Annotated in this window: 58 protein-coding genes (1 of these 58 cut by a window edge); 33 read left to right on the top strand and 25 right to left on the bottom strand. The window is 67.2% G+C overall.

Annotation, left to right across the window (positions count from 1 at the left end; genetic code table 11):
• Positions 1-181: 181 nt before the first annotated feature.
• From IED13_RS08050 to IED13_RS08040, 3 genes are all read right to left on the bottom strand, one after another.
• On the bottom strand, positions 182-2,266 hold the full coding sequence (locus tag IED13_RS08050) for an elongation factor G (protein ID WP_051987521.1): 2,085 nt from the start codon (positions 2,264-2,266) through the stop codon (positions 182-184).
• 269 nt (positions 2,267-2,535) lie between these two features.
• On the bottom strand, positions 2,536-3,798 hold the full coding sequence (locus IED13_RS08045; protein WP_191123867.1) for an alkyl sulfatase dimerization domain-containing protein: 1,263 nt from the start codon (positions 3,796-3,798) through the stop codon (positions 2,536-2,538).
• Positions 3,799-3,928: 130 nt separating this feature from the next.
• The gene (locus IED13_RS08040) at positions 3,929-4,306 is read right to left on the bottom strand and encodes an ArsR/SmtB family transcription factor (RefSeq protein ID WP_191123866.1); all 378 of its coding nucleotides are present in this window, start codon (positions 4,304-4,306) and stop codon (positions 3,929-3,931) included.
• A 60-nt stretch (positions 4,307-4,366) separates the two neighbouring features.
• Here IED13_RS08040 and IED13_RS08035 point away from each other — a divergent pair, with 60 nt between their 5' ends.
• Both IED13_RS08035 and IED13_RS08030 read left to right on the top strand, forming a co-directional pair.
• Positions 4,367-4,828 (top strand): SRPBCC family protein, encoded by a 462-nt coding sequence (locus IED13_RS08035; protein ID WP_191123865.1) that lies wholly within the window; start codon positions 4,367-4,369, stop codon positions 4,826-4,828.
• Between the two features lie 118 nt (positions 4,829-4,946).
• Complete coding sequence (locus IED13_RS08030; protein ID WP_038360135.1) at positions 4,947-5,321, top strand: VOC family protein; 375 nt, start codon at positions 4,947-4,949, stop codon at positions 5,319-5,321.
• Between the two features lie 82 nt (positions 5,322-5,403).
• Here the strand turns inward: IED13_RS08030 and IED13_RS08025 are convergent, their stop codons facing one another.
• Positions 5,404-6,192 (bottom strand): SDR family NAD(P)-dependent oxidoreductase, encoded by a 789-nt coding sequence (locus IED13_RS08025; RefSeq protein ID WP_191123864.1) that lies wholly within the window; start codon positions 6,190-6,192, stop codon positions 5,404-5,406.
• A gap of 209 nt (positions 6,193-6,401) precedes the next feature.
• On the opposite strand from IED13_RS08025, the gene rplS reads away from it, so the two are divergent.
• The 9 genes from rplS (at position 6,402) to leuD (ending at position 13,275) form a co-directional block, all read left to right on the top strand.
• Complete coding sequence (gene rplS / locus IED13_RS08020) at positions 6,402-6,797, top strand: 50S ribosomal protein L19 (RefSeq protein WP_133562892.1); 396 nt, start codon at positions 6,402-6,404, stop codon at positions 6,795-6,797.
• Between the two features lie 210 nt (positions 6,798-7,007).
• Entirely contained in the window at positions 7,008-7,457 is a 450-nt protein-coding gene (locus tag IED13_RS08015; RefSeq protein ID WP_191123863.1) for a MarR family winged helix-turn-helix transcriptional regulator, read from the top strand.
• Entirely contained in the window at positions 7,454-9,097 is a 1,644-nt protein-coding gene (locus IED13_RS08010) for an efflux MFS transporter permease (RefSeq protein WP_404801884.1), read from the top strand. The genes IED13_RS08015 and IED13_RS08010 overlap by 4 nt, the downstream gene beginning before the upstream one ends.
• Before the next feature lie 16 nt (positions 9,098-9,113).
• Positions 9,114-10,172, top strand: a complete 1,059-nt coding sequence (locus tag IED13_RS08005) for an HlyD family secretion protein (RefSeq protein ID WP_191123862.1) — start codon at positions 9,114-9,116, stop codon at positions 10,170-10,172.
• A gap of 50 nt (positions 10,173-10,222) precedes the next feature.
• Positions 10,223-10,402 (top strand): hypothetical protein, encoded by a 180-nt coding sequence (locus tag IED13_RS08000; protein ID WP_142021698.1) that lies wholly within the window; start codon positions 10,223-10,225, stop codon positions 10,400-10,402.
• A gap of 108 nt (positions 10,403-10,510) precedes the next feature.
• On the top strand, positions 10,511-11,929 hold the full coding sequence (leuC, locus tag IED13_RS07995; protein WP_113252586.1) for a 3-isopropylmalate dehydratase large subunit: 1,419 nt from the start codon (positions 10,511-10,513) through the stop codon (positions 11,927-11,929).
• Positions 11,930-11,951: 22 nt separating this feature from the next.
• Complete coding sequence (locus IED13_RS07990) at positions 11,952-12,197, top strand: hypothetical protein (protein WP_038359123.1); 246 nt, start codon at positions 11,952-11,954, stop codon at positions 12,195-12,197.
• A 17-nt stretch (positions 12,198-12,214) separates the two neighbouring features.
• Positions 12,215-12,637, top strand: a complete 423-nt coding sequence (locus tag IED13_RS07985) for a metallopeptidase family protein (protein ID WP_260368402.1) — start codon at positions 12,215-12,217, stop codon at positions 12,635-12,637.
• Positions 12,638-12,672: 35 nt separating this feature from the next.
• Positions 12,673-13,275 (top strand): 3-isopropylmalate dehydratase small subunit, encoded by a 603-nt coding sequence (leuD, locus tag IED13_RS07980; RefSeq protein WP_038359125.1) that lies wholly within the window; start codon positions 12,673-12,675, stop codon positions 13,273-13,275.
• A 49-nt stretch (positions 13,276-13,324) separates the two neighbouring features.
• Here the strand turns inward: leuD and IED13_RS07975 are convergent, their stop codons facing one another.
• From IED13_RS07975 to IED13_RS07950, 6 genes are all read right to left on the bottom strand, one after another.
• Entirely contained in the window at positions 13,325-14,572 is a 1,248-nt protein-coding gene (locus tag IED13_RS07975) for a DUF1501 domain-containing protein (protein ID WP_248312494.1), read from the bottom strand.
• Positions 14,573-14,577: 5 nt separating this feature from the next.
• The gene (locus IED13_RS07970; protein WP_191123861.1) at positions 14,578-16,101 is read right to left on the bottom strand and encodes a DUF1800 family protein; all 1,524 of its coding nucleotides are present in this window, start codon (positions 16,099-16,101) and stop codon (positions 14,578-14,580) included.
• A gap of 189 nt (positions 16,102-16,290) precedes the next feature.
• The gene (gene mctP / locus IED13_RS07965) at positions 16,291-17,802 is read right to left on the bottom strand and encodes a monocarboxylate uptake permease MctP (RefSeq protein WP_112762731.1); all 1,512 of its coding nucleotides are present in this window, start codon (positions 17,800-17,802) and stop codon (positions 16,291-16,293) included.
• On the bottom strand, positions 17,799-17,975 hold the full coding sequence (locus IED13_RS07960; protein ID WP_081925143.1) for a DUF3311 domain-containing protein: 177 nt from the start codon (positions 17,973-17,975) through the stop codon (positions 17,799-17,801). The genes mctP and IED13_RS07960 overlap by 4 nt, the downstream gene beginning before the upstream one ends.
• Before the next feature lie 148 nt (positions 17,976-18,123).
• Complete coding sequence (locus tag IED13_RS07955; protein ID WP_133562888.1) at positions 18,124-19,215, bottom strand: ATP-dependent DNA helicase; 1,092 nt, start codon at positions 19,213-19,215, stop codon at positions 18,124-18,126.
• 85 nt (positions 19,216-19,300) lie between these two features.
• The gene (locus IED13_RS07950) at positions 19,301-20,947 is read right to left on the bottom strand and encodes a methyl-accepting chemotaxis protein (RefSeq protein WP_191123860.1); all 1,647 of its coding nucleotides are present in this window, start codon (positions 20,945-20,947) and stop codon (positions 19,301-19,303) included.
• 330 nt (positions 20,948-21,277) lie between these two features.
• Here IED13_RS07950 and IED13_RS07945 point away from each other — a divergent pair, with 330 nt between their 5' ends.
• On the top strand, positions 21,278-22,267 hold the full coding sequence (locus IED13_RS07945) for an alpha/beta hydrolase (RefSeq protein WP_191123859.1): 990 nt from the start codon (positions 21,278-21,280) through the stop codon (positions 22,265-22,267).
• Between the two features lie 21 nt (positions 22,268-22,288).
• On the opposite strand, the gene IED13_RS07940 is transcribed toward IED13_RS07945, so the two are convergent.
• Positions 22,289-22,873, bottom strand: a complete 585-nt coding sequence (locus tag IED13_RS07940; protein WP_191123858.1) for a GNAT family N-acetyltransferase — start codon at positions 22,871-22,873, stop codon at positions 22,289-22,291.
• A 90-nt stretch (positions 22,874-22,963) separates the two neighbouring features.
• On the opposite strand from IED13_RS07940, the gene IED13_RS07935 reads away from it, so the two are divergent.
• Positions 22,964-23,581: a LysE family translocator gene (locus IED13_RS07935; RefSeq protein ID WP_191123857.1), complete on the top strand. Its 618-nt coding sequence runs from the start codon at positions 22,964-22,966 to the stop codon at positions 23,579-23,581.
• 13 nt (positions 23,582-23,594) lie between these two features.
• Here the strand turns inward: IED13_RS07935 and IED13_RS07930 are convergent, their stop codons facing one another.
• The gene (locus IED13_RS07930) at positions 23,595-24,290 is read right to left on the bottom strand and encodes an SDR family oxidoreductase (protein ID WP_191123856.1); all 696 of its coding nucleotides are present in this window, start codon (positions 24,288-24,290) and stop codon (positions 23,595-23,597) included.
• A gap of 96 nt (positions 24,291-24,386) precedes the next feature.
• Between IED13_RS07930 and IED13_RS07925 the strand changes: the two genes are divergently transcribed.
• Positions 24,387-25,181: a class I SAM-dependent methyltransferase gene (locus IED13_RS07925; RefSeq protein ID WP_142021688.1), complete on the top strand. Its 795-nt coding sequence runs from the start codon at positions 24,387-24,389 to the stop codon at positions 25,179-25,181.
• 30 nt (positions 25,182-25,211) lie between these two features.
• Here the strand turns inward: IED13_RS07925 and IED13_RS07920 are convergent, their stop codons facing one another.
• Complete coding sequence (locus IED13_RS07920; protein WP_191123855.1) at positions 25,212-28,808, bottom strand: hydantoinase B/oxoprolinase family protein; 3,597 nt, start codon at positions 28,806-28,808, stop codon at positions 25,212-25,214.
• Between the two features lie 223 nt (positions 28,809-29,031).
• Between IED13_RS07920 and IED13_RS07915 the strand changes: the two genes are divergently transcribed.
• The 5 genes from IED13_RS07915 (at position 29,032) to IED13_RS07895 (ending at position 34,092) form a co-directional block, all read left to right on the top strand.
• Positions 29,032-29,580 carry a TRAP transporter small permease gene (locus IED13_RS07915; RefSeq protein WP_113252597.1) on the top strand — a complete coding sequence of 183 codons (549 nt, stop codon included), beginning with the start codon at positions 29,032-29,034 and terminating at the stop codon, positions 29,578-29,580.
• A gap of 3 nt (positions 29,581-29,583) precedes the next feature.
• Positions 29,584-30,891, top strand: a complete 1,308-nt coding sequence (locus IED13_RS07910) for a TRAP transporter large permease (protein ID WP_038359157.1) — start codon at positions 29,584-29,586, stop codon at positions 30,889-30,891.
• Positions 30,892-30,931: 40 nt separating this feature from the next.
• On the top strand, positions 30,932-31,921 hold the full coding sequence (locus IED13_RS07905; protein ID WP_112762739.1) for a TRAP transporter substrate-binding protein: 990 nt from the start codon (positions 30,932-30,934) through the stop codon (positions 31,919-31,921).
• A 162-nt stretch (positions 31,922-32,083) separates the two neighbouring features.
• On the top strand, positions 32,084-32,608 hold the full coding sequence (locus IED13_RS07900; protein WP_191123854.1) for a winged helix DNA-binding protein: 525 nt from the start codon (positions 32,084-32,086) through the stop codon (positions 32,606-32,608).
• A gap of 158 nt (positions 32,609-32,766) precedes the next feature.
• Positions 32,767-34,092, top strand: coding sequence for a chloride channel protein (locus IED13_RS07895; protein WP_210323546.1), 1,326 nt, complete (start codon positions 32,767-32,769; stop codon positions 34,090-34,092).
• Positions 34,093-34,155: 63 nt separating this feature from the next.
• On the opposite strand, the gene IED13_RS07890 is transcribed toward IED13_RS07895, so the two are convergent.
• The gene (locus IED13_RS07890; RefSeq protein WP_113252600.1) at positions 34,156-34,698 is read right to left on the bottom strand and encodes an SRPBCC family protein; all 543 of its coding nucleotides are present in this window, start codon (positions 34,696-34,698) and stop codon (positions 34,156-34,158) included.
• 2 nt (positions 34,699-34,700) lie between these two features.
• Entirely contained in the window at positions 34,701-35,018 is a 318-nt protein-coding gene (locus IED13_RS07885) for a metalloregulator ArsR/SmtB family transcription factor (protein ID WP_038359166.1), read from the bottom strand.
• 134 nt (positions 35,019-35,152) lie between these two features.
• On the opposite strand from IED13_RS07885, the gene IED13_RS07880 reads away from it, so the two are divergent.
• Positions 35,153-36,067: a DMT family transporter gene (locus tag IED13_RS07880; protein ID WP_210323545.1), complete on the top strand. Its 915-nt coding sequence runs from the start codon at positions 35,153-35,155 to the stop codon at positions 36,065-36,067.
• A 165-nt stretch (positions 36,068-36,232) separates the two neighbouring features.
• Positions 36,233-37,363, top strand: a complete 1,131-nt coding sequence (locus IED13_RS07875; protein WP_112762742.1) for an iron-containing alcohol dehydrogenase — start codon at positions 36,233-36,235, stop codon at positions 37,361-37,363.
• A gap of 15 nt (positions 37,364-37,378) precedes the next feature.
• Here the strand turns inward: IED13_RS07875 and IED13_RS07870 are convergent, their stop codons facing one another.
• Positions 37,379-38,014, bottom strand: coding sequence for a pyridoxamine 5'-phosphate oxidase family protein (locus tag IED13_RS07870; RefSeq protein ID WP_051987526.1), 636 nt, complete (start codon positions 38,012-38,014; stop codon positions 37,379-37,381).
• Positions 38,015-38,236: 222 nt separating this feature from the next.
• Here IED13_RS07870 and IED13_RS07865 point away from each other — a divergent pair, with 222 nt between their 5' ends.
• The 4 genes from IED13_RS07865 (at position 38,237) to IED13_RS07850 (ending at position 40,936) form a co-directional block, all read left to right on the top strand.
• Positions 38,237-38,698 (top strand): hypothetical protein, encoded by a 462-nt coding sequence (locus IED13_RS07865; protein WP_038359169.1) that lies wholly within the window; start codon positions 38,237-38,239, stop codon positions 38,696-38,698.
• A 10-nt stretch (positions 38,699-38,708) separates the two neighbouring features.
• Positions 38,709-39,374, top strand: a complete 666-nt coding sequence (locus IED13_RS07860) for a ribonuclease T2 family protein (RefSeq protein WP_113252604.1) — start codon at positions 38,709-38,711, stop codon at positions 39,372-39,374.
• A gap of 70 nt (positions 39,375-39,444) precedes the next feature.
• Positions 39,445-40,296 (top strand): 23S rRNA (adenine(2030)-N(6))-methyltransferase RlmJ, encoded by an 852-nt coding sequence (locus IED13_RS07855; RefSeq protein ID WP_191123852.1) that lies wholly within the window; start codon positions 39,445-39,447, stop codon positions 40,294-40,296.
• A gap of 34 nt (positions 40,297-40,330) precedes the next feature.
• Positions 40,331-40,936: a glutathione S-transferase family protein gene (locus IED13_RS07850; RefSeq protein WP_191123851.1), complete on the top strand. Its 606-nt coding sequence runs from the start codon at positions 40,331-40,333 to the stop codon at positions 40,934-40,936.
• Positions 40,937-41,254: 318 nt separating this feature from the next.
• Here IED13_RS07850 and IED13_RS07845 read toward each other — a convergent pair whose 3' ends face one another.
• Positions 41,255-41,908: an outer membrane protein gene (locus IED13_RS07845; RefSeq protein WP_113252607.1), complete on the bottom strand. Its 654-nt coding sequence runs from the start codon at positions 41,906-41,908 to the stop codon at positions 41,255-41,257.
• Between the two features lie 394 nt (positions 41,909-42,302).
• On the opposite strand from IED13_RS07845, the gene IED13_RS07840 reads away from it, so the two are divergent.
• Together IED13_RS07840 and IED13_RS07835 are read left to right on the top strand one after the other, a co-directional pair.
• Positions 42,303-43,118, top strand: coding sequence for a glycosyltransferase family 2 protein (locus IED13_RS07840; RefSeq protein WP_191123850.1), 816 nt, complete (start codon positions 42,303-42,305; stop codon positions 43,116-43,118).
• Positions 43,111-43,857: an SDR family oxidoreductase gene (locus tag IED13_RS07835; protein WP_191123849.1), complete on the top strand. Its 747-nt coding sequence runs from the start codon at positions 43,111-43,113 to the stop codon at positions 43,855-43,857. The genes IED13_RS07840 and IED13_RS07835 overlap by 8 nt, the downstream gene beginning before the upstream one ends.
• Here IED13_RS07835 and IED13_RS07830 read toward each other — a convergent pair whose 3' ends face one another.
• The 7 genes from IED13_RS07830 to IED13_RS07800 all read right to left on the bottom strand — a co-directional run bounded on the left by IED13_RS07830 (position 43,858) and on the right by IED13_RS07800 (position 49,549).
• A complete protein-coding gene (locus IED13_RS07830; protein ID WP_038359183.1) occupies positions 43,858-44,487 on the bottom strand; it encodes a 2-hydroxychromene-2-carboxylate isomerase in 630 nt (209 codons plus the stop codon).
• Between the two features lie 130 nt (positions 44,488-44,617).
• Entirely contained in the window at positions 44,618-44,887 is a 270-nt protein-coding gene (locus IED13_RS07825) for a hypothetical protein (RefSeq protein ID WP_318652234.1), read from the bottom strand.
• Between the two features lie 159 nt (positions 44,888-45,046).
• Complete coding sequence (gene pgeF / locus IED13_RS07820) at positions 45,047-45,811, bottom strand: peptidoglycan editing factor PgeF (RefSeq protein ID WP_112762749.1); 765 nt, start codon at positions 45,809-45,811, stop codon at positions 45,047-45,049.
• A 50-nt stretch (positions 45,812-45,861) separates the two neighbouring features.
• Positions 45,862-46,953, bottom strand: coding sequence for a class I SAM-dependent methyltransferase (locus IED13_RS07815; protein WP_191123848.1), 1,092 nt, complete (start codon positions 46,951-46,953; stop codon positions 45,862-45,864).
• The gene (gene lgt, locus IED13_RS07810; protein ID WP_038360149.1) at positions 46,950-47,789 is read right to left on the bottom strand and encodes a prolipoprotein diacylglyceryl transferase; all 840 of its coding nucleotides are present in this window, start codon (positions 47,787-47,789) and stop codon (positions 46,950-46,952) included. The genes IED13_RS07815 and lgt overlap by 4 nt, the downstream gene beginning before the upstream one ends.
• An 86-nt stretch (positions 47,790-47,875) precedes the next feature.
• Positions 47,876-48,895, bottom strand: a complete 1,020-nt coding sequence (locus IED13_RS07805) for an NADP-dependent oxidoreductase (protein ID WP_191123847.1) — start codon at positions 48,893-48,895, stop codon at positions 47,876-47,878.
• Between the two features lie 75 nt (positions 48,896-48,970).
• Positions 48,971-49,549 (bottom strand): chloramphenicol phosphotransferase CPT family protein, encoded by a 579-nt coding sequence (locus tag IED13_RS07800; protein ID WP_038360152.1) that lies wholly within the window; start codon positions 49,547-49,549, stop codon positions 48,971-48,973.
• Positions 49,550-49,663: 114 nt separating this feature from the next.
• On the opposite strand from IED13_RS07800, the gene IED13_RS07795 reads away from it, so the two are divergent.
• The 6 genes from IED13_RS07795 to IED13_RS07770 all read left to right on the top strand — a co-directional run bounded on the left by IED13_RS07795 (position 49,664) and on the right by IED13_RS07770 (position 54,733).
• Positions 49,664-50,056 (top strand): RidA family protein, encoded by a 393-nt coding sequence (locus IED13_RS07795; RefSeq protein ID WP_133562846.1) that lies wholly within the window; start codon positions 49,664-49,666, stop codon positions 50,054-50,056.
• A gap of 71 nt (positions 50,057-50,127) precedes the next feature.
• A complete protein-coding gene (gene uvrC / locus IED13_RS07790; protein WP_191123846.1) occupies positions 50,128-52,242 on the top strand; it encodes an excinuclease ABC subunit UvrC in 2,115 nt (704 codons plus the stop codon).
• 66 nt (positions 52,243-52,308) lie between these two features.
• Positions 52,309-52,920 carry a CDP-diacylglycerol--glycerol-3-phosphate 3-phosphatidyltransferase gene (pgsA, locus tag IED13_RS07785; protein WP_038360155.1) on the top strand — a complete coding sequence of 204 codons (612 nt, stop codon included), beginning with the start codon at positions 52,309-52,311 and terminating at the stop codon, positions 52,918-52,920.
• Positions 52,917-53,204 carry a molybdopterin converting factor subunit 1 gene (gene moaD, locus IED13_RS07780; protein WP_051987528.1) on the top strand — a complete coding sequence of 96 codons (288 nt, stop codon included), beginning with the start codon at positions 52,917-52,919 and terminating at the stop codon, positions 53,202-53,204. Before pgsA ends, moaD begins: the two co-directional genes overlap by 4 nt.
• Before the next feature lie 7 nt (positions 53,205-53,211).
• Complete coding sequence (locus tag IED13_RS07775) at positions 53,212-53,670, top strand: molybdenum cofactor biosynthesis protein MoaE (RefSeq protein ID WP_191123845.1); 459 nt, start codon at positions 53,212-53,214, stop codon at positions 53,668-53,670.
• Positions 53,645-54,733 carry a DUF1176 domain-containing protein gene (locus IED13_RS07770; protein ID WP_191123844.1) on the top strand — a complete coding sequence of 363 codons (1,089 nt, stop codon included), beginning with the start codon at positions 53,645-53,647 and terminating at the stop codon, positions 54,731-54,733. Before IED13_RS07775 ends, IED13_RS07770 begins: the two co-directional genes overlap by 26 nt.
• Positions 54,734-54,822: 89 nt before the next feature.
• Here the strand turns inward: IED13_RS07770 and IED13_RS07765 are convergent, their stop codons facing one another.
• Position 54,823: a 1-nt sliver of a branched-chain amino acid aminotransferase gene (locus IED13_RS07765; protein ID WP_038359202.1), read on the bottom strand. It continues 887 nt past the right edge of the window; just 1 of its 888 coding nucleotides falls inside the window; its start codon lies off the right edge, out of view; the stop codon is cut by the window's right edge — 1 of its three bases falls inside, at position 54,823.

Raw genomic sequence — 54,823 nt, 5'->3', positions numbered from 1 at the left:
GAGGCAAGCCCTGGCAGAGCGAGTTCCGCCGAGACTATCGTCGTAAGAGGTCCGTCTAGAGCAGGATGCGAAAAAGCAGGAGCCGGCTTTTTCGCGAGAATCCTGCTCTGTCTCTTTGATGAGAGACGGATTCAGATGTCAGATGGGATCACCATGTGTTTCCATCTGACATCATCCGGCTCTAGCGCGCCTGCGCCGCCGCCAGTGCCTGGGCCGAGACCACCGCTTCGGCCGGCTTGCCGGCGAGCTCCGCCAGATGGTCGAAGCGCGCGCTGAAGGAACCGACGCCGGAGGTCGCCGAGCGCAGTTCGACGATCAACCCCGGCATCTCCGCTTCCGGGACGAGGGCGTTGATCTGGTCCCAGCCGCGCCAGCCGGGGCGGGTGTCGTAGCCGAGGATCTGCCCGCGCCGGGCCGAGATCAGCGCCGAGGCACGCGACATCGCCTCGGACGGGATCACCACCTCGATGGAGAGGATCGGCTCCAGCAGCACGGGCCTGGCCTGCGGCATGGCCTCGCTCATCGCCAGTCGGGCCGCCTGGCGGAAGGCCATGTCGGAGGAATCGACGGTGTGATAGGAGCCGTCCGTCAGCGTGACCGCGAGATCGACCACCGGGAAGCCGAGCGGCCCCTTCTCGCAATAGTCGCGCATGCCCGCCTCGACCGAGCCGATATACTGGCGCGGCACCACCCCGCCGGTGATCTTGTCGATGAAGCGGATGCCTTCCCCGCGCGGCAGCCCCGCGATCTCGATCACGACATCGCCGTACTGGCCATGGCCGCCGCTTTGCTTGCGATGGCGCCCGCGCGCACCGGCCTGGCCGCGGATGGTCTCGCGATAGCCGACCTGCGGTGGCCGGCTTACGACATTCACGCCGTAGCGGCCGGCGAGCTTCTCCAACGTGACGCGCAGATGCATCTCACCCTGGCCCGAAAGCCGCGTCTCGCTCAGTTCCGGCACCTGGGTGACGAGGAGCGCGGTATCCTCTTCCGCGATCTTCTGCAGCGCGGCGGCGAGCCGGACATCGTCCTTGCGGTCCTTGACCGCGATCGCGAGCGTATGCACCGGCTCGGGCGGGGCGACCGCGCTGACCACGCCGGCACGCTGCTTGCCGAGCATGAAGGCCTCGCCCGTACCGATGCCGTCGAGCTTGGCGAAGCCGGCGACCTCGCCCTCCTCTGCGGCGGGCTTGCGGCTCTGCTCGCTGCCTTTCAGGGAGACGATGCCGGCAATGCGCGCCTCGACGCCGGCGGAAGAGGTGACGACGTCGCCCTCGGCCAGCCGCCCGCGCATGACCCGGGCGAGCGAAACCTTGCCACCCTGCCCCGCATGCCAGCTCTTCATCACCTGCGCCAATGGCGGCCCGTTCTCGACGATGCCGACCCGCCCGCGCGTCTCGCTGAGCGTCGGGGCCTCATGCCTCAGCGCCTTCAGGAGCCGCGTCACGCCATTGCCGCGCTCGGCCGCGCCAATCAGCACCGGCACGACATGGCGGTGCTGCAATTCGCGGGCGAGATCGTCAAAGATGCGATCGCGCGGCGGCTCCATGTCGCCGAGCAGCTCCTCCATCAATTCGTCGTCGTAATCGGCGAGCTTCTCCAGCATCGAGAAGCGCGCATCCTTCTCGCGGCCGCTCTCGTCGGGGTCGATCGGAACGATCTCGCTGGGCGCGTGCTCGCGATAGATGAAGGCCCGCTCCAGCGCGAGGTCGATGAAGCCGATGGCGATGCCCTTCTGCCAGATCGGGATCTGGCGCAGCAGCAAGGGCGTGCGCGAGGCCCGCTGCAGGATGGCGAGCGTCTCGCGCACCCGGCGCGAGGCCGTGTCGATCTTGTTCAGGAAGAGGAAGCGGGGGATGTCGGCCTCCTCGAGCTCGCGCAGCACGAGCTCCAGCGCCGGCGCCTTGCGGTCATCCGCCTCGCAGACCACCACGGCCGCGTCGACCGCCGGCAGGACATGGCGCATCTCGTGCAGGAACTCGACCGAGCCGGGACAGTCGATGAATTGAAACTGGTCGCCGAGGAATTCGACGCTCGCGACATTGGGCTCGACGCTCATCTGGTGAGCCCGCGCCTCGGGCGAGGCATCGCCGACGCTGTTGCCGGCCTTGACCGAGCCGGTGCGGGAAAGCGCGCCGCATCGCATCAGGATGCTTTCGAGCAGCGTGGTCTTGCCGCTCTGGAAGGGGCCGACGATCGCGATGCATCGTGGCCCCGCGCGTCGGGTGCCGGATGCCGCGTCTCCCTTGCCGTTCTGTGCAGCCATGACGTCCTCCTTCGGGTTGGACCCACGAGGACGAAAGGCCTTTGGCCTCTCATCGACGCGGATGGAGGCCGGCGCGTCGGGACGGAAGAGCCCGCAGCACCGGTCAGGCGGCGGTCGCACCGGCCCGAGCGGGCCGAGCGGCCGTCGAAGAGGCATGTCGAGGCAGGTTCGCGCCGTTCACGATCGGCTGCAAGGAGATTATGTGCCGCACCGCAGCGGAGCCGGCAGGCAGCGCGAGGAAGCGCCCCTCGCCGCCGGGACGACGGGGCTCAGCCGGCCCGCTCCTGCGCCTGGCGCTGGTAGACCGAGAGAAAGGCCTTTCCCATCAGCGAGCTCTCGCCGTCGATGGCCTTCTGCAGGACGCTGGCGCGAATGGCCTGGATGCGGGGAGCGTCGGGCGCTGCCGCACCGGCAAGCTCGGCGAGTTGCACGGCGAGCCGGGACGCTCCCTGCTCCGACAGGATGGCCGCCCGCTCGGCCAGCTTCTCCGCCCCGCCCGCCAACCGGGCGAGCTCGGTGGCGATCTCGGCGGTGCGCGCCGGCTTGAGATGCGCCGGGTCGCCATCGAACCAGCCGGCATAGAAATGATAGATGTTGCGGACGAGGAATTCCGGATCGTCGTATTTCGCCAGCAGATAAGGCTTCGCGAGATATTCCGCCGGCACCTTCACCGCATGCAGCACCGCGTCGAGCGTGGCGCCCCGGTTCATCAGTGCCAGCGTCTCGCGCACGAGATGCTCGAGCGCTTCCGCACCGTCGCGCAGCATCTGCAACGCCCGCGCCTCGCCGAAGACGACCGGTCCGTGGCCGGGGATCAGGATGGCGGGCCTGAGCTGCTCCATGTGCCGGAGCGCGACGGCCCATTCGGCGGCATAGCGCTGGACCTTGCGCGGATTTCCGGCATTCGGGAACACCCAGATCACGAAGTCGCCGCTCGCCAGGACGCGCCGCTCCGGCAGCCAGACGAAGCTGGCATCGTCCGTCTCACCTCGCCCATGGAAGAGTTCGAGCCGCTCGCCGCCGATCGTGAGCGACAGCGTCTCGTCATAGACCTCGTCCGGCTGCCGCTGGCCGATGGGGTAGACATAGCCGGGCTTGTTGAACTGCTGGCCCTGCACGATGCTGTTGAAGCCGTGCGAGGCCACGTAGCGCTCCATCCGCCGGCGGACATTGCGATGGGCGACGATCCGGGGGCGTGGGACGCCCCGCGCATCGGCCTCCGCATCGATGACGGCGATGCCGCTGGTATGGTCGATATGGCCATGGGTGAAGATCACCGTATGGATCGGGCTGTCATCCCAGCTCCGGATCACCTCCAGCGTCCGCTGCGCCGTATCCGGCTTGGCGGTGTCGATCAGGACCAGCCCTTCCATGGTGCGGATCGCGGTGACGCTGCCGCAGAAATAGGTGGTGTGGACCGTGATGATGCCGTCCGCAACGGCGGTGATGGCGCCATCGGAAACCGCGGCCGTCCATTCCTCCATGGGCGCGCTGCCGTTCCACAGGCGCTCGAACAAGGGGTCTGAAGCCATCGGTGAACTCTCCACGCGTCACGACAGGCTTAGCATGGCTGCCGCCAGCCGAAAGCCGCTGCCGGCGATGTGCTGACACCCGGCGTCAGCGGAGGCGCGACCGGCCGGCGAGCGCGCATCTAGAGCGCCGCTAGGCGTCCCCCGTTTCCTTCGTGCCCGTCGGTTCATGCGTCGGGGCGCCCACCTCGCCTTCGCTCATCCGCTTGAGGCGGCTCAGCATGGCCGCCGCATAGGCCGCATAGGGACCGATCCAGCGCTCGTGAATCCCGTGGATCGGCAGCGCGTCGAGATGGTTCCAGCGCTCGCGCCCGCGCCGCTCGACGATTACAAGACCCGCCTCCTCCAGCACCTTCAGATGCTGCATCACGGTGCAGCGATCGAGTTCCGGCATAAGCTCGCACAGCATCCCCGTCGTGCGGGGGCCCGCCTTCAGCGCATCCAGAATCCGCCGCCGTGCACGATGGCCCAGCGCCTTGAAGAGAGCGTCGTCTGCGTCGTCCGTTGACATGTTATAAATCTATAACATAATAATCCCGGCAGCAATGGGAGGGCGTCGATGGAACCGCAGATGGATCTGAAATTTTCGGTCGCCGGGCGCATCGCGAAGCCGGTCGGCGAGGTTTTCGAGGCAGTGGTCAATCCCGACCACCTCTCCCATTTCTTCACGACCGGCGGCGCGAAGGGGCGGCTCGAGACCGGAGCGGTCGTCACCTGGGATTTTCACGACTTCCCAGGCGCCTTCCCGGTCCATGTCGTGGAGGTGGAGACGGACAGGCGCATCGTCCTGCGCTGGGGCTCGGCCGAGACGACGCCCGACCCCGCCGCCAGCCGCGAGACCACCGTCACGATGACCTTCGAGCCGCTCGAAGACGGCCGCACGCTCGTCCGGATATCGGAACAGGGCTGGTCACGGACACAGGAGGGGCTGAAGGCCTCCTACGGCAATTGCGAGGGCTGGACGGGCATGCTCTGCGCGATGAAAGTCTGGCTTGAGCACGGCTTCAACCTGCGCGAGGGGTTCTACAAGTAGGGGGCGGTGCGGCTCAAAGGCCGTACAGTGCAGCTGACGATCACCGACCTTTTATGCGCGGGCAGCCGCCCTCTTCGCGCTCGATGATCTCGCACCGGCCCTCTTTGGAGACAAAACGATGTTCACTCACGTCATGATCGGCAGCAACGACCTGGAGCGGGCGAGAGAGTTCTACGACGCCACATTCGCCGCGTTGGGAGGCGAGCCCGGCGAGATCGATGCCAGAGGCAGGCTGATCTATGTCCACGACGGCGGTCGGCTGATGATCACGAAGCCGATCGACGGCAAGCCAGCGACGGCGGCCAACGGTGGGACAATCGGTATCGCCGCGGCGAGCCGTGACCATGTTCTCGCATGGCATGATGCCGGCACCGCCCATGGCGGAACGTCGATCGAGAGCCCACCCAGCGAGCGCCCGAATGGAGCCTTCGTCGCCTACCTTCGCGATCCCGACGGAAACAAGCTCACCGCGCGCACTCAGCCGACGAAGTAACACAACCGGCAACAGCCGCTGCGAAGATCATCCCGCTTTTCGGGAAACCCGCCGGCAAGCGGATGGGTAGAAACCGCCCCCTCTATAAATTCCGCCGCTCACCCCGCAGCGTCGCCAACCCGATACCGGCCGCGTCGAACCCGCCATCGACCGCCAGCACCTGCCCGGTGATGTAGCTCGCCTTGTCCGAGCACAGGAAGAAGATCGACTCCGCCAACTCCTCCTCCAGCCCGTAGCGGCCGAGCGGGACGGCGTCGCGATAGTCCGCGCGGATCTCCGGGCTGTGCACGGCCTTCGCCATCGCCGTCTCGACCGGACCCGGCGCGACCGCGTTGACGCGAATGCCGAGGCTCGACAGTTCGACCGCCTGCTGCTTCGTCAGATGCGCCAGCGCGGCCTTGGAGGTGCCGTAGGCGACGCGCAGCGTCGAGGCGCGCAGGCCCGAGATCGAGGTGATGTTGACGATGGCGCCGCCACCCCGGTCGGCCATCAGCGGGGCCGCGAGCTGCGTCGCCAGGAAGGGCCCGGTGAGGTTGACCGCGAGCACGCGCTGCCACTCCTCATGCGTCGTCTCCAGCAGCGGCTTGAACACGGCGGTGCCGGCGTTGTTGACCAGCGCGTCGAGCCGCCCGAAGCGCGCTACAAGCGTGTCGAAGGCTGCCGCGACCTGCCGCGGCTCGGCGATGTCGCAGGTCAGCGCCAGCGTCTCCTCCGGCTTGCCGATCTCCGCCACGGCTCGCTCCAGCCCGGCCCCGTCGATGTCGAGCAGACCGATGCGCCAGCCATCTGCGAGAAAGCGCTTCGCCGTCGCCAGCCCGATGCCGCGCGCGGCCCCGGTGACGAGGGCGACCTTGGAAACTGTGCTGATCATGCGGGTATCCGGACAATGGGACGTGATCGGGAAATGGCGCCCGGAAGCTATGCTTCGCGAAGCCCTGGCCGCAAGATCGCCGGCCCGCATGCGCCTTGCCGGCATTCCCGCTCGACAAATGCCGGACTCTCCTGTATGGCCCCGCACTCAACTGAAAACAGCGAGCCGAAAGCCCGCGCTTCCGCGCGAATACGGCCATGGAGAGACCCATGAACATCATCGAGCAGATCGATGCCGAGCAGATTGCCAAGCTGAGCGAAGGTCGCGAGATCCCGCCCTTCCAGCCCGGCGACACCGTGCAGGTCAACGTCAAGGTCAAGGAAGGCGAGCGTAGCCGCGTCCAGGCCTATGAGGGCGTCGTGATCGCCCGCAACGGCGGCGGCCTCAACCAGAGCTTCACCGTCCGCAAGATTTCCTATGGCGAAGGTGTCGAGCGCGTTTTCCCGCTCTTCTCGCCGAACCTCGATTCCATCAAGGTCATCCGTAAGGGCAAGGTGCGTCGCGCCAAGCTCTATTACCTGCGCGATCGCCGCGGCAAGTCGGCCCGCATCGCCGAGCGCGTCGAGGCCCGCCCCGCCAAGGGTGGCAAGGCCGCCGGCAAGTAAGCCGCGGCCCCCTTCGAGAATTCAGGAACGCGGTCCTTCGGGGCCGCGTTTTTTTGTTGCGCGCAACGCTTCGTGGCGCAGGGGCACCCGGAATGATGGCCGCTCAGTCGAATGCAATAAACGCATATCGGCGCATATAATTTTCATTTGATATGCGTATAACGCTCCTATAAGCATGCCAATCATTAGCTTGCTATCGATATTCATCCTATGGATCAGACACAGCTCCAGGCCGCCTTCACCGCCGAGCTCGCGGCCGTCAACCGCAAGCTGCGCACTCTCGTCGACGAGCGCGCCCGCAAGATGGGGCTGACCTGGTCTCGCGCCCGGTTGCTGATGGAGCTCGCCCGTGAGGACGGGCCGATCCAGTCCGATCTGGCGGGCCTCCTCGACATCGAGCAGCCGACATTGGTGCGCCTGCTCGACGGGCTCGAGCGCAACGGCATGATCGAGCGCCGCGCCGTCGAAGGGGATCGCCGCGCCCGCCGCGTGTTCCTCACGCCCATGGCGCGCGCTCAGGCCGAGGACATCCTGAATTTCCTCGCCGCCCTGCGTGCTGATATCCTGCAGGGCATCGCGCCGCGGGAGCTGGAAATGGCACTCGATGTCCTGCGCCGGACGTCCCGCAACATCGCCGCCGGGCGGAGCGCCGCCCCATGAGCACGGCAGAGCCCGCTTCCGCGCCAGCCGCTGCGACGCCCCCTGCCCCGACGCAGGGCTGGTTCACCATGCCGGTGCCGCGCGCGCTCGCCTACATGCTCGCTTCGGTCACATTGGCGATGACGCAGCAGATCGGCCAGAACATCGTCAACACCAACATCTACCAGATCCAGGGCGAGCTCGGCGCCACCGTCGCCGAGACCAACTGGCTGGTCGCCGCCTATATGGCGCCCAACGTCTCGCTCTCGATCGCGCTGATCAAGATCCGCATGCAGTATGGCTTGCGCAATTTTGCGGAGATCAGCATCGCCGGCTTCGTGCTGGCCGCCGCCCTGAATTTCTTCTTCGTCCAGGATCTGCAATCGGCCGTCGCCGTGCGCTTCATGAGCGGCATGGCGGCGGCGCCGATGTCCTCGCTCGCCTTCTTCTACATGATCGAGCCGATGCCGCCGCAGCGGAAGCTGACCGTCGGCCTGTCGCTGGCACTGACCAACACCACGCTCGGCATCCCCGTGACGCGGCTGATCTCGCCCTATCTGCTCGATCTCGGCGGCTTCCACAGCCTCACCATGATCGAGATGGGGCTGGCCCTATTGGCTTTCGGCTTCGTCTACGCGCTGCCGCTGGCGACGCCGCCGCGCATCAAATGGATCGGCCCCTTCGACATCGTCAGCTATCTGCTGATCGCCATCGGCTTCGGCAGCATCGCCGTCGCGCTCAGCCTGGGCCGCCTCTACTGGTGGCTCGAGGCGCCCTGGCTCGGCTGGCTCCTTGCCGTCGCCATGGTCTGCTTGATGCTGGCCGCGATCATCGAATTGCACCGCGAAAGCCCGCTCGTCGACATTCGCTGGCTGACCAGCCCGACCACGCTGCATTTCGCCGGCACGCTGCTGCTGCTGCGCCTCGTCCTGGCGGAGCAGACCGTCGGCGCCTCGAATTTCTTCCAGGCGCTCGGCATCCAGAACGAGCAGACCGTACCGCTCTACGCGATCATCCTCGCCGCGATCATCGCCGGCGGCCTGACCTGCGCCGCGCTGCTGCGCCCCGGCCGCGAGAACGGGTTCTACGGGGCCGCGCTCGCCTGCGTCACGCTTGGCGCCTGGCTCGACAGCGGCGCCACCAGCCTGACCCGGCCGGACGACATCTGGCTCAGCCAGTCGCTCGTCGCCTATGGCTCGGCGCTCTTCCTGCCAGCCGCGATGGCTCAGGGGCTCGGCGCGGCGATCGTGCGCGGGCCGATCTACATCCTGAGCTTCTTCACCGTCTTCCTGTTCACGCAGAGCATCGGCGGCCTGTTCGGCTCGGCGATCTTCGGCACCTTCATCACGCTGAGAACGACTTTCCATTACAACGTCCTGACCGAGCATTTCACCCTGTCCGACCCGTTGGTCGCGCAGCGCGTCAGCCAGCTCGGCGGCGCCTATGGTCATGTGCTGACCGACCCGACGCTGACGCGGGCGGAAGGCGTGTCGCTGCTGGCCCAGCAGGCGACGCGGGAGGCGACGGTGCTGGCCTATAACGACGCCTTCCTGCTGATCTCGCTGATCGCCGGCCTCGCCCTGGCCGGCCTTCTCACCCATCTCGCCTTCCTGCAATGGAAGGCACGCTCGGCCGCGCCGGCCGCCTCCGCGACAACCTGACCTTCCGCTTGCGACCATGACCCGCCTGTTCCGCTCCCTTTCGACCTATATCGCGCTGGCGATCGGCCTCGCCGGCGTCGTTCTCGTCCTCTACGCTTGGCGGCTGCCACCCTTCGCGAGCGCCATCGAGACCACCGAGAACGCCTATGTGCGCGGCCAGGTCACGGTGATCGCGCCGCAGCTCGCCGGCTATGTCGCGGAAGTGCCGGTGCAGGATTTCGCCACGGTGAAACAGGGCGACCTGCTGCTGCGCATCGACGACCGGATCTTTGCGCAGAAGCTGGAACAGGCCCGTGCCGGCCTCGCCGCCCAGCGTGCCGGCCTCGCCAATTCCGATCAGGCCCGCGCCACAGCCGAAGCCCGGCTGCGCGCCGCAGTGGCGAATGTCGCCAGTGCCGAAGCGGCCTTGCGTACCGCCGAGGCGAATTGGGGCCGGATCGAGCCGTTGCGCGAGCGCGGCGTCGTCAACCAGACCAGCACCGACCAGAGCCAGCAGGCGCTCGACCAGGCGCGCGCCTCCCTCACCGCCAACAACGCCGCCGCCGAAGTCGCGCGGCAGGATATCCAGACCGCGATCGTCAACCGCCAGTCGCTCATCGCGGCGGTCGAGGGGGCCGAAGCCGCCGTCCACCTTGCCGAGATCGACCTGATCAATACCCGTATCCTCGCCCCGCAGGATGGACGCCTCGGCGAGGTTTCCGCCCGGCTCGGGCAATATGTCTCGGCCGGCACCCAGCTCATGGCGCTCGTGCCCGCCCAGGTCTGGGTCATCGCCAATTTCAAGGAGACGCAGCTCGCCGGCATGCGTGTGGGCCAGCCGGTGAGCTTCACCGTCGATGCACTCCGCCATGCGAAGCTCAGCGGCCATATCGAGCGCTTCTCGCCGGCCGCCGGTTCCGAGTTCAGCGTGATCCGCCCTGACAACGCCACCGGCAACTTCATCAAGATCGCCCAGCGCGTCCCGGTGCGCATCGCCATCGACCCGGGCCAGCCTCTGGCGGAACGGCTGACGCCCGGCATGTCGGTGGTCGTCAGCGTCGACACCGCGGCGCCAAGCCCCGCGTCCGGCAAATGACGGCTCCGCGAGCGGCATCGATTGTCCCGCTTCCTTGGAACTGCTACACAGTGGCCATGTCGCCGTGTGTGCATCAGTTCCAGCGCTTCTGCGCCGTGCAGGGAGAGGGCCATCTGCCGCCCCTGCCGACGACGCAGGACTTCGCCGCGCTGCATGATCATGCCCGCCTGCCCTGGCGCTTCTTCGGCCGCTTCACAGCCTCCATCGCCGCAGGCCTTACCGGCGCCTGAGACCGGCCGCATCGCGCGGCCGGCGACAGGCGTAGCGTTTTTGCAAGCCGGCCTTCAACGCCGGCTTTCTCGTTTCCAGATCAGATTTGAACAGACCGAGATCAAGCCATGACTGCGACCTCAGCTCCCCGCACGCTTTACGACAAGATCTTCGACGACCACGTCGTCGACCGGCAGGATGACGGCACCTGCCTGCTCTATATCGACCGCCACCTCGTCCATGAGGTGACGAGCCCGCAGGCCTTCGAGGGCCTGCGCATGACCGGCCGCAAGGTGCGTGCGCCCGAGAAGACGCTCGCCGTCGTCGACCACAACATCCCGACGACCGACCGTTCCAAGGGCATCGCCGAAGAGGAAAGCCGCATCCAGGTCGAGGCTCTGGCGAAGAATGCCAAGGAATTCGGCGTCGAGTATTTCAACGAGCTCGACAAGCGCCAGGGCATCGTCCACATCGTCGGTCCCGAGCAGGGCTTCACCCTGCCCGGCACCACGATCGTCTGCGGCGACTCGCACACCTCGACGCACGGTGCCTTCGGCGCGCTGGCGCATGGCATCGGCACCTCGGAGGTCGAGCACGTCCTCGCCACGCAGACGCTGATCCAGAAGAAGGCGATGAACATGCTCGTCCAGGTGGACGGCACGCCCGCGCCCGGCGTCGGCGCCAAGGACATCACGCTGGCCATCATCGGCGAGATCGGCACCGCCGGCGGCACCGGCTCGGTGATCGAATATGCCGGCGAAGCCATCCGCGGCCTGACGATGGAAGGCCGCATGACGCTCTGCAACATGTCGATCGAGGGCGGTGCCCGCGCCGGCATGGTCGCCCCGGACGAGAAGGCCTTCGCCTATCTGAAGGGCCGCCCGAAGGCGCCGCAGGGCGCGGCATGGGACGCCGCCGTCCGCTATTGGGAGACGCTGCAGACCGACGAGGGCGCGCATTTCGACCGCGTGGTCCGGCTCGACGCCGGCAACCTGCCGCCAATCGTGTCCTGGGGCACGAGCCCCGAGGACGTGATCTCCGTCACCGGCGCGGTTCCCGACCCCGAGCTGATCCAGGACGAGGTCAAGCGCGCCTCGAAGAAGCGTGCGCTGGAGTATATGGGCCTGACCGCCGGCACCAAGATCACCGACATCCCGCTCGACGTGATCTGGATCGGCTCCTGCACCAATGGCCGCATCGAGGATCTGCGCACCGTCGCGAAGATCGTCGAGGGCAAGAAGATCCATGAGAGCCTCGACTACGGCATGATCGTCCCCGGCTCCGGCCTGGTGAAGGAGCAGGCCGAGGCCGAGGGTCTCGACAAGATCTTCATCGCCGCCGGCTTCGAATGGCGCGAGCCCGGCTGCTCGATGTGCCTCGGCATGAACCCCGACCAGCTCAAGCCCGGCCAGCGGGCAGCCTCGACCTCGAACCGCAATTTCGAGGGTCGTCAGGGCTATCGCGGCCGCACCCACCTCGTCTCGCCGGCGATGGCGGCGGCGGCGGCCTTGACCGGCCGCTTCGTCGACGTCCGCACGCTCGGCTGAACGGTCCAGCGGGGAGAGCGCCATGTCGAACGATCCCCGCGAAGCCGCCCGCGAGGCCGAGGCCAAGGCCGCGCTGGAGCGCGTGAAGCGCGACAGCGAGACCTTGCTCGGTTCCTCGATGGGCAGGGCAGCCGATCATTTCTCCGGCACCGACGCGCCGGAGGGCGACAGGATCGAGCTCTGGGGCCGGCGCATCGGCCGTGCGCTCTCGCTCCTCGGCGTGATCGTGCTGGCCTGGTGGCTCGGCCATCAACTGAAGTTCTGGTGACGGAGATGGATGCCGCCGTGGCGAAGACAGCGCGGATCGACTGGGACGGAGCGAAAGCCCCGTCGCTGGAGGCGTTCGACGACCTGGCCCAGGCCGCGTTCGACCGCCTGCCGGAGGAGTTCCGCGCGCTCTGCGCCGACGTCGTCTTCAACGTCACCGAGTTCCCGGAGGACGACGTGCTGAAGGAGCTGGAGGCGGAGAGCCCCTTCGACCTGCTCGGCCTCTTCACCGGCGTCGGCCTGCCGCAACAGGGTTTCGGGCCCCAGACCGGCCAGATGCCCAACACCATCCACCTCTATCGCCGGCCGATCCTTGACTACTGGGCCGAGCACGACGAGAGCCTCGGCGCGATCGTCAGCCACGTCATGATCCATGAGATCGGCCACCATTTCGGCTTCTCCGACGAGGACATGGAAGCCATCGAACAGGCGGCCGGCTGAGGCCGGGCGCGCAGGACAAGCACAGGAACCGCACCATGCAGCCCTTCACCACCCTGACCTCGACGCCGGCCCCGCTGAAGGTGGTCAATGTCGATACCGACATGATCATCCCGAAGCAGTATCTGAAGACGATCAAGCGTACCGGCCTCGGCACCGCGCTGTTCTCGGAGATGCGCTACAAGGATGACGGCTCGGAGAACCCCGATTTCGTGCTCAACCAGCCGGCCTATCGCAAGGCGGAAATCCTCGTCGCAGGCGACAATTTCGGCTGCGGCTCCTCGCGCGAGCACGCGCCCTGGGCCCTGCTCGACTTCGGCATCCGCTGCGTGATCTCCACCAGCTTCGCCGACATCTTCTACAATAACTGCTTCAAGAACGGCATCCTGCCGATCAAGGTCACGCCCGAGCAGCTCGACGCGCTGTTCGACGATGCCGAGCGCGGCTCCAACGCGACGCTGACGATCGACCTCGAGAACCAGACGATCAAGGGCCCCGACGGCGGCGAGATCAGGTTCGAGATCGACCCGTTCCGCAAGCACTGCCTGCTGAACGGCCTCGACGATATCGGCCTGACCATGGAGAAGGCGCCGAAGATCGACGCCTATGAAGAGAAGCTGAAGCAGCGCGCCTGGGCCTGAGGCCGCTCGCAACGCTCCCCCCTCTCCCCTCGCGGGAGAGGGGAAGAACCTAAACTACCAGCCCGCGCATCGGCCCCAAATCGCCCGTGCCGGGAAACACCTTTTCCGCCAGCACCGGCCCCGACAGCCCGAACAGGTCGGCAACAACGCCCTTGGCCACGGCGCGGATGTCGGTCGTCGCCTTGAGATCGCGGTTCTGGTAGAGCTGCTCGGGCTTCAGCCCCGGCCAGTCGGCGATCATGCGCCCGCCCTTGACCGCTCCGCCGACGAGGAAAGCGACCGTGCCGGTGCCATGATCGGTGCCCGTGGTGCCGTTCACCGCCGCGGTGCGGCCGAACTCCGTCACCACCATCACCACCGTGTCTTTCCAGACCGGCGAAAGACCCTGCTCGAAGGTCGCAAAGGCGCCGTCGAGCCCGCCGAGAAGAGTCGCGAGCCGGCCCTTGGCCCCGCCCTCATTGGCATGCGTGTCCCAGCCCTCGAAGGCCAGCGCGGCGATGCGCGGCCCGTCATCGGCGCCGACGAGTCCGGCCGCGCCCTCGGCGATGCGACGCATGCCGTCCACGGAATCAGGGCCGCCACCGCCCATCTTGCCATCCATGCCGCGCCGCTGCGCCAGGCTTTCCGTCTCGATCGCCTGCTGCAGCGCCGCGGCCAGATGCGGATCGCGCTGGCCATAGAGATCGGCGAGCCGCATTGTCAGGTCGCTCCCGGCGCGCGCCATGCGCGGCGGCGCCCAGCCGAGCACCGGCGCGTCGCCGCGCACCACCAGCGGCGGCACCACGCCGACACCGAGCACGCCCTTTCGCGCGATGCCCTCGCCGGCCGGCAGGCTGGCGAGAAGGCGGTTGAGCCAGCCCGTCGCCGTATGGCCGGGTCCGGGCTGGCCGCTTTCCAGTACGTCCTGCCCGTCGAAATGCGAGCGCTCGCGATAGCCGGTCGCGGCCGCATGGACGATCGCCGCCTGCCCCTGCTTGTAAAGCCGCGCGAGATTCGGCATCGCAGGATGGAGATAGAAGAAGCCGTCGAGCGGCAGCGCCGCGTCCGGTCCGTCCTTGGCGAGCGCGATGCCCTCGCGCAAGCCGGCATAGCCGGGATCGCCGATCGGCGGCACGGCCGAGAGCCCGTCAAGCGCGCCGCGCAGCACCACGACGAGGAAGCGCGGATCGCGCGCGCCGGCTGCCGCATAGGCGAATTTCGGCACGAAGGACCAGGCGAACAGCGCCCCCGCCGCACCCAGCACGGCGCGGCGCGACGGCGTCATCCGTTCGCAATCGTCATTGTCGTGATGATCCATCACCGTCACCTCCGCTGGAATTCGGGCGACATCAGCAGCAGTGCGATCGCCTGCGGCCTGCTTTCGGCGCGCGCCACTGCCTGCTTCGTCTCGGGCGACAGGATCGGGCCGAGAATGTCGTCGGCCTGGCTGCGCGGGTCCGGCACCGCGTTTGCCGTCTGCCGGCCCCAGCCGGCGGCGACGTCGATGCGCGTCTTGATGCCCTCGGCCGAGGCCCAGGCGACGTTGGTGTCGGCATAGCCGTTCGGGCCGGAGGGCTGCCAGAAGGGCTGCCCCATCGTGCCGAGCGGCCCGAGGATCTGTCCGGGATTGGGCTGCAGCCCCGTCGCGCGATAGGAGGCCAGCAGGAATTCCTGCGGCGAGCGCACCTTGGTCGCCGGCGCCTTCCAGGCCTCGTCGCTGCCGATCAGCGCGCGATAGACGCTGGGCAGGTCGCCGCCGCTCTGGCGGAAGGTCGCGGCCAGCAGATCGACCAGCTTCGGCGGCGGATCATCCGCCACGAAATGGCGCACGAGCTTGGTCGCGATGAAATGGGCGGTCGAGGGATGGCGCGCCAGATCGGTCAGCGCCGCGACGCCCTGCGCCCGGCCCGGCTGGTCGTAGGAGCGGCCGAGCAGCGGCGTGACACCGGGTTCGTGGAGCCCGGCATTGAAGGCGAAGGAACCGGGAAAGCCGAGCACGCCCTCGCGCCCCACCACCGTCCAGCCGGTGATGATCCGGGCGAGATTGGTGACGTCAGCCTGGTTGTAGCCGCCGGAGACGCCGAGCGTATGCAGTTCCATGATCTCGCGGGCGAGGTTCTCGTTGAGCCCGCGCCGCTGCCGCCGCCCGGCCGGGGAGTTGGGGCCGATCGACTGGCGGTTGTCGAGGAAGTCGAGCATCGCCGGGTGGCTCTCGGCCGCGATCAGCATGTCCTCGAAACGGCCGAAGACATGCGGGCGGATCGCCTCGCGCTCATAGGCGCCGGCCATGATCCGGCAGATATTGCTCTTGGTCGCGCCGATGCAGAAATGGTTCGACCAGAACATCACAAGCCGCTCGCCGAAGCCCGTCTCGGCCGCAAGCGCGAGATCGACCCGCGACTTCACCTCGTCGCGATAGGTCCGGAAGGGCAGTGCCGGTTCGTTGGGCGGCGGCTTGGCCGGCTGCGCGGCCTGGTTCTGGCCGGATGGTTTGACCTCAGCCGGCGCCTGAGCAACCTCCATCTGGCCGGACATCGCCCCCGCTCCGGCAACCTGCATGCCCGCGGATTGCGCTCCCGGCGATACAGCCTGCGCCTGCTGCGCGGCGACGCGCTTGGCCTCCCGGGCGATCCTTTCCTGATCTTCGAAGGCGTAGAGCGCCTGCCCGATCTCGGCTGCACCCGAAAAGGCCACGCCCTGCGGCTGCGCGACGGGGCCGGCCGCGATCTCGGCCAGCAATCGATCGCGAGCCTCCCGGCGTATCGCCTCGCCCTGCCCCGGCCTCGCTCCGAGGCCGAAACGCTGGAGGGCGACGGCCCCCGCCTTCAGATCGTCCGGTCCCGCCATGCCGTCGGCCTCCGCTGACCATGCGCATCAGCATCGGCGGCGACTATGGCAAAAAACCGAAGGGTTTCATGACAAATCGGCAATGTTCGGCAATGCGAGAGCGGCCGGCCACAGGCCGAGCGATCGCTGGAGCCCGGAAAGCGCTCCAGGCCCCGCTCCGATCAAGCCGTAGCGCCCCGTGCCGACCGTTTAAGCCGAGCGGGGAGCGTCCGCGAAGTCACCGGTGATGATCTTGCCCCGCGCCCGGCGCAACACCAGCGACAGCACGGCGGCGACGACCGTGTTCGCCACGACGGCGACGATGCCGTTATAGGCGCCATAACCGAGGACGAGCGATGTCGGCACCCAGGCCGTCGGGCCCCAGGACAGGTAGGTGCCCAGCCCGAAGCCGACGACCCAGCCCGCCAGCAGCGCCTCGCCGCTGAACCAGCTCGTATAGAGGCCGAAGACGATGGCCGGGAAGATCTGGATCATCCAGACGCCGCCGAGCAACTGCAGGTCGAGCGCGAACTTGGTCGGCATGAACACGATCACCGCCAGAGCGCCGACCTTGACGATCAGCGACATCAGCTTGGCCAGCGACGCCTCGCGGCCCGGCGACATCTCCGGCTCGACGAAGGGGCGCCAGATATTGCGGGTGAAGGTATTGGCCGCGCCGATCGACATCACCGCCGCCGGCACCAGCGCGCCGATGGCGATGGCCGCGAAGCTGAAGCCGGCGAACCAGGACGGAAACATCTTCAGGAAGAGCTGCGGCACCGCATCCTGCGGATTGGCGACCTCGATGCCCGCGGCATGGGCCATGAACCCCATCAGCGCGATCAGCGCCAGCACCAGCGAATAGGCCGGCAGCGCGATCGCGTTGCGTCGGAGGGCCTTCGGCCCCGAGGCCGAGAGCACGCCGGTCATCGAATGCGGATACATGAACAGCGCCATCGCCGAGCCGATCGCCAATGTGATGAACGGCGCGATCTGGGCGGGCGAGAGGATGAGCCCCTGGTTCGGCTTGCCCTCATAGGCCTTCGCAGCCGCATCGAAGACGGCGCCGTAGCCGCCGAGCTTGGCCGGCACGATCACCACCGCCGCGATGACGAAGACGTAGATCATGATGTCCTTGACGAAGGCGATCATGGCAGGCGCGCGCAGCCCGCTCTTGTAGGTGTAGAGCGCCAGGATGACGAAGGCGATCGTCAGCGGCAAATGGGACATCATGCCCTCGCCCTGGAAGCCGAGCGCCTGGATCACCTTCTCCATGCCGACGAGCTGTAACGCGATATAGGGCATGGTCGCGAGGATGCCGGTGAAGGCGACCGCGAGCTCGAGGCCCTTGTTGCCGTAACGACCGTAGATGAAGTCGGAACCGGTGATGTAGCCCTTCTTATGCGCGACGTTCCACAGCCGCGGCATCGTCAGGAAGACGAAGGGGTAGATAAGGATCGTGTAGGGCACCGCGAAGAAGCCATAGGCGCCGATGGCATACACGACCGCCGGCACCGCGATCACCGTATAGGCGGTGTAGAGATCGCCGCCGAGCAGGAACCAGGTGATCCAGGCGCCGAAGCGCCGCCCGCCCAGCCCCCATTCGTGCAACTCCTCGAGATTGCCGGATTTCCAGCGCGAGGCGACGAAACCCATCACCGTGACAAGCGCGAAGAAGAAGACGAAGACGGCCGTCGCCGGCCAGTTGAGATGGTCGATCATGAGTCGCTGCCTTCCACCTTGGAAGCGAGCCAGATGAACACCGACGAGACCGGGATCATCAGCATCAGGAACCAGTAGAACAGCGGAATGCCGGCCAGTCTCGGCTCGATGCCGTTATAGAGCGGCACCCAGAGGCAGGCGATGCAGGGGATGAGGAGAAGTAGATATTTCATGGGGGAGGTCCCCAGATTCAGGCCGCATCCGCAGCATCTGCCTGTCCGCGATCATCTTCAACAGCAAAAATGGGCAGGCTGGGCCCGGCTCTCATCCTTTTGACGGAAAACACCAAATCGGCCCCGCGCCGTAGCGCAACGCCGCGTCCTACATCACTACAGTGATCGTCTCGGCCGCACGCGTCAGCCCCGTATAGAGCCAGCGCGCCCGGTGCTCGCGGAAGGCGAAGCTCTCGTCGAAGAGCACGACATCGTCCCATTGCGAGCCCTGCGACTTATGCACCGTCAGCGCGTAGCCGAAGGTGAATTCGTCGGTGTGCTTGCGCAGCTCCCAGGGGATCTCCTCCTCGGTACCGTCGAAGAAGTTCGGCAGCACCGAGACCTTCACGGCCTTGGCGCCGGTATCGTCCTCGGGCGTCACGCGCATGGTGACGAGCCCCTTCTTCGAGGTCTTGATCTCCTGCACGATCCAGGAGCCGCCATTGAGCAAGCCCTTGCTCTTGTCGTTGCGCAGGCAGACCAGCTTCTCGCCCGCCACCGGATTGGTCTCGGTGCGGCCCATGAGCTGGCGGATGCGGGCATTGTAGTTGCGGCGCGTCTTGTTCATCCCGACGAGAACCTGGTCGGCCCCCATGACGACCTCGGGATTGACCTCGTCGCGCCGGATGACGCGGCTGGGACCATAATCGCCATAGTCGAGCCGGCCGCCCTCGCGCACGATCATCGACATCCGCACGATCGGATTGTCCGCCGCCTGGCGATGGACCTCCGTCAGCATCACGTCCGGCTCCTGCTCGGTGAAGAAGCCCCCGCCCTTCACCGGCGGCAGCTGCGCCGGATCGCCCAGCACCAGCACCGGCGTGCCGAAGGAGAGCAGGTCCTTGCCCAGCTCCTCGTCCACCATCGAGCATTCGTCGATGACGATGAGCTTGGCCTTGGCGGCCTGACTGTCACGGTTGAGCGCGAAGATCGGGCTCTCCTCGTCGACGCCGCGCGAGCGGTAGATCAGCGAATGGATGGTCTGCGCCTCGGCGCAGCCCTTGTTGCGCAGCACCAGCGCGGCCTTGCCGGTATAGGCGGCGAAGACGACGTCTCCGTCCACCGCCTCGGCGATGTGGCGCGCGAGCGTCGTCTTGCCCGTGCCGGCATAGCCGAACAGGCGGAACACCTGCGGATCACCGGCCTGCAGCCAGCGCGCCACCGCCGACAATGCGGCATCCTGCTGGAGCGACCAGCTCATCGGTTGAAAACGATCATGACGGACATGCCGCAGAAGGGGCCGAGTCGCGCCGCGAAGGCAAGCCCGGCGGCGTCGGTTCCCGGGCTCAGGCGGCGCGCAGGCGCCGGACGAAGGCGCTGGCCTCCATTTGCAGGGCGGTGATGCGCTCGTCGAGATTGCGCGCGCTCAGCGCTCCCATATCGGCCTGATTGACGGTTTGCATATTGGCGGCGGCGATCTCCGCCATCGCCATCGCAGCCGTGCCGGTGACGCTGGAGATCCGCGCCACCGTCTCGCCGAGCGAGCCGAGCAATTCGGCATGGGAGTCGACCATGGTCGCGATCTCGGTCCCGGTCTGCTCGACCGTGCCGATGCTGTTGCCGATGGTCGAGACCGCGCCCGCGGCATGGGACAAGGCCGCGTCGACCTGCGCGATCCGGCCCACGATGCGGGATGCCGCCTCGGCGGTCTGGCCGGCAAGCGCCTTGACCTCGGAGGCGACCACCGCGAAGCCGCGGCCATGTGCGCCGGCGCGCGCGGCCTCGATCGTGGCGTTGAGCGCAAGCAGGTTGGTCTGGCGCGCCACGGCCTCGATGATGCCGACGACGTCCCGGATCTGCGTGGCCTTCTCGGCGAGCTCGGCGACCAGCTTCTGCGTGCCGCTCGCCTCCTGGCTCGCCGCGCTCGCCATCATCGAGACCCGCCTGACCTCGTCGTTGATCTGCCCGATGACGAACTCCATCCGCAGGGCGGCTTCCGTCGTGCGGTTCGCTTCCTCGCCGGCGCCGGTCACGGACGCCGCGGCGATCTCCGAGCTCCTGGAGACCTGGTTGACCCGCACGGCGGCATCCTGAAGCGTCGTGCGCAGCGTCTCGCTCGCCCGTCCGATCTCGCCGAGCAACAGGCCGAGCCGGGCCTCGAACTCGTCGGCGATGCGCGCCAGCTCCCGGCTGCGGAGTTGCTGGTGCTGGCGGGCCTGTCCGGCTTCCGTCTCTCGCGTCACCAGGGTCGCACGGACCTCGCTGAGCTGCTGGACCGTGCGGGCGAGCTCTCCGATTTCGTCGGAGCGGCCGCAATGCGGTACGGCGATGACCCTGTCGGAACTCGTCGTCTCGCGGATCGAGATCATCAGCTCACGCAAGGGGCGCGTCAGATGGCGGCTGAGCAGCAGGAGCGCGGCGAGCCCGCCCGCCAGGGGCAGTAGGAGCGCCATGACGATGGTGCGCAATCGCACCAGCTCCGCCCGCTCGCCGGCGCGGATTCCGGCCTCACTCGCCGTCGCCGCCAAGGCGTCGCGCATCGCCGAGGTGGTGGCGATGATCTGGCTGACGTTGAGGCGCGCCTCCTCGGCGCCGGCCTCCAGCACGGCCGCCTTGGCGGAAACGCGCTGGCCGATATCGACGATGCCACGCTGGAAGGCGATGAAAGTGTTGATGCGGGCATTGAGCGTCGGATTCGCCTCGATCATGGCCTTCGGCAACGCCGAGATGAAATGCGCGCGCGCGGCATCCACGAGTTCGATGGCGGCATCGAGCTTCTCCAGCGACGCAGCGATCTCGGCAGCCGAGGCGTCGGCATCGAGGCGGCCGAGCAGAGAGGCGTTCGCGACCCGGCTGGCGAGCAGCGAGGCGCTGCTGGCGAGCGTGATGCCGGAAAAGGCCTCCCGGTCGATGCGACGGACATCGTCAAGTCCACCCAGCACGCTGACGAGGCCGAGCGCAGCCGCGATGCTCAGCAGTGCAAAGAGCATCATGATCTTTGCCGTCAGTCCCGGTCGCCGTCTCATCATCCCACCTGTAGTACGCCCTCTCTTTCGCCGATGCGAACGAATGACGGGTTAACGGGAGATCGAAAAAGTGGATTGGAGCAGGAAGAAAAAATATATAATTCAAATATTTAGCCGGGGAACAGATCACATCCGGCGTCGATGTCCCCTGAGCGGACGACTTCCTTCGGCGCCGGCATTCGCGGCCGGCAGAGCCGCCGGATAGGGGTGGAGAACCCCTGATCCGGTCCGGTCGCGCAGCGATCCGACCGGCATGCGCTCTGGTCAATATTCCGGCGAATCTCTAGCGTCCGTTCCATGAGGCCGCGCGCGATCCGAATTCTCCTGCTTTGTCTCGGTGTCGCGTTTGCCGCCTATGCGGCCTTCGTGCTCTCGCCCTGGCCGTCGGCGCTGCTGATCCGCGCGGGCTTTGCCTATGGCGCCTCGAAGACCGGCGCGGCTCTCGCGAAGCATGTCCCGGCCGGTATCCGGGAGCAGCGCGACATCGCCTATGGAGACGCCGCCGACGAGCGGCTCGACATCTATCTGCCGCCCGAGGGGGCACGGCCGGGACGCCCCGTCCTGGTCTGGATCCATGGCGGCGGCTTCGTCGGCGGGGACCGGCAGGACGTGGCCCCTTATCTCAGGATCGTCGCCGGTAAGGGCTACCCGACCGTAGCCATCGGCTACAGCCTCGCGCCGGCGGCGCGCTATCCCACGCCGGTGCTACAGGCGAACAAGGCACTCGGCTTCCTGCAGCGCGAAGCCGCCCGACTGGGCATCGATGCGAGCACCATGGTGCTCGCAGGCGATTCGGCCGGCGCCCATATCGCGGCCCAGCTCGCGGCCGGCCTGACCGGGAAGGACTACGCCGCGACGCTTGGCCTCCAGCCCGCGGTCGAGCCCTCCCTCCTCAAGGGCGTCGTCCTGTTCTGCGGCGCCTTCGACCCCACCGCCCTCGACTTCGCCGGCCCTTTCGGCAGTTTCCTGCGCTCGATTCTCTTCGCCTATTTCGGAACGTCGAACCCTCTCGACAGCGATCGCATCACCGAGGCGGCGGTTCCGCGCTATGTCACCGAGGCCTTTCCGCCGAGCTTCATCTCGGCCGGTAATGGCGACCCGCTGGCGCCGCAATCGGTGATGATGGCCCAGGCGTTGCGCGACCGCGGCGTCAAGGTCGACACGCTGTTCTTCCCGCCCGAAACCGAGCCGAAACTGCCGCATGAATACCAGTTCGACCTCGACCGTCCGGAGGGCCGGCAGGCGCTCGACCGGCTGACGGCCTTCCTTCAGGGTCTCGGGCCCTGATATCCGATCGGCCAGCCGCGCTCAGATCATCAGCCTGAGCAAGGGCCGTCCCGGCTTCTGCCGCGCCACCTCGACGAAACCCGCGCGGCGGAAAATGCTTTCCGGCCCGACATAGAGCCCTTCCGCGCTGCGCTTGGCCTGATTCTCCATCGCCGCGGCTTCAATCAGGCGCGCGCCGCTCGCCCGCGCGAAATCGATCGCACCGTCGAGCAGCGCACCCGTGACGCCCTTGCCGCGAAATCCCTTGCGGACGAAGAAGCACGAGGCGGCCCAGTTCCGCTCATCCTCCGCCGGCGCGTCCGGCAGTGGCGTCGAGGCGCGCCGCGGATTGTTCCATTCGGGGATATCCGCCCTCGGCCCGATCTGAAGCCAGCCGACGGCTTTGTCCCCGGCGTAAGCCAGCACACCCGGCGGTGGACCTTGCTTCACCCGTTCCTCGAACAGCCGGCGCGCGCCTTCCCCGAGCAGCGGCACGCGCAAGCGTTGCGGCATGCGGAAATGATTGCACCAGCAGCCGTAGCAAGGCCCCTGCGGCCCGAAGAGATCCTCCAGATCGCTCCAGCGCTCCGGCGTCAGCGGCAAGACGGCAAAACTGGCCTGGCTCATCGCAAAACTCCCGCTCGGCAACGATACGGCGTGACTGGACAGAAACTCGATATCGGCAGATCACTAGCGACAAAATCGGAGGCCCGCGCCATGTCGCTCGAAGTCTATGCCGCCTATCTCCTCGCCTGCATCGTCATCATCATCGTTCCCGGTCCCACGGTCACGCTGATCATCGCCAACAGCCTGAAGCACGGTACCCGCGCCGGCCTCCTCAATGTGGCAGGAACGCAGGCCGGGCTCGCGATCATGGTCGTGGTCGCCGGCATCGGACTGAGCTCGGTCGCCGCGGCGCTTGGCCATTGGTTCGAATGGCTGCGTCTGGCCGGCGCCGCCTATCTGATCTGGCTGGGATGGAAGATGTTCCGCTCGGCCGGTGCCGACATGGAAGGGACAGTCCCGGCGAAGCCGCCGCGTGGCGGCTTCTTCCTGCAAGGTGCGCTCGTCGCCCTGAGCAACCCGAAGACGCTGCTGTTCTTCGGCGCCTTCTTTCCGCAATTCCTCGACCCCACGCGCGACCATGCCACCCAGATCGCCATCATGGGGGCCACCGCGCTGGCCTTCGCGGCACTGAGCGACGGCACCTACGCCCTGCTCTCCGGCCGCGCCGGCCAGCTGCTCTCGCAAAGGCGCGTCCGGCTGATGTCGAAGTTCAGCGGCAGTCTGCTGATCGGCGGCGGCCTCTGGCTCGCTTCGACGCGGGCGAACTGAGCGACAGACGCCCTTACCAGGCGATTGTTTCGCCCGTGTAGTCGCGGAAGCTGTTGGTCTCCGCCATGCCGGAGGCGTCGATGGTGCGGATCAGGCCGGCGGCGCTCTCGGCCGGCGTGACGTCGGCGCCGCCGCCGCCCATGTCGGTCTGGACCCAGCCGGGATGGAACAGCAGCACGGCGACGTTCTTCGCCCTGACGGCGTTACCGAACACCACCATCGCCATGTTCACGGCGGCCTTGGACGAACGATAGATCAATGCATTGCCGGGGTTGGCGCCGATCGAACCCATGCGGCTCGATATCGTCGCGATCTTGCGCCCCTGCCCTGCCTCGAGATTCGACAGGAACGCCTGCGCCACCCTGACCGGCGCATAGACATTGACCTCGAAAACCTCGCGCCAGGCATCGAAATCGACATCGAGGCCGCTTTGCCGGTCGCGCGGCCCGTAAAGGCCGGCATTGTTGAGCAGCACATCGATCGCCCGGCCGGCGAGCGCATGCTTGGCTGCGGCCACGCTGGCATCGGACGTCACATCGAGCGCCAGCGGCGTGAGTTGGCCCGCATGCGCGGAGGCGAGTTCCGCCAGCGCCTTCGCCTGCGGATCGCGCGCCGCAGCAATGACATGGTCGCCCCGGCGCAGGAGCTGAGTCGTGATGGCAAGCCCGATGCCGCGATTGGCACCGGTGATCATCCAGGTCTGTGGCATGTGCGTTCTCCGAAAGGGAGACTGGAGGTATGGCTTTGCCGCCCCTATTTCCAGATCGATCGTCCGATCCCGAACCGCTGGACAAAGGCCGCCGCCATGACCGAGCAGCAGATCCGCTTCAACGATGGCGCCGCCTATGAAGAGATGATGGGCAAGTGGAGCCGTCTCGCCGGGGATGTCTTCCTTGACTGGCTCGCCGCGCCCGAAGGTCTGCGCTGGGCCGATATCGGCTGCGGAAACGGCGCCTCGACGCAATTGATCTTCGATCGCTGCGCACCGGCAGCCTTGAGCGGCATCGATCCGTCGCCGGGGCAACTGGATTATGCCCGCAAGCGCCCCGTCGCCAGCCTCGCCGAATTCACGCTGGGCGACGCCATGGACCTGCCCTATCCGGACCGGAGCTTCGATGCGGCCGTGATGGCGCTGGTGATCTTCTTCGTGCCCGATCCGGCCAAGGGCGTGGCGGAGATGGTGCGCGTCACGCGGCCCGGCGGCCTCGTCGCAGCCTATGCCTGGGACATGCCAGGCGGTGGCTTTCCGCTCGACCCCGTGCTGACAGAACTCAAGGCACTCGGGATGACGCCGCCGCGCCCGCCGAGCGCCGACGTCTCACGGATCGAGAGCCTGGCCGAACTCTGGACACAGGCCGGGCTCAGCGATGTCGAGACGCGCGAGATCAGCGTGCGCCGCCATTTCGCCGATTTCGACGCGTTCTGGCATGCGAGCACGCTCGGCTCGACCGTCGCCCCGGCCATTGCCGCCCTGCCCGCGCAGACGGTGGCTCTGCTCAAGGACAAGGTCCGCGCGCGCATCACCATCGCAGGCGATGGCGGCGCGTCCTATGTCGCGCGGGCCAACGCCGTGAAGGGCCGGGCGCCGGCGCAGCACTGAGGCGCCCGACGACCCAAGGTTGTCACAGCTTCAGCCCTTCGCCTTGCCGTATCCGCCGGCCGTCGGCGTGATCACCGTGACCGCCTCGCCGGCCTGGAGCAGAGTCTGGTCGGAAGGCTTCAGCTCCTCGATCGCGCCCGAGAGCCGGCGCACCAGCGTCCTGCCGAGCTCGCCGGGCTCGCCACCCTTCACGCCGAAGGGGCGGACCTTGCGATGCGAGGCGAGGATGGCGCAGTCCATCGTCTTGAGGAAGCGGATGGTGCGGCTGGTGCCGTCCCCCGCCGTCCATTCGCCCTTGCCGCCGGAGCCGAGGCGGATGTGGAAATCCTCCAGCACGACCGGGAAACGCGTCTCCAGGATCTCCGGATCGGTCAGGCGCGAATTCGTCATGTGGACGTGCACGCCGGAGGTGCCGTTGAAGCCGGGACCGGCCGGCGAACCCGAGCAGATCGTCTCGTAATATTGATACTGATCGTTGCCGAAGGTCAGGTTGTTCATCGTGCCCTGCGAGGCCGACATGGCTTCGAGCGCGCCGAACAGCGTGTTCGTCACCGCCTGCGAGACCTCGACATTGCCCGCCACCACCGCAGCCGGATAGCGCGGCGCCAGCATCGACCCCTCCGGCACCACAATCTTGATCGGACGCAGGCAGCCCGCATTCATCGGAATCGCATCATCGACCATGACGCGGAAGACATAGAGCACGGCGGCCCGCGTCACCGGCGCCGGAGCGTTGAAATTGTCCGGCCGCTGCTCGGAGGTGCCGGTGAAATCGACCGTCGCCTCGCGCTTCTCGCGATCGATGGTGATCTTCACCTTGATCGCGCAGCCCTGGTCCATCGGATAGGTGAACTCGGAATCGTGCAGCTTGGTCAGGAGCCGCGCCACGCTCTCGGCCGCGTTGTCCTGGACATGGCCCATATAGGCCTGCACGACATCGAGACCGAAGGAGCCGATCATCTTCTTCAGCTCGGCCACGCCCTTCTCGTTCGCGGCGATCTGCGCCTTGAGGTCGTTGACGTTCTGGACGACGTTGCGCACCGGATAGCGCGCGCCGGTCAGGAGCCTGACCAGCTCCTCCTCGCAGAAGCGGCCCTGATCGACGATCTTGAAATTGTCGATATAGACGCCCTCCTCCTCGATATTGGTCGCCAGCGGCGACATCGAGCCCGGCGCCGTGCCGCCAACATCGGCATGGTGGCCACGGCTCGCCACCCAGAACAGGATGTCCTTGTCCTGCGCATCGAAGACCGGCGTGCAGACCGTGATATCCGGCAGATGCGTGCCGCCATTATAGGGTGCGTTCAGGCAGTAGACATCGCCCGGCTTGATCACCGGGTTGTTGGCGATGACGGTCTCGACCGAGCGGTCCATCGAACCCAGATGCACCGGCATGTGCGGCGCGTTGGCGACGAGCGCGCCGGTCTGGTCGAAGACCGCGCAGGAGAAGTCGAGCCGCTCCTTGATGTTCACGGAATAGGCGGTGTTCTGCAGCGTCACGCCCATCTGCTCGGCGATCGACATGAACAGGTTGTTGAAGATCTCGAGCATCACCGGATCGGCCTTGGTGCCGATCGCCGCCTGCTGGACCAGCGCCTTGACCCGGACGAGGACGAGATGGTCCTTGGCGGTGAGCTTGGCGCTCCAGCCCTCCTCGACGACGACGGTCTGGTTCGGCTCGATGATGATCGCCGGGCCGGCGACGCTCTGGCCGGGCTTCATCGCCTCCCGGCGGACGATCGCCGCCTCGTGCCATGCGCCCTTGGCGAAGAAGCGCGTGCGCTCGGCCACCGCCGGCTCGCCCGATTGTTCGCCGGCCGAGGCTTCCTCGAACTTCGCACCGCCGCCGACGGCCTCGACCTCGACCGCCTCGACGACCAGCGCCTTGGTCTCGTCCATGAAGCCGAAGCGCGCCTTGTGCGCGGTCTGGAAGGCCTCCTGCATCACAGCGTGCGTGCCGGCGGGGACTGCGATGGCCGTGTCGGTGCCGGCATAGCGGATATGGGCACGGGTATGGATCGCGATATCGCCCTCCGCCACGCCCTGGCCGGCGACTTCCGAGCGGGTCTCGGCCGCGAGCTTCTCCGCCACGGCGTCGATAGCGGCCTTGGCCTCGCCGTCGAGCGCGACATCGAGCGCGGCCGTCCGCGTCGAGCGGATCTCGGCGAGCCCCATGCCATAGGCCGAAAGCAGACCGGAGAACGGATGCAACAGCACCGTCTTGATGCCGAGCGCGTCTGCCACGAGGCAGGCATGCTGGCCGCCGGCGCCGCCGAAGGAGTTCAGCGCATAGCGGGTGATGTCATAGCCACGTTGGACGGAGATCTTCTTGATCGCCTCGGCCATGTTGGCGACCGCGATCTGGACGAAACCGTCCGCGACCTCTTCGGCCGAGCGGCCATCGCCGACTTCCGCAGCCAGCACCGCGAACTTGTTGCGGACGATCGCGACATCGAGCGGTTCGTTCTGCTTCGGCCCGAAGATCGCCGGGAAATAGGATGGGATCAGCTTGCCGACCATGACGTTCGCGTCGGTCACCGCGAGCGGCCCGCCACGGCGATAGGCGGCCGGACCGGGATTGGCACCCGCCGAATCCGGACCGACGCGGAAGCGCGCGCCGTCATAATGCAGGATCGAGCCGCCACCGGCCGCAACCGTATGGATCAGCATCATCGGCGCGCGCATGCGCACGCCGGCGACCTCAGTCTCGAAGGCGCGCTCATATTCGCCGTCGAAATGGGCAACGTCGGTCGAGGTGCCGCCCATGTCGAAGCCGATCACCCTGTCGAACCCGGCCGAGCGACCGGTTTCGGCAAGCCCGACGACGCCGCCGGCCGGGCCGGAGAGGATCGCGTCCTTGCCCTGGAACAGCTCGGCCGCGGTCAATCCGCCCGAAGACATCATGAACATCAGGCGCGCGCCGGTGCGGGCGACGTCGAGCTCCTCCGACACCTGCTGCACATAACGGCCGAGGATCGGCGAGAGATAGGCATCGACCACGGCGGTGTCGCCGCGCCCAACCAACTTGATCAGCGGCGAGACCTCGTGGCTGACGGAAACCTGCGGGAAGCCGATTGCGCGGGCGATGCGAGCCGCTGCCTGCTCATGCGCGCTGTAGCGGTAGCCATGCATGAACACGATGGCGACGGCGCGGAAGCCCGCATCGAACTGCGCCTGCAAGGCCGCACGGACCGCCGCCTCGTCGAGCACGCGCTCGACCGTGCCGTCGGCGAGCACGCGTTCCTCGACCTCCAGCACGTCTTCATAAAGCTGCTCGGGCTTGACGATCTGCTTGGCGAAGATGTCGGGCCGGGCCTGGTAGCCGATGCGCAGCGCGTCGCGAAAGCCCTTGGTAGTGACCAGCAGCGTGCGGTCGCCCTTGCGCTCCAGCAGCGCGTTGGTGGCAACGGTGGTGCCCATGCGCACCTCGCCGACGGCTCCGGCCGGGATGGGCTCGCCGGCCTTCAGGCCGAGCAGGTCACGGATGCCCTGCACCGCGGCATCGCGATAGGCGCCGGGATTCTCCGAGAGCAGCTTCCTGGCATGGAGATTGCCAGCAGGATCGCGCCCGATCACGTCGGTGAAGGTGCCGCCGCGATCGATCCAGAAGTCCCAGCGTGCCGTCATCGGAAAGCTCTCCCCCGCGCCTCTTGCCGGCGGGTGATCAACGCCGACATTTCATCGATAAATCGTCGATGTTGTGTTGACAAGCCGATTTCGCCGGCTACGATCCCAATTGTGGCTGGAAGAAGGCTGAGGGGCCTCTCCAGCGAAAGGTGGAGGATGCGACGATGCGAACGGTCCTGACAATCAGGGGCGTGTGCCCCGCTTTGCGGGGAGCGGCGCCGCGATGACCCGCCGAACGCTCGACCTCCTCTACCTCGCCGCCGGCTATCTCGCGGGATTGTTCCTCGTCGGCATCTTCGTGCTGATGATGCTCTTGTCGCTCGGCCGCGAGGTCAATCTCAACGTCCCTTCGGGCGACGACTTCACCGCCTGGTCCCTGGTCGCGATGGCCTTCCTCGGCCTCGCCCACACTTTCAGGAAGGGCGAGATGATCCGCGTCGGGCTGTTGCTCGAGCGCCTGCACGGCCGGCCACGTCGGATCGCGGAGCTGGTTTCGCTGACGATCGCGGCCGCCTTCATCGCCTATTTCACCTGGCAGGCCGGCAAGCTCGCCTATGATTCCTGGCAGTTCTTCGACATGTCCACAGGCGTAGTCTCCGTGCCGCTCTGGATCCCGCAGAGCGGCATGGTCCTCGGACTCGCGATCCTGCTGATCGCCATCGCTGAGGAATGGGTCACCGTGGCGCGCGGCGGCAGGCCGACCTACGAGCCCGAGCCGCCGAAGACGACGGAAGAGCTGATCGAGCGTGTCGCGCAGGGCGGGGGCGTCTGAGCGATGAGCCTTCCCATCCTCTCCATCGTCCTGCTCGGCTTCCTCGTCGTCATCCTCGCCAGCGGTGTCTGGATCGCGGTTGGTCTCGGCCTTGTCGGCCTGCTCGCCATGATCCTCGTCACCGACGTCCCGATCGGACAGGTGATGGCTACCACGGTCTGGAGCGCCTCGGCCTCCTGGACGCTGGCGGCGCTGCCCTTGTTCATCTGGATGGGCGAGATCCTGTTCCGGACACGCCTCTCCGCCCAGATGTTTCAGGGCTTGTCGCCCTGGCTGCAATGGCTGCCGGGCCGCCTCGTGCACACCAATATCGTCGGCTGCGGCATCTTCGCCGCCGTCTCCGGCTCCTCGGCGGCGACCTGTGCCACGATCGGCAAGATCGCCCTGCCTGAGCTGAAGAAGCGCGGCTATGACGAGGGCATCAGCATCGGCACGCTGGCGGGCTCCGGCACGCTCGGCCTGCTCATTCCGCCGTCCATCCCGATGGTGGTCTATGCCGTCACGGCCAACGTCTCCGTGCTGCAGGTCTTCCTCGGCGGCTTTCTGCCCGGCCTGCTCGTGATGGCGCTCTATATGGGCTACGTCATCATCTGGTCGCTGCTGAACCCGAAGAAGATACCCCCGCGCGACCCGCCGATGGCGTTCATGGCGAAGATCCGGCAATCGGCCAAGCTCGCGCCCTGCCTGCTGCTCATCGCCGCCGTCTTCCTGTCGCTGGTCCTCGGCTTCGCGACGGCGACGGAATGCGCCGCCTGGGGTGTGACGGGCGCGCTGTTCCTCGCCTGGTGGAGCGGCACGCTGACCTGGTCGACCTTCTTCGAAAGCGTGATGAGCGCGACGCGCCTGACCTGCATGATCATGCTGATCCTGGCCGGAGCGGCGTTCTGCACGGCGGCGATGGCCTATACCGGCATCCCGGCGGCGCTCGCAGACTGGGTCAAGGGCCAGTCGCTTTCCCCGCACATGCTCGTGCTGGCGCTGACCTGCATGTACATCATCCTGGGCTGCCTCATCGACGGCATCTCGATGATCGTGCTGACGGCGGTGATCGTGCTGCCGATGGTGAAGGAAGCCGGCTTCGACCTCGTCTGGTTCGGTGTCTACCTCGTCATCCATGTCGAGATGGCGCAGATCACCCCGCCGGTCGGCTTCAACCTGTTCGTGCTGCAGAACATGAGCGGCAAGGACACGATGACGATTGCGAAGGCGGCCTTTCCGTTCTTCCTTCTGCTGAACGTCGCCGTCATCATCATCACCACCTTCCCGGACATCGTGCTCTACCTGCCGAACCTCGCTTTCCCGGATCGGTGAGCGTCACAATCACAATCAACCAGAGAGAGGGAATGTCAGCATGATCAATCGCAGAACCTTGACGGGAGCAGCCTTCGCGCTCGGCGTCAGCGCGCTCGCCATGGCCGCCCCCGCCGCGGCGCAGACCAAGTGGAACCTGCCCAACGCCTATCCGACCGACAACCCGCACACGGAGAACCTCGCCCTCTTCGCCAAGGACGTGGAGACGGCGACGGGCGGAAAGCTCCAGATCACGGTCCATGCCAATGCCGCGCTGTTCAAGGCGCCCGAGATCAAGCGCGCCGTCGCCAGCGGGCAGACCCAGATGGGCGAGATCCTGATGTCGATCCACGAGAACGAGGATCCGGTCTTCGGCATCGACGTCGTGCCCTTCCTGGCCACGAGCTTCGAGCAGTCGAAGAAGCTCTATGCCGCCTCCAAGGGAGCGATCGAGAAGAAGCTCGACGCGCAGGGCATCAAGCTGCTCTTCATGGTTCCCTGGGCGCCGCAGGGCGTCTACGCCAAGAAGGACATCAACACGGTCGAGGACATGAAGGGGCTGAAGTGGCGCGCCTACAATGTCGGCACCGCCCGCCTCGGCGAGTTGCTCGGCATGCAGTCGGTCACCATTCAGGCTGCCGAGCTGCCGCAGGCGCTGGCCACCGGCGTGGTCAACTCCTTCATGTCGTCAGGCGGCACCGGCTACGATTCCAAGGTCTGGGAATCGCTCGACCACTTCTACGACGTGCAGGCCTGGATCCCGAAGGACGCCACCTTCGTCAACAAGGCCGCCTTCAACGCGCTCGACAAGCCGACGCAGGAGGCGATCCTCAAGGCCGCCGCCACCGCTGAGGAGCGCGGCTGGAAGATGTGGCAGGACAAGGCCGGCTGGTACATCGACCAGCTCAAGGCCAAGGGCATGAAGGTGCAGGCGCCCTCGCCGGAGCTGGCGAGCGGCTTCAAGAAGGCGGGCGAGACGCTGACCGCCGACTGGCTGAAGAAAGCCGGCGCCGACGGCCAAGCGATCATCGACGCCTACAAGAAGATGTGAGGCGAGCGGCTCCGCCACGCTTCTATCAAGAGCGCGGTCATCCCGGGCGACCAAAGGGAGACCCGGGATCCATGCCGGAACGGTTCAGGCATGGATCCCGGATCGGCGCCGCTCACGCGGCTTGTCCGGGATGACTCAGCGATTTCACTCAGGACGAGTGCGATGACTTCTTCCTTTTCCGACGATCTCGGCCCGATCGTTTCTTCCGGCCATCTCGCCTCCGGAGCGCTGCCGGCTCTCTCGGAATTCGAGTTCGCGCTCAGCATGACCGTGCATGCCTTCCAGCGCTGGATCGTGCGCGGCATGGCGGCGGCCGGCATGCCCGACCTGTCGCCGCTCGACGTGCTCGTGCTGCACAACGTCAACCATCGCGGCAAGCCGAAGCGGCTCGCCGATATCTGCCTCGTCCTCAACATCGAGGACACGCATCTGGTGAACTATTCGCTGAAGAAGCTCGAGCGGCTGAAGCTCCTCAAGGGTGGCCGCAAGGGCAAGGAAAAGACCGTCGAGGTCACGCCGGCCGGCGAGGAAGCCTGCCGGCGCTACGCCCAGATCCGCGAGCAGCTCCTGGTCAAATCCGTCCGCGCCACCGGAGCCGACCCGGCCCGACTCTCCGAGATCGCCGCAATGATGCGCTCCCTCTCCGGCCAGTACGACCAGGCGGCACGGGCAGCGGCGAGCCTCTAGGAACGCGCTCCGCCAGCCGCCTCCCGGAGCGGCAGGGGCACCGGGCAGCGCAGGGCTGCCATGCCGGTCGTCGCTCGACATACCCGCCGGCAATCCTGCTATAGCCGGCTGTCCCGATATCGGCTTGCGGAGAGGATGACGTGCGCGGCCCAGGCAAAATGCGACTGCTCCGGCGCTCGCGCGCCCTGGTCGTCACGCCGCGCTACTGGCGGCAGCGGCTGGTCTTCTGGCTCGGGGCGCTCGCCATCGGCCTTGTCAGCGCCGGTTTCGCGCGGCTGGCCGACGAGGCCCAGCAGCTCTTTTCGGAGATCACCGGCCGGCAGGACGGGCTGCGCTTCCTGCCCCTGCTGGTGACGCCCCTGGGCTTCGGCCTGTGCGCCTTCATTGCCGCGCGCTTCGTGCAGGGCTCTCAGGGCAGCGGCATTCCCCAGGCCATCGCCGCGCGCCACCTGCGTGACGACGCCGAGCGCTCCCGCTTCCTGTCGCTGCGCATCGCGACCGGCAAGATCGTCATGACCGTCATCGGCCTGCTCTGCGGCGCCTCGATCGGCCGCGAGGGGCCGACGGTGCAGGTCGGCGCCTCGATCATGCTGCAGGTGGCCCGCTGGGGCGGCATGGTGCAGGCACGCGGCCTCATCCTGGCGGGCTCTGCCGCCGGCATCGCGGCCGCGTTCAACACGCCGCTCGCCGGCATTGTCTTCGCCATCGAGGAGATGAGCCGGACCTACCAGGCCCGCACCAACGGCATCGTGCTCTCGGCGGTCATCATCGCCGGCCTCGCCTCGCTGGCCATCGTCGGGAACTACACCTATTTCGGCTTTACCAACGCGACGGCCGAACTCAGGCGCGACGGGCTTCTGGTGCTCTGCTGCGGCGTCCTCGGAGGCGCTTTCGGGGCCTGTTTCAGCAGCTTCATGGTCGCGCTGACGCGGCGTATCCGACGTTGGCGGGCCGCAACTCCGCTCCGGCGCACCTTGATCGTCGCTGTCGCCGCCGGCTGCCTCGTCGCCGTCATCGGCGTCGCCTCGGACGGAACGACCTTCGGCACGGGTTACGCCCAGGCGCGCAGCGCCATCGAAGGCACGCCGCTGCCGGCCTCCTTCTTCCTGGCGAAATTCCTGGCGAGCCTGGCCTCGTCCGTCTCCGGAATTCCGGGCGGGCTGTTCGCGCCGTCCCTGTCGGTCGGCGCCGGGCTCGGCAGCACGCTGGGCGCCCTTCTCGGCTCTCCGATCGGTCTTGCCGCCGTCCTGGGCATGGCCGGATATTTCTCGGGCGTGGTTCAGGCACCGATGACGGCTTTCGTCATCATCCTCGAGATGACCGGCAACCACGACAACGTCATCGCACTGATGGCGGCATCCGTGCTCGGCTACGGGACTGCCCGGCTGATCACGCGGGAGCCGCTCTATCACGCGCTGTCGCGCCTCTTCATCGCGGATGTCCTGCGCCAGCGGCGAGTCCAGGCGACGCCATCGACGGCGTGATCCCCGGCTTGCGGGAAGGCCCGGCGAATGCCGGGCCTTCTTCACGCGGGCAGCGGCGCCCGATCAGATCGACGCGTCCTTCTGCCGCTCGGCATATTCGGCCTGGAGCCGCTCATGCACGGACCAGAAGCCGCGCGGCCTGGCGCCGGTGAGCTGATCCTCGAGCAAGCCCAGATGCAGATGCCAGCCGCTCGAGACCATCGCCATCCGGTCCTTCGTCGCCAGCCGGCGATGCGTCAGCACGAGGCGGACCTTGTCGCCGGCTTCCGACAGCGCGAATTCGACATCCGAATCCGGATCGCCCATGCCGGTCCAGTTGAAGGCGAAGCGATACGGCGGCTCCCACGCCGTGACCGTGCCGGTCATCAGCTTGCCCTCGTCGTTCATCTTGCGGGCACTTTCCGGCGGCGGCTCGTCGGTGATCCGCGAATGCTTGAAGAACAGCGCGACCTCGCCGCCGACATGCGGCTCGACATCGCCGCCGCAGAACCATGTCGCCCGCTTGTCGCCTTCGGTGACATAGGCCCAGACCCGTTCGATCGGCCCCGGCAGCAATCGCTCGAAACGCACCGCGCCGCTTTCCAGAACAACACCATACGCGCTCATGGCTACTCTCCCTCGCCCGCATCGGGCTTTGCCAGTTCTTTCTCCAGCAGATCGAGATGCGCGCCCCAGAAGCCGCGCACCTTGCGCACCCAGGCCTCGAAGGCGTCGAGTCCGGCCGGATCGAGGCTGTAGATCCGCCTCTGCCCGGCCACCTCGACCCGCACGAGCCCGGCTTCCTTCAGCACCTTGAGGTGCTGCGAGACAGCCGGCGCGCTCATCTGGAATCGCGCCACGATCTCACCCGCGGCCAGCGGCCTCTCCCCCAGCATCTCCACGATCTGGCGGCGCGTCGGTTCGGCGAGGGCGGCAAAACGATCCATGGACCAATAATTCGTCATTCACTTAATTAAGTCAACAATTAAATTATGGCCTGCATGGCGCCATGCCGTCTGCCGGGGTTGCCAGTGCGCGGCGCCTGGGCCAGTGGAAGCGCGCCCGAGGAACCCTGCCCATCATGATCCCCCGCAACGCATCCCTGACCGGCATCGCTGTGATGCTGTTCGGAATCCTGCTGTTCTCCCTCAACGACGTGATGGGGAAATGGCTGGTTTCGACCTACACGCCCGGCCAGCTCATGCTGCTTCGCAGCGCCGCCGCGCTGCTCGTGCTCGCGCCCTTCATCCTCAGGCAGGGCATCCGCCGCACCTTGCGGCCCGAGCGCCCGCGCCTGCAGCTTCTGCGCATGGCGATCGGCGCGACCGAATCGACGCTCTTCTATGTCTGCGTCGCCCATCTGCCGCTGGCCGATACGATGACGCTCTGGATGGCCGCGCCGGTCTGGGCCGTCCTGCTCGCGGCCCTGCTGCTCGGCGAGCGTGTCGACCCCGCTCGCTGGGCCGCCGCCGGCCTCGGCTTCCTCGGCGTCGCGCTGGCGCTGGCGCCATCGGGCGCGAGCTTCTCGCCCCCGGCGCTGCTGGCGCTGACCGGCAGCGTGCTTTTCGCGGCGCTGCTGATCGCCGGACGCAAGCTGCGCGGCACGCCCGACGTCACGCTGGTCGCCTGGCAGACCTTCGGCTCGCTGCTCCTCGGCACGGCCCTGCTGCCGCTCGGCTGGGTGATGCCCACCCCGCGCGATTTCGCCCTGCTCGGCCTGCTCGGCATCGTCGCCCTGCTGGGACATCTGTGCGTCACGCGCGCGCTCAAGCTGGCCGAGGCGTCGGTGGTCGCGCCCTATCAATACACCTTCATCATCTGGGCCCTGCTCTTCGGCTGGCTGTTCTTCGGCGACTGGCCGACGCCGCTGATGCTGTGCGGCGCCGCCCTGATCGTCGCGGCCGGCCTCGCGCTGATGCTGCTGGAGCGGCGCGCGGCGGGCATCGCCGGCCGAGCCGCATCCCGCGATCGGAGCGCACATGCCGGCAGCGCCTGAGACATCCCGCCGGCTAGCCTTGCGACGCGCGGCCCCGCCTGTCGCCTGACCGCCCTGCGCTGAGTTCGTAGCGACGGGCTTGGCACCGACCCGCATGGCAGGCCAAGAATGCCCGATGCCCTGCCGCGCTCGCGAAGCGGACCGAATCCGGGGCCGGAGGAAACCATGGCGCTGATCACCTATCTCACGACGATCAAGTTCGGCTTCGGCGAGATCGCCGGCATCGAGGCCGATCTGGCCGGACTCGGCATCGCCAGGCCGCTGATCGTCGCCGACAAGGGCATCGTCGCCGCCGGCCTCGTCGACGCGGTGAGCCGGCATGCCGGCGTTCTGAAGAACGCGCCCGTCTTCGGCGACACGCCCACCAACCCGACGGAGGAGGCGGTGGAAGCGGCGCTGGCGCTCTATCGCCAGCATGGCTGCGACGGCCTCGTCGCCATCGGCGGCGGCTCGCCCCTCGACCTCGCCAAGGGCGTCGCCCTGCTCGCCACCCATGACGGCCCGCTGGAAACCTATGCGGCCATCCTCGGCGGTATTCCCAAGGTCACGGCCGGGGTCGCGCCGGTTGTCGCGATCCCCACCACCTCCGGCACCGGCAGCGAGGTCGGCCGCGCCGCGCTGATCACGCTGAAGGATGGGCGCAAGCTCGGCTTCATCTCGCCGCATCTGATCCCGCGCCTCGCCATCTGCGATCCTGAATTGACCATGGGCCTGCCGGCCTGGCTCACCGCCGCCACCGGCATGGACGCCGTCACCCACTGCATCGAGACCTATCTCAGCCCGCGCGAGAACCCGCCGGCCGAGGCGATCGCGCTCGACGGCCTCCGGCGCGCCGTCGCCCATATCGGCCGCGCCGTGAAGGACGGCTCCGACCGCGAGGCCCGCAAGGAGATGATGATGGCCGCCCTGCAAGGCGGCATGACCTTCCAGAAGGGGCTCGGCGCCGTTCACGCCCTCTCGCACCCGCTTGGCGGATTGAAGGAGGTCTCGCTGCATCACGGCACGCTCAACGCCGTGCTGCTGCCGGCCGTGCTGCGCTTCAACGCCCCCTCCGCAGAAGCGAAATATGCCGAGATCCGGCGCGTGCTCGGCCTCGCCCCGGACACCGACTTGGCCGACTGGATCGCGAAGCTGGTCGCCAGCCTCGGCATGCCCGCCACCCTCACGGCGATGGGCGCGCCGCGCAGCGTCATCCCGGCGATCGCCGAGGCCGCGACGCTGGACCATTCGAGCGCGACCAATCCGCGCCCGGCGACGGCGGCCGACTATGCCGCGATGCTCGAAGCCTCCTTCTGACGAAGAGCAGCCGCCTCAATAGAGGCGGCTGCGATAGGCCTCTTCGAGATTGCGGTCGGCTTCCTCGGCCTCGACCATCCGGGTCTGCTCGGCGACGATGCGGCCGAGCGTCGGGAAGCTGTGGCGCGGCACCTGGCTGGACGGGTCCCACAGCTTCGCGCGGATCAGCGCCTTGCCGCAGTGGAAATAAGCCTCCTCGACCGTCACGATCAGCCCGGTCAGCGGCGGCCGCTGCTGCACCGTCGAGGGGGCGAGCAGCTCGGCATCGCGCGTCATCAGCGCCTTGCCGTTGACCCGCAGCGTCTCGTTGATGCCCGGCACCATGAAGACGATGCCGACGCCCGGCGAGGCCAGGACATTGCCGAAGCTGTCGACGCGATTGTTGCCGCGTCGGTCGGGGATGAGCAGCGTCCGCTCGTCGAGCACGCGCACGAAGCCGGGCCCATCGCCTCGCGGGCTCGCATCCACCCCACCCTCGCCGTCGCTGCTTGCAAGCACCAGGAAGGGCGAGAGCGCGATGAAGTCGCGGCAGAAGCGGTCGAGCCGGTCCAGCACCTTGCTCGCCGCCACCGGATTCACAGGGCCGATATGGCTGCGCAGCGAGGCAGCATCCTCAATGCGCGCTGCGGGGTCGTCGAAGCAATCGTCCATGTTACCTCCCTCGTTGCCGCGATTGTCACCCAAGCTGGCCTGTCCGGCCAGCCCGCGCGCGCTGCCCGCGCCCTACGCCGAACGCAAGGCTGGCCGGCGGGCGGGCCGAAATGCCACGGCCACGCAGCATCGCGGCCTCGCGAAGCGCGATGCCTTGACCCCTGCGGGGCGGAGAGCCATCGTAAGCGCAACCAGCGTTCTGCCTTTACGAGGCCTGATTCCATGCGCCGCGCCCTGCTCCGTACCGCCCTTGTCTCGCTCGCCTGCCTGGCGGGCCTCAGTGCCGCCGAGGCTGCCGGAGGCCGCTATGTCGCGCCGCCGGACCGCGCCGAGGCGCGTATCGTCCCGATGTACGGCAATCTGCCGGGCTGCGACGACCCGGCGGTGCTCTCCCATCTGTCGAGCTGGTTCGATTCGCGCGAGGCCAAGTTCTGGGGACCGCTGCGGGCGCTCTCCTATGACCGCATCGCGCAGCTCGGCTTCCGCCCCTGGGGCGCCGACTTCATTCCGCGGCGCTTCTGCTCGGCCCGCCTGCTGCTGAACAACGGCATCTATCACCGTGTCGATTACTCGGTCCGCGAAAATCTCGGCCTGTTCGGCATGACCTGGAACGTGAACTGGTGCGTCGCCGGCCTCGACAGGGAGCGCTCCTACGCACCCGACTGCAAGATGGCCCGGCCCTGAGCGTCCTGCGATGATCGGGCGCATCGCCCTGGCGGCCTTCGCCTGGCTCTGCCTTGCCGGCGCCGCGCAGGCGCAAGGCTTCGGCCAGCGCGGCGGCGCTCCGGGTGACTTCGATTTCTATGTGCTTGCGCTCTCCTGGTCCCCGGGCTTCTGCGAGCTCGATGGCGACCGCACGCGCAATCGCGAGCAATGCGCCGGGGGCAGCGGCCTGCGCTTCGTCGTTCACGGCCTCTGGCCGCAATATGAGCGCGGCTTTCCGAGCGATTGCGGCCCCTCCGGCCGGTCGCCCTCGCGCATGGCGATGACGGAGGCGGAGGGCGTCTATCCGACCGAGGGCCTTGCCCGCTACGAGTGGCGCAAGCACGGCACCTGCTCCGGATCCAGCCCTGCCGATTATTTCCGCGATGCTCGCCGCGCCCGCGACAAGGTCGTCGTCCCGCCGGCCCTCGCCAAGGCCGACAGCGACCAGAGCTGGACGGTCCTCGACCTCGAACGCGCCTTCGTCGCCGCCAATCCGGGCCTGCGCACGGACATGATGTCCGTCTCCTGCAAGCGCGGCGTGCTGCAGGAGGTCCGCATCTGCCTCAGCAAGGATCTGCGCGACTTCCGCACCTGCCAGGAGGTCGATCGTTCGGGCTGCCGGGCGCGCGAGCTCACCGTCGTCGCGCCGCGCTGATACGGATTATCGCCTCCGCGTCTCCGAAAACCGCATCCCACTTTTCGGGCGGATGCTCTAGAAGCGGCGCATGAACTACCGCCACGGCTTCCATGCCGGAAATTTCGCCGATGTGCTGAAGCACGCCGTCCTTGCGCGCATCCTGCTGCATCTCGACGCCAAGCCGACGCCTTATCGCGTCATCGACACCCATGCCGGCGTCGGCCGCTACGATCTCGGCTCGGAAGAGGCGCTGCGGACGCATGAATGGAAGGATGGCGTGGCGCGGCTCGACCGCTCGCCGCTCGCCCCCGCCGCCGAGGCGCTGCTCGCGCCCTACCGGGCAGTCCTTGCCGCGGTCCGCGCCGAGCATGGGCCGGATGCCTATCCGGGCTCGCCCTGGTTCTGCCGCCACGCCATGCGCCCGTTCGACCGGCTGATCGCCGCCGAGCTCCATCCGCCGACCTATCGCAAGCTGGCCGAGGTGCTGGGGCGGGACTCGCGGAGCAAGGCTCTGGCCATCGACGGCTGGACGGCGCTGCGCGCCAACACCCCGCCGAAGGAACGGCGCGGCCTCGTGCTGATCGACCCGCCCTTCGAGGAGAAGGACGAATTCGCCACGCTGACCACGCAGTTCATCGCCGCCCATCGCAAATGGCCGACGGGAATCTACATGCTCTGGTATCCGATCAAGGACCGGCGCGCCGTCGCGACGATGGTAGAGGAGGTGCTGGATGCCGATATCGGCCGCCTGCTGCGGCTGGAGATCGACGTCGATCGCCCCGAAGCCGCCGGCGGTCTCGGCGCCACCGGCCTGCTGATCGCCAATCCGCCCTGGAAGCTCGCCGAGGACATGCAGATCTTGCTGCCCGCGCTGACCGAGCGGCTCGCACAGGGCCAGCGGCCGCGCTATCTATGCGAGCCGCTCCGCTCCGACGGCTGACCGCCCTCTCCTTTTCCTCCAGGATTCCCGACCGATGCTCGTCCTGCGCTCCTCCCCCGCCTCGCCCTTCGGCCGCAAGGTCAAGATCGCGGCCCTCGAACTCGGCCTGATGGACCGTATCGAGATCGTCGTGGCCGACACCACCGATCCGGCGGAGCCGCTGCGCCGGCAGAATCCGCTCGGCAAGATTCCGACACTCGTGCTGGAAGACGGCATGACGCTGTTCGATTCGCGCGTGATCGTCGAGTATCTCGACCATCTCGCCGGCGGCGGAAAGCTCATCCCGGCCGGCGAGGCCCGCTTCGCTCAGCTCCGCCTGCAGGCCCTCGCCGATGGCATCTGCGACGCGGCCTTGCTGCAAGTCTATGAGGGACGCTTCCGGCCGGAAGCGGGCCGCAACGCCGACTGGCTCGCCCATCAGACCGGCAAGGTCTCGCGGGCACTCGCCACGCTGGAGACGGCCCCGCCCGCCTTCACCAACCGCCCGCGCATCGGCGAGATCGCGCTCGCCTGCGCGCTCGGCTATCTCGATCTACGCTTCGCGGGCACTTGGCGCGCCGACTATCCCAAGCTGGTCGCCTGGCTCGATGATTTCGCGGCCCGCGTCCCGGCTTTCGAAAGCACGCGCTTCAAGGGCTAGTGTCTGCTGCGTTTCATGGAAACGCGGGTCATCCCAGCCGGAGCGAAGCAAAGAGCCGGGATCCATGCCTGAACCTTGATCGGACGCTCCGGCGGGGATCCCGGGTCAAGCCCGGGATGACCACGTAGCTCTGTTATCAATCGGCGTGCTCCAAGACGGTCCTGCTCTGCTCGCCAACGCTCCCCCGATCGAAAGAAGCCCGGCGCTCGCGAAAGCGCCGGGCTTTATTCTTGTGGCTTTGTCGAAGCGCATGTCTCGCGCACAACAAAAAACCCGGTGGCCGAGGCCACCGGGTTGCTCAAATCCGATGTGATCGGATCAGAACTTGTAGCTCAGGCGGGCGCGGACGACCGAGAAGTCGGTGCCGACCTTGGTGCCCGAGCCGGCGAGCACGCTCTTCTCACCGAGGTCGACGTAGAGGTACTCGACGCCGGCGATGATGTTGTTGGTGACAGCGTACTCAAGACCACCACCGATGACCCAGCCGTTGGTGTGGGTCTTGTCGGACGAGAAGCCGAGACCCGGGATCGAGGTCTTCACGTTGCCGTAAGCCCAACCACCGGTGATGTAGGGCAGGAACCGGTCGAAGGCGACGCCGACGCGGCCACGGACCGTGCCGAAGTAGTCGGTCTTGACATTGATGCCGCTGAAGCTGTTGCCGCTGCTCAGGTCAGCGTACTGCAGGTCGGCTTCGAGGCCGAGCACGAACTGGCCCATCTGGTAGTTGTAGCCGATCTGGCCGCCGCCGGTGAAACCATCGACGTCACCAACGTTGGCGAAGCCGTCGGCGTTCACGTTGCCCCAGCCGTAGCCGGCGTTGCCACCGACGTAGAAACCGGTCCAGGTGAAAACCGGCGGGATGTAGACCGGGGCAGCGACCGGGCCCTTGCGCGACGGCAGGTCGGCAGCCGAGGCGGCGCCGGCAGCGATGATGCCGAAAGCGGCAACGCTCGCGAGCAGATACTTCTTCATGACAAACTCCTTAGTCGTCGCGGTCGCCGGAAAGCCCGGCGGGTGATTTCGATGACGATGGTATAGAACCTGTCGTCGCTTTTGTCTGTTGCACCGGAAGCACATCTACCTTGCAGACCGCGGCAGAAATGCGGCACGAATGCGATAACTGAATGCAAATAGGTAAAGCCGAGTTAACCACGGCCGTGAAAGCCAGCATGGTAAATCGAATACTAATAGAACGCCGCTGGCATCTCGGCGGCCATGGAGAACCGGTCGAGAAACGCCCCGGCTTGCGCAAGGTTCCTCGACCGGTACGAATCTTTTTTCATGCGCGAAGAACCTCGGCGCACTCGTCTTGCCGCCCTTCGTCAAGCGTGCTTAAGCGTTGAAATCTCAGGGATCGAACGAGACCGTGCCGCCTCTTTCCATTTTCATCATCGCACTGAACGAAGCCGACCGCATCGGCCACACCATCACGGCGGCCCGCTCCCTGAGCGACGACATCGTCGTGGTGGACTCCGGCTCGACCGATGGCACGCAGGCCGTGGCGGAGGCGCTCGGCGCTCGCGTCATCTTCAATCCATGGCCCGGATATGGCCGCCAGAAGCGCTTCGCCGAGGATCAGTGCCGCCATGATTGGCTGCTCAATCTCGATGCGGACGAGGTGCTGCCGCCCGATCTCGCTGCCGAGATCGCGGCCCTGTTCCAGGCCGGGATGCCGCCGGCCGACGCCTACAAGACGCGAATCGCGGAGATTTTTCCCGGCGAGAAGGCCCCGCATCGTTTCGCCTATGCCTTGGCGCCCGTGCGGCTCTACCGCAAGTCGAAGGGACGCTACTCGCTGTCCCCGGTCCATGATCGCGTCGATCTCGAGCCCGATGCGCGGGTCGGCAAGCTGAAGGGCACGATCCATCACTTCTCGGTGCGCTCGCTCGGCGAGCAGATGGAGAAGCTCAACGCCTATAGCGACGCTCAGGCGGACGACCTCGACGCGCGCGGTGAGACCATTTCAGTCTTCCGCCTCCTCGCCGAGTTCCCGGCGAATTTCATCAAGGCCTATATCGGCCGCCGGCACGCGCTGCGCGGGCTCTACGGCTTTATGACCGCGATGAACTTCGCCTTCTACCGCTATCTGCGCGCCGCCAAGCATTGGGAAAGACGCCTGCAGCGCGACGCCGGCATCACGCCGCCGGGCGCTTCCGTCGGCAAACGCGCCAACGATGACTGAGGTCGCGCTCGTCACCGGCGGCGCGCGGCGAATCGGGCGCGCCATCGTCGAGCGGCTGTCCGATGCCGGCTATGCCGTTGCGATCCATCACGGCAGCGGCCGCGGCGAAGCGCAGGAACTGGCGAATCGCCTGACGGCGGCGGGGCGTTCCTGCGGCGTCTTTCAGGCGGATCTCGCCGATGCCAAAGCGGTTCGCGCTCTGCTGCCGTCGGTCGAAGCCGCGCTCGGGCCGGTCACGCTATTGGTCAACAACGCCTCGAGCTTCGTTATCGACGATGTGCGCTCGCTCGACGTCGCAATCTGGGATCGTCAGTTCGCGGTCAACCTGCGGGCGCCGTCCCTGCTGATCGGCGCCATGGCCGAGCGCCTGCCGCCGGATGCGAACGGGGCGGTCGTCAACATCGTCGACCAGCGCGTCTGGAAACTGACGCCGCAATATTATTCCTACACGCTGACCAAGGCTGCCCTGCTGACGGCGACCGTCACGCTGGCCCAGGCGCTGGCGCCGCGCATCCGGGTCAACGCCGTCGGCCCCGGCCCGACCTTTCCCAACCCGCATGACGGACAGCGGCTGATGGAGCAGGAAGCGGCGGCGACGCTGCTCGGCCACCGCGTCGCCGCGGAGGAGATCGCCGAGGCGGTGCTGTATCTGGCCCGCGCCCGCTCGGTGACCGGGCAGATGATCGCCGTCGATGCCGGCCAGCATCTGGGCTGGCGCACGCCCGATATCGTCGACTGATCAGACCGCGCCGTCCGGCCGATAGGGCGCACGCCCGCTCGACAGCGCCGAGTCGAGCAGTTCGAGCCGGTCCTGCCCCCAGAACACCTCGCCGTCGAGCACATAGCTCGGCGCGCCGAAGACACCGGCCGCCACGGCCTCCGAGAGCGTCGCCTCATAGCGCTGCCGCACGGGCTCGCTCGCGGCCTGCCCCAGCAGGGCTTCGCCATCGAAGCCCGCACGCACGGCGCAGGCCCGAATCGCCTCCGGTTCCCGCATATCCTCCTCGCGCGCCCAGACGCCGGCCATCACATCGGCGATGAAGCCGGCCGGATCGGCGCCGGCCGCGAGGATCGCGACAGCGACGCGGTCCGCCAGCGAGGGATCGAACGGGAAATGCTTCGGCTCGAGCACGAGCGGCAGCCCGCGCCGCTCGCGCCAGCGCTGCAGATCGACCAGGCGATAGCGCTGGCGGACGGGATGCCGCTTCGGCAGCGGCAATCCGCCGGTCTCGTCGAAGACCGAGCGCAGCGGCATTGGGCGGTAGACGATGCTCGCGCCATGCCTGCGCGCGATCTCGTGGAAGAGCTCGTTGCCCAGATAGGTCCAGGGCGAATGCAGCGAGAAGTAATATTGGATTGAGCGTGGCACGACGGGACACCCGGCAGGAGCAGCGGAAACGCCGCAGCTTCGCAGCCGTCCCTGCGGTTGCGCAACGCCTGGCCGCGCAACCCCGCTCCGCGCAGCGTCCCCGAACGGGGACGCCGATGTGCCGGCGCCCTCAGGCCGCCTTGTTCTTCACGGCGCCGATGATCGCGGTCAGGACCGCGCCGCCGACGCCGCCGCCGATCAGGTTGGTGAGAATGCCGCCGACGCTGAGGTTTCCGCCTTGCGCGGCCGCGCTGATGGCCGGCAGCACCAGAGGGATGAGCTGGCCGAGCACGCCGCCGCCGACCAGCCCGGAAATCGTGTTGCCCAGAGTCCCGAGATCGAAGCTGGGAGTGGCCTTGCCGGCCGCGTTGCCACCGATCGCACCGGCGATCAGGTTCATCAGGATTTGTTCCATATCGGCCCCCGCAGACGAATGCACCGCGCCAAGAACGTCTCTGAGCCGGGGAAGCGATGCATTCCAGCCAGCTTGCAACGACGATGATGCCTCGACCTGGGGTTGTCGGCAAGCGGCGCGGCGGTTTCCTCAACCGCTTCCTGCTCAGTCGAGGGTGATCGCCGAGATCAGCCGGCCGTAATCGGGCTCGCCGCGATGCGTCGTGCGCCGATAGCTGAAGAAGCGCCGCTCGTCGCCATAGGTGCACAGTCCGAGATCGACGAATCGGCCGATGCCAGCCTCCTGCGCCTTGAGCCTGATAAAGGCAGGCAGGTCGAACATCGCATGGGCCGCGCGCTCGGATGGCGTGAAGAAGCGCGAATAGGTCCGGTTCTCGGCCTTGAAGCGCTCGATGAATTCCGGCCCGACCTCATAGGCCGCCGCGCTGATCGTCGGCCCGAGCACGGCAAGGATGCGCTCGCGCCGTGCGCCGAGCTTTTCCATCTCCTTCACGGTCGCGCCGACGACGCCGCCGAAGGCGCCCTTCCAGCCGGCATGGGCGGCGCCGATGACACGTGCCTCGCTGTCGGCGAAGAGAATCGGTCCGCAATCGGCCGTCGAAATGCCGAGCGCGACATTCTGCGAGATCGACACCATCGCATCCGCCCGGGGTTTTTCGCTTTGCCAAGGGCCGGTGACAACGGCGACATCGGGTGAATGCACCTGATGCACGCTGACGAGCTGGTCGGGCTCGACATGGAGATGCCGCGCCATCCGCGCCCGGTTGTCCCGCACCGCAGCCGGATCATCCGAGGAGCCGAGCCCGCCGTTGAGCGAAGCGTAGATGCCCGTCGAGACGCCGCCCTCGCGTGTGAAGAAGGCGTGGCGGATACCGGCTTCGGCGGCGAGTTCGGCGGAGGTGATGAACATGGCGTCGTCCCGTCTGGCGCGAATCCCGGGTACCCCGGCCTTCGCAGCTCTCAGCCCTGCTCTGGCAGCCGATGAAGGTCAAATCCGGGCAGCAGCGGCAGGGCTGGATGAGAGAACGCCACAACCTTGAACAAATCGCCCATACCGGCCTCGCCCGGCGCAATCAGCCGGTCGAACGCATCCGATATCGCCTGGCGCTGCGCAGTGTCCGCCTTCTGAGACAGGGTCTGCGCGCGCTGCGCCAGCCCGAGCGCCAGCAAAAAATCGCGCTGCGTCGCCGGCCCGTGCAGCGCCGCACCGGCCTTCAGGGCCGCTTGCCCCATTCGCTCGAAATCGACATGCACCGTCAAATCCGCCTCGCCCGGCTCGGCCAGCGGATCGACGAAGGCGTGCCGCTTCATCGCCTGCAGCGTGTCGCCGAGACCCGAATGCATCGAGCCGTAATCGATGAACAAGGCACCGCCGCCCGCATTCGCGAGATGGCGCGCAACCTCCGCAACGACGTCGAGCGCGGCAAAGGGCTGCTCGAAAACGCTGCCGGCCGGCGCGGCGATCTTCAGCGAATCCTCGCCGACCAGCGCCAGTCCGAAGGCAAGCCCTCCATGATCATCCAGCCCGACCAGCCGCTCATGCCAGCCTTCCGCCGTCATCACGAACTGGTCGAGCGGCAGCGCGTCGAGGAGTTCGTTGGCCAGCACGATCGCCGGCCCGTCGAGCGCCGTCGCGACGGTATCGTGCCAGACAGGCTCGGTTCCGCTCAATGTCGCGGCCTGCTTCGCCCGCAACACCGGGCTCGTCTCGACGAGATGGACCGAGAGCGCGGCGTGGAAGCCGGGCACGATCCGCGTCGCCCGCAGCACATCCGCCATCAGCGTACCACGCCCCGGCCCGAGCTCGACCAGCCGGAAGCGCGCGGGCGTACCCATCGCCTGCCAGAGATGCGCGGACCAGAGGCCGATAAGCTCGCCGAACATCTGGCTGATCTCGGGAGCCGTGGTGAAATCCCCCTCCTGCCCGAAGGGATCGCGCGTCATGTAATAGCCATGGCGCGGATGGCCGAGCGCCAGCGCCATGAAGCGCGAGATGGGCAAGGGCCCCTCGTCGCGGATCAGGCGGATGAGCTCCGCCTTGAGCGTGGTCACGCCGCCTCGCGCCGGCTCGTCGCGATCAGCCAGATCCCGGCGGCCAGCACCGGCAGGGACAGGAGCATGCCCATGGTGATGCCGCCCGAGAGCGCATCGACCGAGCGACCGAACAGGAAGCCGAGCTGCGGATCGGGTTCACGGAAGAACTCGCAGGCGATGCGAGCCAGCGCATAGCCGATGCCGAAGACGCCGGCGACGAAGCCGGGCCTGCGGAACCAGCCCGTCCAGACCAGCAGGTTGACCAGCGCGAAGAGCAGGATGCCCTCGGAGAAAGCCTCGAAGAGCTGGCTTGGATAGCGCGGCAACGGGCCACCATTCGGGAACACCATCGCCAGCGGGAAATCCGGTGCCACCCGGCCCCAGAGCTCGCCATTGATGAAATTGGCGATGCGCCCGAGGAAAAGCCCGATCGGCACCACCGCTGCGGCCAGATCGAACACCGACAGCACGGGATAGCCCCGCCTTTTGGCGAAGAGCCACAAACCGAGCGTCGCGCCGATCAGCCCGCCATGGAAGGACATGCCGCCCTGCCAGATCGCCAGGATGTCCTGCGGCCGTTGGATGTAGCGTGGCAGATCGTAGAACAGCACGAAACCGGTGCGGCCGCCGAGCACGACGCCGAAGGCGACGAAGAGCAGCATGTCGTCGAGCTCGACCGGTTTCGGCCGCGGCCGCTTGCCCCAGAGCCGGTCCGTCGCCACGAGCAGCCGGGCATACCACCAGCCGCCGAGCAGCCCGACGACATAGGCGAGCCCGTACCATTTGATCGCGAGGGGCCCGATCTCGACCGCGACGGGGTCGATCATCGGGAAGGGAATGGCGAAGACGGGCATGGCGAGGTCCGATGGCGGGCGCATGGTGATGGCCGCGCGCCCGCTCAATGGTCAAGGAAAAAGGCTGGCGCGTGGCGCGCCGCGCCTCAAAGCTTGATGATCAGCTTGCCGAAGTTCTTGCCTTCCAGCAGGCCGATCAAGGCTTCCGGCGCGTTCTCCAGCCCCTGAACGACGTCTTCCTTGTATTTGACGCTGCCATCCGCGATCCAGCTCGCCATCTCCTTGCGGAAGGCCGGTCCCTGGGCTGCGACGAATTCGCGCTGGATGAAGCCGCGGATCGTCAGGCTCTTCGACAGCACCTCTCGCATCAGCATGGGCAGCCGGTCCGGTCCCGGAAATTCCCCGCTCGCATTGTATTGCGCAACAAGGCCGCAGACCGGAATGCGCGCGAAGGTGTTGAGCAGCGGAAAGACCGCATCCCAGACATGGCCGCCAACATTCTCGAAATAGACGTCGATGCCGTTCGGGCACGCAGCCGCCAGCTTGCCGGCCATGTCGGGATCACGATGGTCGATCACCGCATCGAAGCCGAAGGTCTCGCGCACGAAAGCGCATTTCTCCGGTCCGCCGGCGATGCCGACCGCCCGTGCACCCTTGATCCGCGCGATCTGCCCGACGGCCGAACCGACCGGCCCGCTCGCCGCCGCGACGACGACCGTCTCGCCCGGCTTGGGCTGGCCGATGGTGAGCAGCCCGGCATAGGCGGTGAAACCCGGCATGCCGAGCACGCCGAGTGCCGTCGTCACCGGCGCGTTCGCCGGGTCGAGCTTGCGCAATTGCGCGGCGCTGGCCGCGGCATGCGACTGCCAACCGGAATAGGACAGCACGATATCGCCGGGCTTGAAGGCAGGGTCGCGGCTTTCGATGACTTCGGCAACGGTGCCGCCTTCCATCACCTGCCCGATTTCGGTCGCGGCGGCATAGGATTTCGCCGCGCTCATCCGCCCGCGCATATAGGGGTCGAGCGAGAGATAGAGGATCTTGAGCAGCACCTGCCCTTCGGAAATCGCCGGGATGGCGGCCTGCTCGAGCCGGAAGTTCTGCGGCGTCGGACGTCCCTCCGGTCGTGAGGCGAGGACGATCCGGGTGTTTTCGAATTGCGACATGGATTGCGATCCTCCCTGACGAACGACGAAGCGCCATAGCCTGCCAATATGGCGCCGCCCCGCCGGATCGACAGCTCAAAATCGGAGCTGTCGCCTCACCAGTTCGAATGTCGATGGTCGCGTACGCTGTTGCCAGGCGGCGATCACCTTGTCGGCGCTGTCCGAAACCTCGGCCATGCCGTCGACCTCGAAATCATAGGAGCTGTAGGAATGGACGCGCGAGAAATCGCGCCGCGCATCGCCGAGCGGCCGGTCACCGCGCGCGATCTCGCGTCGCTCCAGTTCCTCGAGCGCGCAATGCACGCCGACGAAGAACACGTCCTGCCCGGCGAGCGTCCTGACCAGACGCTCGAACCAGGCCGCGTTCTCCACGATATGCTCGACGATCAGGTCGTTGCCCGCCTCGACATAGGCCAGCAGCGAGCGCTCGAAGCCGATGAAGAACGGCTCGCGCATGGTGCGCCAGTCGAATTCCTTGCTGCGGATGCGCGCCGTCGGCAGCACGCCCGAATCGCGCAGATGGTCGATCGAGATATGCCAGAACGGCGTGTCGATCCGGCTCTGCAGCGCCCGCGCCAGCGAGGATTTGCCGCTGCTGGAGGCGCCGTTGAGCAGGATGATGCGGCCGCGGCGCGGCGGTTGCCAGGTCGTCATCGCCATCTTCCGCATGATCCTTCGGTCGGTTCCGTAGCGTTCCGCGTTGCAGCGCACACGGCTCCCTTTAAGCTTTGCAGCACGCCGCCGAAAGCAAGACAGGAGCCCCGCCCGATGAGTCGAGACACCATCCGAGTCGAGCCGTTTTCGAGCTGGGGAGAACGTCTGAAGGTGCCGGTTTCGACAGTCGTCCGCCACAACGACACGCTCTATGTTTCAGGCATCCCGCCTTTCGACCCCGCCACCGGCGAGATCGTCCAGGCGCCGATCGAGCGTCAGACCGAGATCGTCCTCGATCAGATGAAGCTGTGTCTCGAAACCGCCGGCTCATCGCTCGGCAACGTGCTCAAATGCAACGTCTATTGCACCTCCGCCGCTCATTTCGCGACGGTGAACCAGGTTTACGCACGCTACTTTCCCAAAGATCCTCCGGCCCGCATCTTCCTCTGCGTGCCCGAGTGGTTCGGTCCCTTCGACATCGAGATCGATTGCATCGCGGCGGCGTGATCCAAGCGATATCGCGGGAAGACGCCGGCTCCTGACATGACGAAACGGCTCGTGCATCCTACATGAGCCCCATGAGTCGCGAACGTCAGGACGATCTACCGCAGGACGAGTTCGAGGACGAGGAGGACGCCCTCCCCGCCGAGCCGGCGCTCGACATTGCCGAGGCCGCCCCCGGCGCGCTCAAAGCCGGCATCGAGGTCATCCAGCAATTCGCCAAGCACCTGCCGAACAGGCCGGGCGTCTACCGGATGTTCGATCGCGCCGGCGAGGTGCTCTATATCGGCAAGGCCAAGAGCCTGAAGAACCGCGTGACCTCCTACGCCCGCGGCATGGCGCATACCAACGCCGTGGCCCGGATGATCGCCGAGACGGCGAATATGGAGTTCGTCACCACCGGCACCGAGACCGAGGCGCTGCTGCTCGAGTCGAATCTGATCAAGCAACTCCGGCCGCGCTACAACGTGCTGCTGCGCGACGACAAGTCGTTCCCCTATATTCTGCTGACAGGCGATCACGAGGCGCCGGCGATCCTCAAGCATCGCGGCTCACGCCATCGCAAAGGCGATTATTTCGGCCCCTTCGCCTCGGTCTGGGCGGTCACGCGCACCATCGACGCGTTGCAGAAGGCCTTCCTGATCCGCACCTGCTCGGATTCCTTCTACGAGAACCGCACCCGCCCCTGCCTGCTCTTCCAGATCAAGCGCTGCTCCGGCCCCTGCACCGGCGAGGTCTCGATCCCCGAATACCAGGCGCTGGCCGGCCAGGCCCGCGACTTCCTCTCCGGCCGCTCCTCGGCGGTGAAGCAATTGCTTTCAACCCGCATGCAAGCCGCCGCCGAGGAACTGGAATTCGAGAAAGCGGCGCGCTACCGCGACCGCCTTGCCGCGCTTTCGGCCGTTCAGGCCGGGCAGGACATCAATACGCAGGGCGTCGAGGAGGCCGACGTCTTCGCCATCGACGAGCAGGCCGGGCAGTTCTGCGTCGAGATCTTCTTCTTCCGCAACCACCAGAACTGGGGCAATCGCGCCCTCTTCCCGCGCGCCGACCGCTCATTGACCCCGGCCGAGGTGCTCGCCTCGGTGGTCGCCCAGTTCTACGACGACAAGCCGCCGCCGCGCCTCGTCCTGCTCTCGCATCCGGTCGAGGAGATCGAATTGATCGCCCAGGCGCTTTCAGCCCGTGCCGGCCGCAAGGTCGAGGTCGCCCATCCCAAGCGCGGCGAGCGCGCCGACCTGATGGCCCATGCCGTCAAGAATGCCCGCGAGGCGCTTTCCCGGAAGCTCGCCGACAATGCCGGCCAGAGCGCCTTGCTCGCCGCGCTCGGGGCGGCCTTCGGCATGGAGAGTGCCCCGCGCCGGGTCGAGGTCTACGACAACTCCCACATCATGGGCACCAACGCCGTCGGCGGCATGATCGTCGCCGGGCCCGACGGCTTCATGAAGAGCCACTACCGCACCTTCAACATCTCGACCGACACCATCGCCGGCGATGATTTCGGCATGATGCGCGAGGTGCTGACGCGAAGGTTCGCGAAGTTGGCGAAGGAAGAAGGCATCATCCTCAGCCCTCATCCTGAGGAGGCCGCCGACGCGGCCGTCTCGAAGGATGCTCCAGAGGGCGACGGAGCCTCGACGACCATCCTTCGAGACGCGCCTGCCGGCGCTCCTCAGGATGAGGGCTCGGGCGGAAAAAAACGAAAGGCGGCCAAGCCGCGCAAGGATGAGGATGGCTTCCCGTCCCGCCCCGACCTCGTCATCGTCGATGGCGGCAAGGGCCAGTTCGAGGCGGCCCGCAAGATCATGGCCGAGCTCGGCGCCATCGACATCCCGCTTGTCGCCATCGCCAAGGGGGCCGACCGCAACGCCATGCGCGAGACCTTTCACATGGCCGGCAAGGAGCCGTTCAAGTTGCAGCCCCGCGATCCCGCGCTCTATTTCATCCAGCGCCTGCGCGACGAAGCCCATCGCTTCGCCATCGGCACCCATCGCGCCAAGCGCAAGCGCGAAACGATGAAGAACCCGCTCGACGAGATCCCCGGCATCGGCCCCTCCCGCAAGCGGGCGCTGCTGCTGCATTTCGGTACGGTGAAGGCGATCCAGCGCGCCAAGCTCGACGACCTCATGCGCACCCCCGGCGTCAACGCCGCCACCGCCAAGGCCGTGCATGATTTCTTTCACGATGCCTGAGCTTTCTGACGCCCTCGCGGTTTTGCGTGTTGACGCTGCGACCGCGGCCTTGCTTTGGTGTTCGCCGTGACAATTCTTCCAGACGCCATCAGGCGGCGCGGCCCCTGGTCGCTGCCAAACCTCCTCACCTACGGCCGGATCCTGGCGATTCCGGCGCTGGTGGCGATCCTGTTCTGGCCGCGCGACGACTGGATGCGCTGGCTCGCGCTGGGAATCTACACGGTCGCCGCCATCACCGACTATCTCGACGGCTACATCGCCCGCGCCTGGAGCCAGCAATCGGCGATCGGCCGCATGCTCGACCCCATCGCCGACAAGCTCCTCGTCGCCGCCTTGCTGCTGATGCTGGTCTATACCGGCCAGATCGAGGGCTGGACGCTCTGGGCCGCCATCGTGATCCTCTGCCGCGAGATCCTGGTCTCCGGCCTGCGCGAGTTCCTGGCCGATCTCAAGGTCAGCGTCCCCGTCAGTAAGGTCGCGAAATGGAAGACGACGGCGCAGCTCTTCGCGCTGGGCTTTCTCGTCGTGGGCCCGGCCGGCGACAAGGTCCTGCCCGGCAACACGCAGATCGGCATCGTGCTGCTCTGGGCAGCGGCGGGCCTGACGATCTACACCGGCTGGGATTATTTCAACGCCGGTATCCGCCATCTCGTCGAGCAGGACGAGCGCATGCCATGAACGCCACCGCGCCCCTGGCGGCCACCCGCACCGTCAAGCTCGTCTATTTCGCCTGGATGCGCGAACGCGTCGGAGTGCCCAGCGAGACGCTCGACATTCCAGCCGATCTCGCCACGATCGCCGATCTCGTGCGCTGGCTGAAAACGCGTGGCGAGAACTACGAGGCGGCCTTCGCCAATGAGGCGGTGGTGCGCGCCGCGCTCGATCAGGTCCACGCCAAGCCGCATGCCGCGCTCGGCAGTGCCCGCGAGATCGCCTTCTTTCCGCCGATGACCGGCGGCTGAGGCCGCCATGACGCCCATCATCCGCATTCAGCACGAGGATTTCGACCTCTCGGACGAGATCGCGGCGCTGAGCTACGGCCGCGCCGATATCGGCGCCGTCGTGTCCTTCATCGGGCTCTGCCGCGATGAAGCCGGCACGCTCGCCGCGCTCGAGCTGGAGCATTATCCCGGCATGGCCGAGGCCGAGATCGCCCGTGTCGCGGCCGAGGCGGCGGCGCGCTGGCCGCTGCTCGGCCTCGTCGCGATCCACCGCTACGGCCTGGTCCGTCCGGGCGAGCAGATCGTAATGGTGCTGGCGGCCTCCGCACACCGCCGCGCCGCCTTCGAGGTCGCCGATTTCATGATGGACTACCTCAAGACCCGCGCCCCGTTCTGGAAGCGCGAGCACCGCGCCGACGGCACGCTCGGCGGCTGGGTCGAAGCCAAGGCTGGTGACGACGATGCGGCAGAGCGCTGGAACCGGTAAAGCTCCGAACAGGACGAAGAGCCCCGGCCGGCTCGCCCTTGCGGCCGGGCTGTGGCTGAGCGCCGTTACCGCGGCCGTCGCGGCGAACGATCCCAAGACCTTCCGCGACTGGATGGCCGGCTGCGACAACGTCAAGACCTGCACGGCGATGTCATTGCCGCCCGAGGCGGCCGAGACGGTCGCCTATCTGCGGCTCGAACGCCCTGCCGGCCCCGACGGCAGGGCCCGCCTCCTGCTCAGGCTTCGCGGCGACTGGAAGAAGCCGCCCGCCACGATCCAGCTCAAGCTCGACGGCGCCGCCTTCCCGGCCGGCGGCAAGCCGCTTTCCGCAACGGCGGATGGCGATGTGGTCACGGTGACGTTCTCGGCCGAGGACACCGCCGCGCTGATCGAAGCTGCCCGCAAGGCGGCGAAGCTGACGGCAACCGCACCCGGCGTGGCCGGCAGCATCTCGCTCGCCGGCTCCGTCGCCGCGATGCTCTGGATCGACGAGCAGCAGGGGCGGCTCGGCACGACCACGGCGCTCGTCCGCAAGGGCGCGAATGCCACCGTTCCGCCTGCTCCCGCCCTGCCGGTGGTCACGGCCATGCCGGCGCCGCCCATGCTCGATATGAAGGCGGCGAAGCAGCAGGCCGCGCGGCTGCGCGCGGAATTGAAGAAACGCAGCCCCGATGCCTGCGAGGATGCTGCGGCCAGTGATGACGAAGCCTGGGCGCTGAGTGACAAGCGGACCCTGGTGGCGCTCGCCTGCTCGCGCGGAGCCTACAATCTGTCGTCGTCGTTCTTCGTCATGCCCGAGAACGAGCCCGCCAAGGCGACGCCGCTGCGCTTCGCGGATGGCGACGGCAACGACGGCAACGAACTGACCAATGCCAGCTTCGATCCGCGCACCGGCCATCTCGCCTTCTTCGCCAAGGGGCGCGGCATCGGCGATTGCGGCGTGAGCGGCGGCTATGCCTGGACCGGCAAGGATTTCGCGCGCACCGAACTCGCCATGATGGGCGAATGCCGGGGCATCGCGCCCGAAGACTGGATCACGCTGTATCGCAGCGCGAACCGCTGAGGATGCCATTCCCGGAGCCGGCTGAAACGCCGGCACCGGGATATTCTGAAGGAGAGGCCCGGGTCAGACCCGGGCACAAGGGCGCTGTTT

Source organism: Allobosea spartocytisi, from assembly GCF_014764685.1.
Classification (GTDB): Bacteria; Pseudomonadota; Alphaproteobacteria; order Rhizobiales; family Beijerinckiaceae; genus Allobosea; species Allobosea spartocytisi.
Note: the sequence above shows the minus strand (reverse complement) of the source record. Positions and strands in the feature narration are given on the sequence as shown.

Excerpts from the sequence above, each read along its gene's own strand:
- IED13_RS08050 (WP_051987521.1), bottom strand. The coding sequence starts at position 2,266 with ATGGCTGCACAGAACGGCAAGGGAGACGCGGCATCCGGCACCCGACGC.
- IED13_RS08045 (WP_191123867.1), bottom strand. The coding sequence starts at position 3,798 with ATGGCTTCAGACCCCTTGTTCGAGCGCCTGTGGAACGGCAGCGCGCCC.
- IED13_RS08040 (WP_191123866.1), bottom strand. The coding sequence starts at position 4,306 with ATGTCAACGGACGACGCAGACGACGCTCTCTTCAAGGCGCTGGGCCAT.
- IED13_RS08035 (WP_191123865.1), top strand. The coding sequence starts at position 4,367 with ATGGATCTGAAATTTTCGGTCGCCGGGCGCATCGCGAAGCCGGTCGGC.
- IED13_RS08030 (WP_038360135.1), top strand. The coding sequence starts at position 4,947 with ATGTTCACTCACGTCATGATCGGCAGCAACGACCTGGAGCGGGCGAGA.
- IED13_RS08025 (WP_191123864.1), bottom strand. The coding sequence starts at position 6,192 with ATGATCAGCACAGTTTCCAAGGTCGCCCTCGTCACCGGGGCCGCGCGC.
- rplS (WP_133562892.1), top strand. The coding sequence starts at position 6,402 with ATGAACATCATCGAGCAGATCGATGCCGAGCAGATTGCCAAGCTGAGC.
- IED13_RS08015 (WP_191123863.1), top strand. The coding sequence starts at position 7,008 with ATGGATCAGACACAGCTCCAGGCCGCCTTCACCGCCGAGCTCGCGGCC.
- IED13_RS08010 (WP_404801884.1), top strand. The coding sequence starts at position 7,454 with ATGAGCACGGCAGAGCCCGCTTCCGCGCCAGCCGCTGCGACGCCCCCT.
- IED13_RS08005 (WP_191123862.1), top strand. The coding sequence starts at position 9,114 with ATGACCCGCCTGTTCCGCTCCCTTTCGACCTATATCGCGCTGGCGATC.
- leuC (WP_113252586.1), top strand. The coding sequence starts at position 10,511 with ATGACTGCGACCTCAGCTCCCCGCACGCTTTACGACAAGATCTTCGAC.
- IED13_RS07990 (WP_038359123.1), top strand. The coding sequence starts at position 11,952 with ATGTCGAACGATCCCCGCGAAGCCGCCCGCGAGGCCGAGGCCAAGGCC.
- leuD (WP_038359125.1), top strand. The coding sequence starts at position 12,673 with ATGCAGCCCTTCACCACCCTGACCTCGACGCCGGCCCCGCTGAAGGTG.
- IED13_RS07975 (WP_248312494.1), bottom strand. The coding sequence starts at position 14,572 with ATGGATCATCACGACAATGACGATTGCGAACGGATGACGCCGTCGCGC.
- IED13_RS07970 (WP_191123861.1), bottom strand. The coding sequence starts at position 16,101 with ATGGCGGGACCGGACGATCTGAAGGCGGGGGCCGTCGCCCTCCAGCGT.
- mctP (WP_112762731.1), bottom strand. The coding sequence starts at position 17,802 with ATGATCGACCATCTCAACTGGCCGGCGACGGCCGTCTTCGTCTTCTTC.
- IED13_RS07960 (WP_081925143.1), bottom strand. The coding sequence starts at position 17,975 with ATGAAATATCTACTTCTCCTCATCCCCTGCATCGCCTGCCTCTGGGTG.
- IED13_RS07955 (WP_133562888.1), bottom strand. The coding sequence starts at position 19,215 with ATGAGCTGGTCGCTCCAGCAGGATGCCGCATTGTCGGCGGTGGCGCGC.
- IED13_RS07950 (WP_191123860.1), bottom strand. The coding sequence starts at position 20,947 with ATGATGCTCTTTGCACTGCTGAGCATCGCGGCTGCGCTCGGCCTCGTC.
- IED13_RS07945 (WP_191123859.1), top strand. The coding sequence starts at position 21,278 with ATGAGGCCGCGCGCGATCCGAATTCTCCTGCTTTGTCTCGGTGTCGCG.
- IED13_RS07940 (WP_191123858.1), bottom strand. The coding sequence starts at position 22,873 with ATGAGCCAGGCCAGTTTTGCCGTCTTGCCGCTGACGCCGGAGCGCTGG.
- IED13_RS07935 (WP_191123857.1), top strand. The coding sequence starts at position 22,964 with ATGTCGCTCGAAGTCTATGCCGCCTATCTCCTCGCCTGCATCGTCATC.
- IED13_RS07930 (WP_191123856.1), bottom strand. The coding sequence starts at position 24,290 with ATGCCACAGACCTGGATGATCACCGGTGCCAATCGCGGCATCGGGCTT.
- IED13_RS07925 (WP_142021688.1), top strand. The coding sequence starts at position 24,387 with ATGACCGAGCAGCAGATCCGCTTCAACGATGGCGCCGCCTATGAAGAG.
- IED13_RS07920 (WP_191123855.1), bottom strand. The coding sequence starts at position 28,808 with ATGACGGCACGCTGGGACTTCTGGATCGATCGCGGCGGCACCTTCACC.
- IED13_RS07915 (WP_113252597.1), top strand. The coding sequence starts at position 29,032 with ATGACCCGCCGAACGCTCGACCTCCTCTACCTCGCCGCCGGCTATCTC.
- IED13_RS07910 (WP_038359157.1), top strand. The coding sequence starts at position 29,584 with ATGAGCCTTCCCATCCTCTCCATCGTCCTGCTCGGCTTCCTCGTCGTC.
- IED13_RS07905 (WP_112762739.1), top strand. The coding sequence starts at position 30,932 with ATGATCAATCGCAGAACCTTGACGGGAGCAGCCTTCGCGCTCGGCGTC.
- IED13_RS07900 (WP_191123854.1), top strand. The coding sequence starts at position 32,084 with ATGACTTCTTCCTTTTCCGACGATCTCGGCCCGATCGTTTCTTCCGGC.
- IED13_RS07895 (WP_210323546.1), top strand. The coding sequence starts at position 32,767 with ATGCGACTGCTCCGGCGCTCGCGCGCCCTGGTCGTCACGCCGCGCTAC.
- IED13_RS07890 (WP_113252600.1), bottom strand. The coding sequence starts at position 34,698 with ATGAGCGCGTATGGTGTTGTTCTGGAAAGCGGCGCGGTGCGTTTCGAG.
- IED13_RS07885 (WP_038359166.1), bottom strand. The coding sequence starts at position 35,018 with ATGGATCGTTTTGCCGCCCTCGCCGAACCGACGCGCCGCCAGATCGTG.
- IED13_RS07880 (WP_210323545.1), top strand. The coding sequence starts at position 35,153 with ATGATCCCCCGCAACGCATCCCTGACCGGCATCGCTGTGATGCTGTTC.
- IED13_RS07875 (WP_112762742.1), top strand. The coding sequence starts at position 36,233 with ATGGCGCTGATCACCTATCTCACGACGATCAAGTTCGGCTTCGGCGAG.
- IED13_RS07870 (WP_051987526.1), bottom strand. The coding sequence starts at position 38,014 with ATGGACGATTGCTTCGACGACCCCGCAGCGCGCATTGAGGATGCTGCC.
- IED13_RS07865 (WP_038359169.1), top strand. The coding sequence starts at position 38,237 with ATGCGCCGCGCCCTGCTCCGTACCGCCCTTGTCTCGCTCGCCTGCCTG.
- IED13_RS07860 (WP_113252604.1), top strand. The coding sequence starts at position 38,709 with ATGATCGGGCGCATCGCCCTGGCGGCCTTCGCCTGGCTCTGCCTTGCC.
- IED13_RS07855 (WP_191123852.1), top strand. The coding sequence starts at position 39,445 with ATGAACTACCGCCACGGCTTCCATGCCGGAAATTTCGCCGATGTGCTG.
- IED13_RS07850 (WP_191123851.1), top strand. The coding sequence starts at position 40,331 with ATGCTCGTCCTGCGCTCCTCCCCCGCCTCGCCCTTCGGCCGCAAGGTC.
- IED13_RS07845 (WP_113252607.1), bottom strand. The coding sequence starts at position 41,908 with ATGAAGAAGTATCTGCTCGCGAGCGTTGCCGCTTTCGGCATCATCGCT.
- IED13_RS07835 (WP_191123849.1), top strand. The coding sequence starts at position 43,111 with ATGACTGAGGTCGCGCTCGTCACCGGCGGCGCGCGGCGAATCGGGCGC.
- IED13_RS07825 (WP_318652234.1), bottom strand. The coding sequence starts at position 44,887 with ATGAACCTGATCGCCGGTGCGATCGGTGGCAACGCGGCCGGCAAGGCC.
- pgeF (WP_112762749.1), bottom strand. The coding sequence starts at position 45,811 with ATGTTCATCACCTCCGCCGAACTCGCCGCCGAAGCCGGTATCCGCCAC.
- lgt (WP_038360149.1), bottom strand. The coding sequence starts at position 47,789 with ATGCCCGTCTTCGCCATTCCCTTCCCGATGATCGACCCCGTCGCGGTC.
- IED13_RS07805 (WP_191123847.1), bottom strand. The coding sequence starts at position 48,895 with ATGTCGCAATTCGAAAACACCCGGATCGTCCTCGCCTCACGACCGGAG.
- IED13_RS07800 (WP_038360152.1), bottom strand. The coding sequence starts at position 49,549 with ATGACGACCTGGCAACCGCCGCGCCGCGGCCGCATCATCCTGCTCAAC.
- IED13_RS07795 (WP_133562846.1), top strand. The coding sequence starts at position 49,664 with ATGAGTCGAGACACCATCCGAGTCGAGCCGTTTTCGAGCTGGGGAGAA.
- uvrC (WP_191123846.1), top strand. The coding sequence starts at position 50,128 with ATGAGTCGCGAACGTCAGGACGATCTACCGCAGGACGAGTTCGAGGAC.
- moaD (WP_051987528.1), top strand. The coding sequence starts at position 52,917 with ATGAACGCCACCGCGCCCCTGGCGGCCACCCGCACCGTCAAGCTCGTC.
- IED13_RS07775 (WP_191123845.1), top strand. The coding sequence starts at position 53,212 with ATGACGCCCATCATCCGCATTCAGCACGAGGATTTCGACCTCTCGGAC.
- IED13_RS07770 (WP_191123844.1), top strand. The coding sequence starts at position 53,645 with ATGCGGCAGAGCGCTGGAACCGGTAAAGCTCCGAACAGGACGAAGAGC.